Source organism: Aeromonas sp. S9(2024) (genome assembly GCF_041403185.1).
Taxonomy (GTDB): domain Bacteria; phylum Pseudomonadota; class Gammaproteobacteria; order Enterobacterales; family Aeromonadaceae; genus Aeromonas; species Aeromonas enteropelogenes.
On record NZ_JBGLRE010000006.1, the window covers coordinates 57,672 to 115,342 of the forward strand.

A 57,671-nucleotide genomic window follows, 5' to 3' on the forward strand; every position below is an offset into this window, starting at 1 on the left:
GCTCCTTCACGCACGGTCACCAGGCGCTCTTTCTGGGTCATGATCTGTTCGACGGTCAGGGAGAGGTCGGTGACAAAACGCACGTCACGACCGGTGATGATGCCCACCAGCTGGTTGCCGTCAGTCACCACGGGGTAACCGGCGAAACCATTCTTGTGGCTCAGCTCCTTGATCTGGGCGATGGTCATGTCGGGGCGCACGGTCACGGGGTCGGAGACCACACCGCTCTCGTACTTCTTGACCTTGCGCACTTCGGCAGCCTGCTGCTCGATGGACATGTTCTTGTGGATAAAGCCGATACCGCCTTCTTGGGCCAGTGCAATAGCCAGACGGGCTTCGGTCACTGTGTCCATGGCAGCGGAGATCATGGGAATGTTCAAGCTGATGGAAGAGGTCAGCTTGGTACGCAGATCGGCAGTATTGGGAAGAACTTCGGAGTGGGCGGGAACCAACAATACATCGTCGAAGGTTAACGCTTCTTTGGCAATCCTGAGCATGGCAATATCTCACCGTTAGGGAAGTGGGGGTGTAAAATATTGCCGACGAAGTTTACTCACGGATTGGTCACTGGTAAAGAAGTTTTTTGAATTTTTTATGGCGTAGCCCTCTTTTGGTACGCCAAGAGGCCAAAAAACCAAGATTATCACTCTGGAAATGACCATTCTGGGACAAAAGAGCGATCAGTTTGCTGTTTTATGCAAATTGCCATTGTTGCCCCTCCCCTCCTTCCCAACCTCAATGACACAACATCACTTCATTCAACGAGATGGCGCTCGTCAGGCAGTAAATAGGCGACGACGCTATATGATAATAAACATAATAATGATGGGTTTGATGGCCTTTAAGCCTCGTTGGACCAACATAAACATGCGGTAAAAAGTGTTACGTTACGGCGCTTCCACTCTCTCTTCGCCCGGCATCACATTCACAGGAAAAATTCGCTGCCGGGCGATGATCCAACGTGATACAACTAGGTCTGTGATGACAGCTGTGCCATCTCGTTTTGGCTCGATTACCAGGAAGGTTATGTATGTCGCGATTCACGTCTGTCTGGATATGCCTTGGACTCTTGCTCACCCCAGTCCTGCTCGTATTGCTGCTCAACCCCCTGTTGACCTCCTTCGTCTCCTATCATCTGCTGAAGACCAAGAGCCAGGAGCTATTGGAATACCAACTGGAGCGCAACAAGAATCTGGAGCAGAACATTCTGGCCCAGCTTTCCCACTTCAAGTTTGACTGCGGACCGGAAGATGTCGCCCTGCTGCGTAATCCCGATTATTACAGTCGCCATATCCGCCTCGCCGGCCTGCACCCGAGCCAGGGAGGTGGCTGTTCGACCCTGGGGTTTGATTTGCCCGTGCTGACCGACGTCCAGGAGAGTGATCAGGCTGCAACGCTTCATTTTGCAACGACCCAACATTCTGCCAACAGTGAACCCGAGGTGCTGATCTATTCCAGGCAGGCCGGCAATCTGGCTTATTGGGTTCTGAACAACAGCTGGGCCAATGAATTATTGGCAGTCCCCTGCGAGGATTGCTTCTATGTGGAATTTCGCCGCGATAATGACGCGATAATGGAGCAGCTGTTGTTGCCTCGTGGTAATAAAGCCATCACCCAGCAGCCCAATCCGCTCTCGCTGACCGATTACGACGAATACAACAAAGTCAAACAGACTATCTGGGGGGGCAACGAACTTCGTTATTATGCCAGCCAGCAGACTTACTATTATGGCCTGATATTTTCGTTGCTCTTTGGCCTTCTGTTGGTAGGTGGCTACTGGACCCTGAGAAATTATCGAAACTCTCTCGACGGGTTGCTGAAAATGGGGCTGACCAGAGGTGAGTTTATTCCTTTCTATCAACCCATCGTCGATAGCCGGAATAATGAAGTCGTGGGTTATGAGGCATTATTGCGCTGGCGCCGGGGCGATACCTTTATTTCCCCCGGGATGTTTATCGAATATTCGGAAAACCAGGGGCTGATCCTGCCGATGACGACCCAGATGGTGCGCCAGATTGTGGAGGATCTCAAAAAACTGCCCGACTCCCACTGGGTCAGCGTCAATCTGGTTGCCGCCCATGTCGAGCAGCAGACCCATCTGCAGGACATGCTCAAACAATTGCGCTGGCCCGATCCCGACCGCCTGACCTTTGAGCTCACCGAACGCCTGCCCATTTCGGACGTCAAGCATGCGGCTCGTGAAATGGCCAATCTGGGGCTGCGGGGGTATCACTTCAAGATCGATGATTTCGGCACCGGTTATGGCGGCTTTGCCTATTTGCAGCAACTGGGGATCCGCAGCATCAAGATAGACAAGATGTTTATCGATACCATCGGCACTTCGGATCTCAAGCGCAATGTGCTCGACGCCATCATCGCCTTTGGCCATCAATCCAAAATGGAGATGATCGCCGAGGGGGTCGAGAATCAGGCGCAACTGGACTATCTCACCGAGCATGGAGTCTATCTGATCCAGGGTTATGTGTTTGCCAAGCCCATGTCGCTGGACGAAGTACTGAAATGGCGCGTACCCGACCATCAGGGTGAAACAGTAGAGGCGATATAAGGGCCACCAGACCCGGCGGCGTGGACAGCCTCTGCTGACACGCCGCACCTGCTCTTTTGCACCCTCCCCCCACCGGGGTAAACCCTGTTCCCGCCTTCCGCAGCGCCGCGTTTACCAATATGGTTCATGATGCCCCTTGCTCAACAAGTGGCAAACAGGCGACCAATCCCCTTCGATTTGCACGGCACAAGGCCCCTCTTGCTCCTCCCGGCGGCCGTTTCAGGTTAAGATAGCCACCATTGTTTTCCCTCTGGCCCGGCCTGAGACAATCACAGGATCCCCCTTGAACCGATTTAGCCCATCCAGTGCGGCCAATGGCCGCGAGCAGCAGGTCTTTACCGTTACCCGCCTCAACAGCGCCGTGCGCATGATCCTGGAGCAGGATCTGGGACTGGTGTGGCTGACCGGGGAGCTCTCCAACCTGGCGATGCCAAGCTCGGGCCACTGGTATTTTTCGTTGAAGGATCTCAGCGCCCAGGTGCGCTGCGCCATGTTCAAGGGCAACAACCGTCGGGTGGCGTTTCGCCCGCAAGATGGCATGCAGGTGCTGGTGCAGGCGCGGGTCTCCCTCTATGAGCCGCGCGGCGACTACCAGCTTATCATCGAATCGATGCAACCCGCCGGAGATGGCGTGCTGGCTCTGCGCTTTGAAGAGCTCAAGCGCCGCCTTGGCGCCGAGGGGCTGTTTGACGAGGGCCGCAAACGGTCACTCCCCCGCGAGCCGCGCGCCGTGGGGCTGGTTACCTCTGCCACCGGCGCCGCCCTGCACGACATGCTGACGGTCTTGAAGCGCCGCGCGCCGGATCTGCCGGTCTTTATCTACCCGACCCAGGTTCAGGGGAGCGCCGCTACCAGCCAGATCGTCTCTGCGATTGCCCAGGCCAATCGCCGCGCCGAGGTGGATGTGCTGATCGTCGGTCGCGGCGGCGGCTCCCTTGAAGATCTCTGGTGTTTCAACGAAGAGGCCGTCGCCCGGGCGATCGCCCGCTCCGCCATTCCCGTGATCAGCGCGGTGGGTCACGAGGTGGATGTGACCATCAGCGACTTTGCCGCCGACCTGCGTGCCCCCACCCCGTCGGCCGCCGCCGAGCTGGTGGCACCGGATCAGAGCGCCCGCGCCCAGCGCCTCGTTCATCTCAGGCAGCGGCTGGTGCAGGCCATAAACCGCCATCAGACTGCGGCCCGCCACGGTTTTGTATTGCTGCAAAAGCGGCTCGACCATCAGGATCCCAAGCGGCGGCTGGAACAGCAATCCCAACGCCTCGACGAGCTCTCCGCCCGTTTGCAGCAACTGCTGCGCCAACGCCTGCATCAGGGGGAGCGGCGCCTCGCCAGTCTCGAGCTGCGCCTGCAGGGTAAGAGTCCGGAGCGGCTGCTGGCCACCGGCAAGCGCCGCCACCAGTTGGCCGAGGAACGCCTCCATGCGCTGATCGCCAAGCGCCGGGATCTGGCGAGCCATCGCCTCGCCATGCTCACTGCCCGTCTCGACGGGGTGAGCCCGCTCGCCACCCTGGGGCGCGGCTACTCCATCACCCGCACCCCACGCGGCGAGGTGATTAGCAACGCCGCCCAAGTGAGCGCAGGGGATAGCCTGGTCACCACCCTGGCACAAGGCAGCCTGCAGGTGCGGGTCGAGAAGATAGAGGGGTAATCCCCGCCACTGACGAGTTTTCGCGCGAAGCTTGCGCCGTCAGCTATCAGATAAAAAAATCCCCGCCGGTTGGCGGGGATGTTTGTTTCGATGAGCGTGACGTACGCCTTAACTGGCCTTGCGCAGGATCTGCTCAAGGTAGTGGGCAAAGTTGTGACCGTGATGCTCCAGCAGTTTCGGGAACATGGAGATGGAGGTCATGCCCGGGAAGGTGTTGATCTCGTTGAGCAGGATCTCCCCCTCTTCGGTCAGGAAGAAGTCGACGCGAGAGAGGTGAGTCAGGTTGAGCTGACGGAATGCCTTGAGGGCGTATTCGTGGATGGCGTCAGCCTGCGCCTGGGTCAACCCTTCGGCACGCAGGGCCGTCTCGGTGTGGCTCGCGTTGCTGTACTTCTCTTCATAGGTGTAGAACTTGTCCTGCGGCACGCAGATCTCGCCAGGATAGGTGGCCACCAGCTCGTCACCGTACTGGTACACCGCCACTTCCAACTCCCGCGGCTTGACCGCTTTTTCAATCAATACCTGCTCGGAGTAACCGAAGGCGTCCTTGATGCCCTGCACCAGGTCGGCTTCGTTGCTGGCGGAGTAGCACCCCACGGAAGAGCCTTGGGAAGCGGCCTTGATAAAGACCTTGCCCCACTTGGCCAGGGCTGCCTTGGCCTCGGCCAGGCTCGCCTCGTTCTGTTCGGTCAAAAACAGATAGGGGGTATTGGGGATACCGAGAGCGGAGAGCCACAGCTTGGTGCTGATCTTGTTGAAGCAGATCTTGCTCGCCTCGGCATCGCAACCCAGATAAGGGAGGCCGGCCAGCTCCAGGAAGGATTGCAGATCACCGGTCTCGCCCGGGTAGCCGTGAATGCAGGGCACCACGTAGTCCACCGGACGGGCCACGCTGTCAAACGAGAGCAGCTTGTCCAGCCCCAGCTTGCACTCGCGACCATCGGCGCTGAGCCAGCGGTCGGCAAACATCTCGACCCGGGTCACTTCGACACCGGGCAACAGGCCGAGTTGTTTTTCGAGGAAATTGGCGCTGCGCAGAGAGACTTCGTGCTCTGAGCCACCGCCGCCGCACAGCAGCAAGACATGCATGTTCTTCATTAGATGTGATCCCTTGGGAAAAGCGGCTTCGCCATCACCATTTAAAATCCAGTCGCATTAAAAAACGGACGAAGCCAGATACGAACATAAGTGCGCGCCAGTGTAGCAAGGGAGACAAAGCCTTGTCAGCTGATGGGGCCGCCACGCCCCCCTTTCTGGCCGCAAAAAAGCGGCCATGTGTCAAAAATGGGGAAAAAGAGCTCAGCGCGGCGGGTCGACCCGACCCACGCCGTTGCCATTGACCCGAAACCAGCCAGCGATGCTGAAGCGTTCGCGATTGGCGGGCAACACCTCATGGGGGAACTCTTCGGATAAAAACAGCACCAGCCGCCCCCCCTTGGGCGAGACATCCATCAGCCACTGCTCGTCGTTGTCATACATTCGCAGCATCCCGCCCGCCTCTGGCTGCCAGTCGTTGTTGAGATAGAAGACGGAGGTGAGCCGCCGGTTGGAGCGACCGGCGAAGGCGTCGCGATGGGTGGCATAAAAATCGCCGCTGCGATAGCGGGCAAAGTGGGCCTCGTAATCGAACAACCCCAGCATCAGCATGCGATTGGCAGCCAGACGCAAGGACTCCATCCGGGCGAGGTAATCGGCCACGGGCGCGCCGAGGGAAGGCTCCAGCCAGTGGATCTGATCCCGGCGAATGTCCCGGTTGCCCTGATGCTGCGCCTCGCGCCCTATACCCGCCGGTTGCCACTCGTCTGGCAGACAGGCCTTGAGGGCATCCACCTCGGCAGCGGTTAAAAAATCATCCACTATCACCCACCCCCGGGTGTAAATGGCATCCATGACGGCTTGATAGTCCAAGATTGACTCGCAACAAGTGGAAAAGAGAGCGCTTTTTAGCGACTTCCCGGCCGGCGCACAAACCGGTTTGCTTATCTTGAGAAGTCCCATCATCAATACGTGATCTGCCGGATTTCGCGCGCCTTTTTCGCGCCGGTTGTGATCCCGCCCCGCATCGACTCAAGGCCAGTGCCAAAAATGTGATAACGGCCGCATGCCTCGGCGCCGCCCGGTGCAGCCACTTGCCCCAGACAGAGTCGCCCGATACCGTAATCCCCATTCCGGTTTGCAATCCACACAAGGAAGATGCCATGCCCCTGCCCGACCTGACTCTGCAACGCCTCGACGGCAGCCCCTACCCGCTGGCACAGCTGGCGGGCAAGGTGATCCTGGTGGTCAATGTCGCCAGCCGCTGCGGCTTTACTCCCCAGTACACCGGGCTCGAGGCCCTCTATCTGGATCTGGGCCCGGCCGGGCTGGAGATCCTGGGCTTTCCCTGCAACCAGTTTGGCCAGCAGGAGCCAGGGGATGCCGAGGAGATCGCCCGCTTCTGTTCCCTCGACTATCCGGTCACCTTCCCCATCATGGCCAAGTGCGAGGTCAACGGCGAGCAGGCCCACCCCTTCTACCAGTGGTTAAAGAAAGAAAAGCCGGGCTTGCTCGGGCTGGAAAACATCAAGTGGAACTTCACCAAGTTTCTGATCGACCGGAATGGAAACGTGGTGGACCGATTCGCCCCCACCACCAAGCCGGAGAGCCTGACCGAGCAAATCCGCGCTCTGCTCTGACGCCTACCTGCCTGCTTGGCATGACGGCCGGTGCGACAGCTACTGCGCAGCGGCCGCACTTCTGCTATATTGCGCCCCCGTTATCGTTTCTATCTTGTGGCGGGTGCCAAGGCACCGGCCATCCGTTGAGCCAGGTGCTCACCAGAGGAGTTTCTCTCGAACATGTCATTCAATGAACTGGGTCTGTCTCCGCACATCCTGCGGGCCGTCAAGGAGCTGGGTTACGAACAGCCAACCCCCATCCAGCAGCAAGCCATTCCGGCCATTCTGGCCGGTCAGGATGTGCTCGGCGGCGCCCAGACAGGCACAGGCAAAACGGCCGGCTTCACCCTGCCCATGCTCCAGCGCCTGCTGGCCAATCATGGTCGTGGCCGCCGTCAGGTACGCGCCCTGGTGCTCACCCCGACTCGCGAGCTCGCCGCCCAGGTGGGCGAGAGCATCATCAAATATGCCCATCACCTGCCGTTTCGTACCCTGATCGCCTACGGCGGCGTCAGCATCAAGCCCAATCTGGACGCCATCAAGCTTGGCATCGATATCCTGGTAGCTACCCCGGGCCGTTTGCTGGATCTGCTGACCCAGGGCGCTCTGACTCTGAACGAGCTGGAAGTGCTGGTGCTGGATGAGGCGGACCGCATGCTCGACATGGGCTTTATCCACGACATCCGCCGCATCATGAAGGCGCTGCCCGCCGAGCGGCAGACTCTGCTCTTCTCCGCCACCTTCTCGGATGACATCAAGGCGCTGGCAGACGATCTGCTGAACGACCCCACCCTGATCGAGGTCGACCCCAGCAACACCGCCGCCGAGCAGGTGACCCAGCGCATTATCCAGGTCGACCGGGAACGGCGCCGCGAGCTGCTCTCCCACATGATCGGCCGCGGCAACTGGCAACGGGTATTGGTGTTCGTACGCACCAAGCAGATCGCCGATCGCCTGGCCCACCAGATGCAAAAAGATGGCCTGGATACCGTCGCCATCCACGGCGACAAGAGCCAGGGTGCCCGCAACCGGGCGCTGGCCGATTTTCGTGAAGGCAAGGTACGGGTGCTGGTCGCCACCGACATCGCCGCCCGTGGCCTCGACATCGATCAACTGCCCCATGTGATCAACTTTGAACTACCCCAGATGGCGGAGGACTACATCCACCGCATCGGTCGCACCGGCCGTGCCGGTCGCGGCGGCGAGGCCATCTCCCTGGTGAGCCAGGACGAGCTGGGTCAGCTCAAGGCCATCGAATCCCTGATCGGCCAGTCCCTGTCGGTGGAGATCCTCGACGGGTATGAGCCGAGCGGCAAACCGAGCCGCCAGACTCTGCCCGGCAGCAAGCCGGTACAAAACCCGCCGCGTGCCCGTGGCGGCGCCAATGCCAAGGGTGGCAAGGGCAAACCCGCCGCAGGCAAAGCCAAGGGCGATGGCGCCAAGAAGCCGGCTCAGTCTCCTCAAAACAAGTCTCGCAAGCGGGAAGTGGTGGGCGAGGACGTCGGGTTTGCCCCCATGCGCCGCCTGCCCAAAGCCCAGCGGGACAGCTATCAGGAGAGCGACGACGAGTAATTCGTCCCGCGTTGCCATGCTGCTGAGTCAAACAAAGGGAGCCAGTTCGGCTCCCTTTGTGCTTTTTGACGATCGGGCAAAAGCCCCTACACCAGGGAATGGCGCACGCTACCGGGATGCTTGCCAGGATGACGTGCAATCTGGCTACCATCGAGCGGGCGATGCTGCAAAAACTCGAACAGCCCCGCCTGCAAATTGACGTTCCAGAAGCGCCCGGCCAGGGTCAGCGCCAGCCGCTCGTCCGTCAAGCTGGCCAGCCCGTTTCGCTGCCACCCCTCAAACAACGGCTGCAGATGTGCACGCAGCGGCGCAGGCAGGCTCGCCAGGGCCAGCCAACCGCGATCGAGGGCGCCTCGCAACAGTCCGTCTATCCGGGCGTCGGGGTTGCGGCTCATCACCATGCCTGGGGCCCGCTCACCCTTGGCCAATGCGTTGTGCCAACCGTCAAGATCGCGGCCATTCATCACCCCGTGACCATGAATGCTGCCCCCCGCACCCGCGCCAAAGGGGAGGATTTCGGCCCCGCGCTTGGCCATCTGGTTGTAGCGGCTCTGCTCTGCGTTACTGCGTCGCCAGTGGCTGCAGGAGAGGCGCTCCCACCCCTGTTGCTCCAGCTGGCTGGCACCATAGGCGTACATGGCGGCTCGCTGCTGACCATCGGCCGACCAGCCCAGCTTGCCTTTCGCCTCGGCCCGCTCGAGATTGGTGCCTGTCATGGCGATGAGCTGGTAGAGATCCACCCCGTGCACCCCGCTTGCCATCACGTCGCTGATGTCCTGGCGCCATACCTCGTCATCCTGCCCGGGCAGACCGAAGATAAGGTCGGCCACGATCACGGCCGCATCGTCCCGGGTCAGCTCGCCGAGTCGGCGCAGCAGGGTCTCCCTGTCATCAAAACGGGCCGCCTGCTGGCGCACGCCGGTATCAAAACTCTGTACGCCAAACGAGAAACGGTTGAAGCCCCCTGCCAGGGCGGTCTGCCACTTGGCCTCGTCAAACCCGTTGAGACGCCCCTCCAAGGTCACCTCCACATCCGGGGTCAACGGAAAGTGCCCAATGGCATTGGCCAGCCGGGCCAGATCCTCTACCGCCATATCGGTGGGGGTGCCCCCGCCCACATAGACGGCAGAGAAAGGTTTGCTTTGGCCCAACGGGGTCTCGGCAGCCGCGTTCAGACTGGCACACAGGGCCGCCATATAACGGCTCATGCGCGCCGGATTGGCGCCATTTTCAAAAAAATTGCAAAAACTGCATCGCTTGCGACAAAAGGGGATGTGGATGTAAAGGGCCCGCTCGTCGGCTTCACTCTCTTGCTGCCACCAGGCTTGCCAGGCGGCTTCGTCGAGGGACAGGGGGCGCACACCGCCCCGGCTGGCATGGGCCGAGGTTTTGCCACTGAAGGCAAATTTAAGGGGATCGGGAGTCGCCATGCCGATCATGGTCGGCGTCAGATCTCTTGTCATCGTTGCAGGATTACCATCTGAAATAACGCAAATGATAACCACTATCAATTAACTTCAAGTTTGTGCTGGATCAACTCAGGGTCAGAGAGCCCTGATTTGCTACCTGTCATTAACTGCTAATGTCGATCTAATTAACAGATAAGTTACTCAAGATGAGGTAGGGTGTGCCGATAGAAAGTCATCTCCCCCTCTCGACCATGATTCATCGGGGAAAGATGCCAATCATTGACGATCGCTTACCTGTGCATGGACTCTGCCAACGATGCAAAACCTGTCTCTCAACTGGAAAATGTTCCTCCCCCTCACCCTGGTCATCGGCTGCACATTTGCCCTCAGTTTTGAACTCTCCGCCTGGTTGCAGCGGGATCTCGCCATCCGGCTGGCGGGCGAAAAGGTGGAGAGCGCCGCCAACACCTACATGGATCAGCTCAACGTCCTGATGATGACGGGAGGCATGGCCAATCGACAGATAGTGCAGACCAAGCTCAAGAGCGAACAGGGTATCGTTGAGGCCAGGGTCATTCGCGCCCCCGCCGTGAGCGATCTGTTCGGGGCGGGTCATCCGGATCAGAAAATCGCGGATGCGCTGGATGAGCGCGCCATCAAGCAGGGCGAGGTCGTCTTCGAGCAACAGGGCAACCAGCTCACCCTGATAAAACCCTTCAAGGCCTACAAGGAGTATCGCGGTACCCAGTGCACCACCTGCCACCAGGTGGCGGAGGGAACCGTCATGGGGGCGGTGCGGATCAGTTACGATCTCAGTCATACCTTCAGTGAAATCCATCGCAACAACCTGATCCTGAGCGGCAGTCTGGCCGCCGTGTTCAGCCTCGGCTTCGCCCTGCTCTGGTGGGTGCTGCAGCGCTACATCAAGCGTCCGGTTCGTCATCTGCAGCTCAATATGACCCGCATGGCCAAGGAGCGGGATCTCTCCCTCCCCCTCATCAATCGCAGCCAGGATGAGCTGGGCCAGATGACCCGTGCCGTCAGCGACATGGTGCAGGGGTTTCGCCACAGCCTGCAATCTGTCGAGAGTGCCACCCATCAGCTTTATCAGGAGTCAAACCAGATAAGCGAGGTCGCGACCCGTACCGAAGGAGCGGCCCGCCAGCAGGAGAGCATGACCGCCCAGGTGGCCGCCGCCGTGAGTGAGCTGGCCGCCAGCTCCCACGAGGTACGCGAACATGCCCGCAAGAGCGCCGAGCTCTCCGCCCTCACCAATCAGGATGCCGCCGAGACCAGCCGCCTCGCCCAGCGCTCCATCACCGATATGGACGAGATGTCGGAGGAGATAGAGCGGGTCGACAAAGTGATCCAGCAGCTCGACAACCGCTGCCTCGCCGTCGACGGCGTGCTGGAGGTGATCAAGGGGATCGCCGATCAGACCAATCTGCTGGCCCTCAACGCAGCCATCGAGGCGGCCCGTGCCGGCGAGCAGGGTCGCGGCTTTGCGGTGGTGGCGGACGAGGTGCGGGCCCTCTCCAACCGCAGCCGCGCCGCCAGCGAGGAGATCTCCCAGATGATCGCCGCCCTGCAAAAAGAGGCGCAGAGCGCCGTTGTGGTGATCGGGGATGCAAAAGCCAAGGCCGACGAGAGCATTCACAAGACCGAGGCCACCCTGGCGGCCATGCAGAACATCATTGGGCGCATCGCCAGCATCAATGATCTCAATGCCCAGATGGCGCAATCCGCCGAAGAGCAGGACAGGGTCTGCAGCGAGGTCGATCGCTCGGTGAGCGACATTCGCAACAGCGCCAACGACACCCTGGGCCAGGCCCATGCCGCCAACCTGGCCAGCCGCCAGCTGGTCGAGCAGTGCAAGACGCTGGAGCAGTTGCTCAAGACCTACCGCTGGTAGCCCGATGACAGACAGCAAAAAGCGCGACCCGGGTCGCGCTTTTTTATTGCCTTGGTGCTTGCCAAGAAAGAACCGGCAAGCGCCAGAGGTACAGATCAGCCTGCATTGCGGGTGGCTACCGCATCGGCCAGGTTGCGCAGCAGGCTCTCGGTGTCGGCCCAGCCGATACAGGCGTCCGTGATGCTCTGGCCGAAGGTGAGCTCACACCCGTCCACCAGATCCTGGCGCCCTTCCACCAGATGGCTCTCCACCATGACGCCGAACACCGCCTTGCTACCGGCACGCAGCTGACCTGCCACGTCCTCGGCTACCAGCATCTGGTTCTTGAACTGCTTGCTGCTGTTGGCGTGGCTGAAATCGATCATCACCTTCTGCGGCAGCCCCGCCTTCTCCAGCCCCTTCACCACCTCGCTGACATGGCCGGCGCTGTAGTTCGGCTCGCGGCCACCGCGCAGAATGATGTGGCAATCCGGGTTACCGGCGGTCGCCACGATGGCGGAGTGACCGTACTTGGTCACCGACAGGAAGTGGTGCGGCGCGCTGGCGGCGCCGATGGCGTCGATAGCCACCTTGATGGTGCCGTCGGTACCGTTCTTGAAGCCCACCGGGCAGGAGAGCCCGGAGGCCAGCTCGCGATGCACCTGGGATTCGGTGGTGCGCGCCCCGATGGCGCCCCAGCTCATCAGATCGGCCACGTATTGCGGAGTGATCATGTCGAGGAACTCGGAGGCGGTCGGCAGCCCCATGTCGTTGAGATCCAGCAGCAATTTGCGTCCCAGGCGCAGGCCGTCGTTGATCTGGCAGCTGTTGTCGAGGTAGGGGTCGTTGATGAGCCCCTTCCAGCCCACAGTGGTGCGCGGCTTCTCGAAATAGACCCGCATCACGATCTCGAGCTGATCTTTGAGCTCGTCGCGCAGCGCCTTGAGGCGCTTGCCGTATTCCAGCGCCGCGACCGGATCGTGGATGGAGCAAGGACCGATCACCACCAGCAGGCGATCATCGTCACCGGTCAGAATGCGGTGAATGGCCTGGCGAGATTCAAACACCGTATTTGATGCGGTCTCGGTGGCCGGAAACTTCTCAAGCACCGCAACCGGGGGCAATAACTCTTTGATTTCACTGATACGAACGTCGTCGGTTTGATGCTGCATGACAAGGCTTCCTGCTAGATGACTGCGATAATGAAACTTCAATCTAGCCCTCGACAGAGGCGGTGTAAATAGAAAATTACATCGATAGCAAAACTATTTCACCAAGCAATCTTGCAAGTTACTGAAATGGTGCTACCGCGAATACCAAAGACAACAAGGCCCGCACAATGGCGGGCCTCACGGGTACAAATCAATCAGTCATGCTGACTGATGCTGGCCAGCTTGTCGAAGTAATCCGGGAAGGTCTTCGAGGTGCACTTGGGATCATTGATGGTCACCGGCGTATCCGACAGTGCCACCAGGGAGAAGCACATGGCGATGCGGTGATCGTTGTAGGTATCGATCGCCGCATGGTTGAGTTGGGCCGCCGGGGTCACCGTGATAAAGTCGTGCCCTTCCTCCACATCAACACCCAGCTTGCGCAGCTCGGTGGCCATGGCGTGCAGACGGTCGGTCTCCTTCACCCGCCAGTTGTAGATGTTGCGAATGGAGGTGGGCCCCTCGGCAAACAGCGCCGCCACGGCGATGGTCATGGCCGCATCCGGGATATGGTTCATGTCCATGTCGACCCCGTGCAACGTCCCCTGCTCGGCCTCGATGAAGTCATCGCCCCAGGTGATGCAGGCTCCCATCTTCTCCAGCACGTCGGCAAAGTGAATGTCGCCCTGGATGCTGTGCTTGCCGATGCCGGTGACCCGTACCTTGCCTTTGATGGCGCCTGCCGCGAGGAAGTAGGAGGCGCTGGAGGCATCCCCTTCCACCAGGAAGTCACCCGGGCTGACATAGGTCTGGTTGCCCTTGATGTAGAACACCTTGTAGTTGTCGTGTTCGATGACCACCCCAAACTGCTTCATGATGTGCAGGGTGATGTCGATGTAGGGTTTGGAGACCAGCTCCCCCTTGATGTGGATGCGGGTGTCGCCAGCCGCCATGGGTGCCGCCATCAAAAAGGCGGTCAGGAACTGGCTGGAGACGGAGCCATCCACGTGCACGTCACCACCCCAGAGTCCCTTGGCATCCACCACCAAGGGCGGATAGCCATCTTTTTTCAGGTACTGGATATGGGCGCCCGCCTCGCGCAGGGCATCCACCAGATGGCCGATGGGACGCTCTTCCATTCGCGGCTCGCCCCCCAGGGTGTACTCACCGGAACCGAGGCACAAGGCCGCACACAAGGGACGCATGGCGGTGCCTGCATTGCCGAGGAACAGATTGACCGGCTCTTTCACCGCAAAGCTGCGACCCAAACCGTGCACGGTGCACTCGGTCTTGTCGGCAGAAAGCTTGTATTTGACGCCGAGCTGGGTCAGCGCCGCCAGCATGTGGCGGATATCATCGCTGTCGAGCAGATTGGTCAGACGGGTGGTGCCGCGAGCCAGGGCTGCCAGCAGCAGGGCCCGGTTGGAGACACTCTTGGAGCCGGGCAGATTAACCTCGCCAGCCACACGGGAAATGGGTTCCAGACGCAACGAATTCATAGACTTCCTGTACTATCTCAAAAAAACACCTGTCCGGACGTTAACAGCCCGCGCCCAGCTCGGCAAGGGTACTTTCGGGGTAAATATGGCGGCGGGCGCCGCATTCAGGACAAGCAGAAAAAGACGCCGGGCTCAGCCCGGCGTCTGACATCAGCAGGGAAAAACTCAGCCGTGGCGCTTGGCAAAGCCGTTCATGAAGCTGACCAGCGCCTTGACCCCTTCCAGCGGCATGGCGTTGTAGAGGCTGGCACGCATGCCACCGACAATGCGATGGCCCTTGAGCGCCAGCAGGCCAGCCGCTTCCGATTCGGCCAGGAACAACTTGTCCAGCTCGGCATTTTTCAGCTGGAACGGGATGTTCATGCGGGAGCGGCAGCTGGCATCCACCTGGTTGCCATAGAAGCTCGACTGATCAAGATAGTCGTAGAGGAAATCGGCCTTCTCCTTGTTGCGTGCTTCCATGGCCGCCAGACCGCCCTGCTCTTTCAGCCACTCGAACACCAGACCGGCCAGATACCAGGCATAGGTGGGCGGGGTGTTGAACATGGAGTCGTTCTTGGCGGTGAGCTGGTAGTCGAAAATCGAAGGCACATCGGCGCGCGCCTGGCTCAGCAGATCGTCGCGCACGATGGCAATCGCCAGGCCGGAGGGGCCAATGTTTTTCTGGGCGCCGGCATAGATGATGCCAAAACGGCTCACATCGAGAGGACGGGAGAGGATGGTGGAGGAGAGATCCGCTACCAGCGGCACATCGCCGGTGGCCGGGATGTCGAACATCTCGATGCCGTCGATGGTTTCGTTCGGGCAGTAGTGCACATAGGCCGCATCGGCGCGAAACGCCGGGGTCGGCAACAGGTGGGAGATGCCCTGCTCATTCTTGGCAACCCCTTGATAGGTCTTGATGTCGCCGTACTTTTTGGCCTCATCCACGGCGCTCTGGGACCAGACGCCGGTCAGCAGAAAGTCAGCCTTCTTGTTGGCATCACCCAAGAGGTTCATGGGCACGGCGGAAAACTGGCCGCGACCGCCGCCGTGCATGAACAGCACCTTGTAGTTGTCCGGCACCGCCAACAGCTCGCGCAAGTCTGCTTCGGCCTTCTCGGCAACCGCCATGTAGGGCTTGCCGCGGTGGGACAGCTCCATGACCGAGGCTCCCAGCCCCTGAAAATTACAAAATTCGCGCTGGGCGCGCTCCATGACTTCGACCGGCAACATGGCGGGGCCGGCGCAGAAGTTGTAAATCTGTTTGCTCATGACGCTTTCCGTGAATGGATGAGAGTGATCGATGACTTGTCAGGTTTTACACAAGAGAGGCTTGCTGATCAAAGGCTTTTTGGGATCTGGCGCACTCTTTTCGGTCATGATGAAACGTCAGACAGAAGAGAAAAAGCCCTGAACGGGTCAGGGCTTGCTGAGAACATGCGCAGAAATGGTCGCGAGTCCGCATAAAACGCGAGTCACCGCCTTTTCTGACAAATTTACACCTTGGCGGTAAGTTCCGGCAGCAGGGTGAAGAGATCCCCCACCAGACCATAGTCCGCCACCTGGAAGATGGGGGCCTCGCTATCCTTGTTGATGGCCACGATCACCTTCGACTCCTTCATCCCCGCCAGATGCTGGATGGCTCCCGAGATGCCGACCGCGATGTAGAGCTCGGGGGCGACCACCTTGCCGGTCTGCCCCACTTGCAGATCGTTGGCCACAAACCCCGCATCCACCGCGGCGCGCGATGCCCCCACGGCGCCACCCAGCTTGTCCGCCAGCGCCTCGATGAGGGCAAACTGCGCCTTGGAGCCCAGTGCCCGCCCGCCGGATACCACCACTCGCGCCGCCGCGAGATCGGGCCTGGCCGAACGGATCGCCTGGCGCTCGACCAGACGGGTACGGCACTTGAAATCGGGCACCGGCAAGGCTTCGACGGGCGCGGACGCCCCCTGTTGCCCCACCTTGGCAAAGGCGGTCGGACGGACCGTCATCACCTTGACGGGTGCCGAGCTTGCCACCCTGGCGATGGCATTGCCGGCATAGATGGGACGCAGGAAGGTATCGCCGCTCTCGATACCGATCACCTCGGCAATCATCTCCACCCCCAGCCGGGCCGCCACTTGGGGCAGCAGCGCCTTGCCCGTGCTGCTGGCCGCCATCAGGCAGTGTTCATACCCTCGGGCATGAGTGGCCAGCAGCTTGTCGACCCCATCCAGCAAGCCGTCTGCCAGCATGGGATGCTCGGCCAGCAATACCTTGTCGACCCCTTCCAGTTGCGCGGCCTGCGCCGCCGCCTCGCTCAGCCCCTGCCCGAAGAGCAGCAGATGGATATCGCCCCCCAGTTGCCCTGCGGCCGTGACCAGCTGTGCGGCGTTGTCGGCCAGCCGGCCCTGATGATGTTCGGCAATGATCAGCACGCTCATGGCAGCACCTTCGCTTCGTTCTTGAGTTTGTCCACCAGCTCGTCCACCGAGCCGACCCGGATCCCGGCGGTGCGCGCAGGGGGCGCCATCACCCCGAGCAGCCGGGTCTGACCGGCAGGCTCGACGGCAAGGGCGGCAAACGGTGCGCTCTCGAGCGGTTTGCGCTTGGCCTTCATGATGTTGGGGAGCGAAGCAAAGCGCGGTTCGTTGAGCCGCAGATCGACACTGACGACAGCGGGCAATGGCATACCGAGGGTCTCAAGGCCGCTGTCTATCTCGCGGGTCACCAGCAGCTCCCCCCCCTCAAGCTTGATCGCGCTGGCACAGGTAGCCAGCGGCCAGTCATTGAGGGCCGCCAGCATCTGGGCTACCTGATTGTTGTCTGAATCGATGGACTGCTTGCCAAGGAGCACCAGATCCGGCTGCTCCAGCTCGCATACCTGTTGCAGGGCGCGGGCCACGGTGAGCGGCGTGAGCGTCTCGTCCGTCACGTAGTGGCGGGCCCGATCCGCCCCCAGCGCCAAGGTATGGCGCAGCTGTTCGGCAGCGGCCTCTGGCCCGAACGTCACCACCACCAGCTCGCTTGCCACCCCGGCTTCCCGCAGTCTGACGCCCTCCTCCACCGCAATTTCACAAAACGGGTTGATACCCATCTTCACGTTGGCGAGCTCAACATCCGAGCCGTCTCCCTTGACCCGGATCTTGACGTTGTAATCTACTACCCGTTTGATCGCGACCAGCAGCTTCATGGGGTCATGCCTCATCTGTTTGGGTTGAATTCATTGACCAGTCCTTGCACTTTTTTGTTTGATTTTTTTACTTACAAGAGCTTTACGTTTACGTAAACTACCAGCACTACCCTAGGCCAACTAGAGCGCAGAGGCAAGATGGAACGGGAAGCAATGGAATTTGATGTCGTCATCGTGGGTGGCGGCCCGGCGGGGCTCAGCGCAGCCATCGCCCTGAAGCAGCACAACGCCGACCTGTCGGTCTGTTTGTTGGAGAAGGGAGCCGAAATTGGCGCCCACCTGCTCTCCGGCGCCCTGTTCGATCCCGTTGCCCTCAAGGAGTTGCTGCCGGATAGCTGGCAGGAGGCCCCCCTCGGCATACCGGTCAGCGACGATCAGGTGCACCTGCTGCAAAACGATAGCCGGGCACTGCAACTGCCCCACTGGGCGGTGCCACCACGGATGCACAACGCGGGTTGCCATATCCTGAGTCTTGGCAACCTCTGCCGCTGGCTCGCTCGGCAGGCGGAAGCACTGGGAGTCGAAATATACCCGGGCTTCACCGCCAGTGAACTTATCATGGAAAATGGCCGGGTCAAGGGCGTGCTCACCGGCGATCTCGGGCTGGATCGGGCCGGTAACCCCAAGGCGGATCACGTGCCCGGCATGGCACTGCTCGGCCGCTACACCCTGTTTGCCGAAGGGGCCCGCGGCCATCTTGGCAAGCAGCTCATCGCCCAGTTCGGGCTGGAAAACAGCGCCCAGCCGCAACACTACGCCATCGGCTTCAAGGAACTGTGGCAACTGCCGGCCGGCCAGAGCCATGCTGGCCGGGTGTTGCACGGCAGCGGCTGGCCCCTTGGCAAGGAAGGGAGCAATCACAGCCACGGTGGCTTCTACCTCTATCATATGGAAGGGGATCAGGTGGCAGTCGGCCTTATCGTCGATCTCAACTACCAGAACCCTTGGCTCAGCCCGTTTGACGAGTTCCAGCGTCTCAAGCACCACCCGCTGATCGCTGAAGTACTCAAGGGAGGCGAGCGCATCAGTTATGGCGCCCGTGCTATCACCAAGGGAGGCTGGCACTCCCTGCCCCACATGCATTTCCCCGGCGGCCTGCTGATTGGCTGCAATGCCGGCACTCTGGATTTCTCCCGCATCAAGGGCATCCACACCGCCATGAAGTCGGGGATGCTGGCGGCCAAGACCGTCGCCATGAGTCTCAAGGGCGGGGATGAAGGGGGACGGGATCTGGCCGAGTTTGGCGATGCGTTACAGCAAAGCTGGCTGGCCGGAGAGCTGAAAACGGCGCGCAATTTCGGCGCAGCCCTGCATCGCTATGGCCCCTGGTTTGGTGGCGCCTTCAATTGGCTGGAACAGCGCCTCTTTCACTCCCGCCTCTTCAGGGAAGGTTCGCCCTTTACCCTGCTGGACAGGGAGCCCGACTACCGTCAGCTGCGCATGGCCAGTCGTTGTGAGCCTATCGACTATCCCAAGCCGGATGGCAAGCTCAGCTTCGACAAGCTCTCGTCCGTCTATCTGGCCAACACCAGCCACGATGAGGATCAGCCCTGTCACCTCAAATTGCAGGATGAACAGATCCCGGTCGAGGTCAATCTGGCCACCTGGGCCGAACCCGCCCAGCGTTATTGTCCGGCCGGCGTCTTTGAGATCATTGAGGCCGAACGCGAGCCACGGCTGCAGATCAACGCCGCCAACTGCATTCACTGCAAGACCTGCGACATCAAGGATCCCAGCCAGAACATCACCTGGACACCGCCGCAGGGGGGCAGTGGACCCAACTACCCCAATATGTGACAGGGACTTATACGACGGAGCCTTATGTTGAGGAACATGATGTTCAGGAGCATTGCCATACAGACCCGAGATGGCATGGCTAACCAGCCCCTCAACATCTCCCCCGGCTGTTGCCCAAGGGGGAGATGGCCCCAACTGCCCATCAGGTGAAAGAGGCTTATCCCTCATCCCGGGAAGCGGCAAAGCAGATGCCTCCGGGCTGACCACTTTCCAGCCAGATCCGATGATCCGACCTCGCTGTTTTTTTGAGCGAACAGGCTGAACCCAGCATGAATAAGCCCTGACAAGCGCGGCCCGCCCCTGTATAGTTCGCCGCATTCAGGTTTTCCATCGGCCCGTTCAGCTTGTCCACGGGATCGCTTTCTACGCGCTCTAAGGCCGCATGACCTGTGCAACCATCCCTGATTACCCATGACTTTTTAAGGGGGGACAGATGATCACCGCCTACATTCTCAATAACAAGGTACTGGACATAGTCACGCTCGGGCCTGACGACATAGTGCCTGACAACACGGTCTGGCTGGATGCCTACAAACCGGACACGGCGGAGCGAGAATGGTTGACGGGCCTGTTCCTGGAAGAGGTGCCCGACAAGGAGGAGCTGGACGACATCGAGGCGTCGGCCCGTTTCTACTGGGACACCGACGGTCTGCACATTCACTCCCTGTTTCCCCAGCGGATCGGTCGTGACACCAAGGGTGTCCACGTCTCCTTTACCCTGCGCAACAACCTGCTGATCAGCATCCGCGAGGATGATATCGGCCTGGTGCGCCTGCTGCGCCACTATATGCGCCAGGACAGGCTGGAGGTGGAGGATGCCCTCGATATCCTGCTGGAGGTGCAGAACCTGAAAGTTGAGTACCTCTCCGACCTTATCGAGGATGGTTACAAAACCTTGGAAAACACCGCCGATCAGATCTTCGAGCCGGATCAGATCAACCCCATGCTTAAAGAGTTGATGGCGCAGGAAGAGGCCAACGGCCAGATCCGTCTCTCACTGCACGATACCCGGCGCGCCCTGCGTTTTTTGAAGCGCAGCCTGCGCCAGCGCATGAGCCTGGAGCAGAACAAGTGGATCGACGAGATGCTGCACGACGTGGAGTCCCTGCTGCCCCACACCCAGTTCCTGTTCGACAAGATCAACTTCCAGCTGGAGGCCTCCATGGGGGTGACCAATCTGGAGCAGAACAAGGTGATCAAAATCTTCTCGGTGGCCGCAGTGATCTTCCTGCCACCGACGCTTATCGCCAGCATCTACGGCATGAACTTCGGCCGCATGCCGGAGCTCGCCTGGGAGTACGGCTATCCCCTCTCCCTGGTGCTGATGGTGATGTCATCGCTCGGCACCGGCCTCTTCTTCAAACGCAAGGGCTGGCTGTAACGCCACCTTGAATGACACACGCGGATTGGGGGGCATGGCCCCCCGATTAATTCCTCTCTCCCCCTGCGCCTTGCAAAGGGCCCTGTCCCGCCCCATATCTGCCACATCCTTCATCCAAGCGGATCACGGGCCTTATGACCCTCTACCCCGAACACAGATATGACGATCACGGCCAGCTGCGCCCCCCACTCTGGTTTTGGCCCATTGCCCTGTTGCTGACCCGCTCGGTTTGGCTGTTTCTAATGGCGGGGGTCAGCCGGGAGAGCGGCAGCGACATTCTCGCCCTCTTCTATCCGGACAAAATCAGCCTCTATCTCAGTCTGCTGACCGATGTGCCCGCCATGCTGGCGCTGCTCGCCTGTGGCGGCACCTACCAACAGACCAAGAGTGCACGGGCATGGCTCAGGCGCCACAGCCGGGGCCTCTTGCTCTGCTCTGCCGCAAGCGGCCTGGTGATGCAGCTGCACAGCCTCAATCTGCAGAAGTGGAGCTTCAGCTGGCCCACCGCCCTGGTGCTGATCGCCAGCCTGTGGAGCCTCTGGTATCTGCTGCGCAGTCGCCAGCTGCGTGAATACGCCGCCGACCAGCCCCATTAAGGGAGTGCTCCTGGCTATTGGCGGGTGACCCTGATCTGCAGGGTCTGGCGCTCGCTCTGGTTGCCACCCCCGGCCTGCAGTTGGGTACCCAGGCTACTGCCTTGCCGGGCCGAGCTGGTCGAAAGCTCTCCCACCGTCAGCCATTGGCCCGGGGCACCGCTCACCTCGGTGGCGCTCTGCCCTCTGTTGATGGTGCCCTGCTCCAGCCTGGCCTGCTCGCTGCTGAGCGCTATCTGTACCCTGTCGCCAATCAGGGTAGCGGTGGCATAGAGGCCGTTGACCAGCGGCATCAGCCCCACCACCTGGCCGCCGCGCCACTGATAGAAGGTCACTGGTTGATAGGATCCCATCTGCAGCAATACGGGTCGCCCCGACAAGCCTCGCACCTGCCAGCTGTCGTTTTGGCTCTGCTGGTATTGTTGGGCGTTGCCATCCAGCAGCCATTGCCGTTTGGCCTCATCGCGGCCAACCCCGACACCCAGCTGCTGACCGCTGGACGCGCCATCGACCCGCCATTCGATGAGCAGGCTCTGGGGCGGCTTGTTGAGCTGGGCCAGGGTCGTCTCGGCCTCCTGCAACTGGGCCGGGGTACCACTCAGCACCAGCTGGTTGCCCATGGCGCTTACCCCGAGATCCGGGTAGATCTCCCTGAGAGTCTGCACCGCAGCGCCGGCATCAAAGACCGGGATCACCTTCACCTCGGCGCGAAGCAACCCACTCCAGAGCCAGACCAGAGCGCAGAGCACCATCCCCAGCCAGCGACCGCCTTTGTCCATCTTGTTCATCGCACTCTCCTCGCTCCCGCATCTATCGCTTTCACTATGGCAGCCTGCTCCTTGCTGATGATGGCCCCTCGCCCCACCCGAATACATGGGTAAGCAGGGCTCCCGCCCAGCACGGATTATCGCGTAAGATAGCGACATCTTTTTATCAAGCGGATCCCTTCATGTTGAAACAGTTGTTGTTACTCCCCCTCGTCCTGCTGCTGGGTGCCTGCTCGCTCACCCAGTACAACGTCAGCGAGGCCGAAATCAACCAATACCTCAAGGATCAGGTCTCCTTTGAAAAACAGCTGGGGATCCCCGGCATCATGTCGAGCAAGATCCGCCTCGATGAGATGCAAAGCCGCATCGGCCGCAGCCAGCCGGATCGCATCGAGCTGGATGCCGCCGGCGATCTGCAGGTACTGAGCCCCCTCGGCAACCAGCAGATGAAGGTCCGCTTTGCCCTGCGGGCCCGTCCGGAATACCTGGCGGATCAGGGTGCCATCTATCTGCGCGATCTGGAGCTGCTCTCGGTCAAGACCGAACCTGCCGACATAGGCGCGGCGCTCACGCCGCTGCTGCCCACCTTCAACCAGTCGCTCTCCCTGTTCCTGTCCCAGACCCCCGTCTACCGGCTCGATGCAAGCCGCCAGAATGAGGCGAGGATCAAGGAGAAAGTCGAAGCCCTCAAGGTGGAACCTGGCCGCTTGGTGATCCCCTTCAAGGTGTTCTAAGCCCGCTCCTTGCCATCGCCCTCTGCGCGATAACCGTGATCACCACCCCCACCGTCCCGCCTTGTGTCGTTTGCACTGGTCGGGGCGGTTTTCACTTCTCAACGCCGTCCAAATCACACATAATGCGCACCATTCTCATTTAGATTCGTCATGAGAAGCGTCACAATAAACCCGATAATAAAACCAATGGTGAGAAGGGACATGAGAAAAACCGTACTGGTACAGGCGATCGCCTGCGCACTGCTGGGTAGCGCCGCGCACGCTGCCGTCAAGGTGGAAGACAAGACATTCAACACCGCCGCCAACATGCTGGCCTACACCGAATTCGAGCTCTCCGGCGAGCCGCTGGCCGAGGCCCTGGGTCTGGATCTGGACGTGCTCGACGCCAACCGCGCCGACGAGCCAACTCCGTTCGACTTCGCCGCCGGCATCGAATCTTACGAATACTCCGAAGAGGCGATGTACGCCCTCAACTACCAGTCCGGCATGGGCCCGCACCTGGTGAACGGGCCGCAGAACCTGGCCCGCGGCGGCACCCTGGCAGATCTCGGCAAGCGAGTGCTGGCCATGGCCGACGCCGTCGGCTTCCCGGCCGATGAAGTGCCCCAGGGCATGTATCCCCTCTCCTTCCCCTATGCCTCTGCCAATCCGGAGTTTGCCCAGGCCGTCAACACGACCCCGGTCAACGGTGACCAGATCATCATCAAGACCGCCAAGGGCAACGAGAAAACCGTCAAGACCCAGGTGCCGGCCTACTTCCGCGACTACGCCACCCTGCGCTGGAGCGGCAGCGACAACCTGCTGGTACCGGCTGCCGTGGGTGGCATCCTGCTCAAAGAGGTGATGTGGTCCCAGGACTTCCTCGGCGGCATGCATGTAGCAGAGAGCGATGAAGAGGTGGAGGCCGCCTCCGCCACCATGGATCAGGACGGCAAGCACAAGCTGGGGGTTTCCGCCGCCGATGGCTTCAATGGCATGATGCTGACCGAACAGTCCATCGACAAGCTGGCCATTCTGCAAAGCCAGCTCGGCTTTGACGGCAAGGCCCTGGGCGCCAAGATCACCCCGCAATACGATCCGGCCAAGGGCGTGATTTACTTCCCCCATCAGGTGAAAGTGACCGAGACCAGCAAGAACGAAGTCGGTGCCATCGGCAAGCTGGAAGTGGTCGACGGTTCCGCCCAACTGCGCGATGCCTGGATGATGCTGTGGCCGCTCTCCGAGTTCTACGCCTTCAGCGATCAGCGCAGCGCCAACACCAACCAGAACCCGGCCTTCCACGCCGTGTTTGACGGAGCGCCGTTTGCCGCCGCGCCGGCTGCCAACAAGGCCAATGATCTGACCAAGGCAGTAGCAGGCAACGACGCCTTCTCCCTGGCCCTGAACCTCTCCAACCTGACCTTCAAGAACCTGGCCGCCCTGCACTTCGAGCCCAAGGCCGGCACCCTGGTCGACAGCTGGCAGGATGGCAAACAGGCCAAGCACGTCACTACCTTCGACGCCGCCTACACCCTGGTCGCCCTGCAGATCTTCCAGCGCGCCCAGGACGCCCTGCCGGTAGGCTACGCCGCCGGTGACAATGGCGAGCTGAACCTCAAGACCAAACAAGGGCAGGAGGCGCTCGCGCTTATCACCAAACAGGCCGACTTCATCCTCGCCCAACTCAAAGGCAGCAATGGGCTGGTGCACGACGGTCTGACCCTGGGTGGATCCGTTGACGCTGGCCAGTCTGTCGAGACCCAGTTTGCCGCCATCCGCGGCCTCACCGCCGCCTTCCTGGCGACTCAGGACGTGAAGTACCGCACCGCGGCGCGCGAGCTCTTCATCGCCACCGACAAGGCCTACTTCAACCAGAAGGCAGGTACCTGGCTTGCCGGCAAGCAGGGTGAATACACCCCTTGGACCCAGGCTGCCATCTCCGGCGCCCTGCGCTCTGCCATGCTGAACCTGCGCAACGAAGGGGCCGAGAAGGCGCCCGAGCTGGAGCTGGCCAAGCTGACCACCCAGTACGTCAGCTGGTTCCGTGGCACCGTCAACGGCGGCATGCAGATGGCCGAGTGGATCGGTGACTCCGGTGAGAACATCATCACCGGCGCCGGCAGCGATACCGATGAAGATGGCGTCCCGCAGGTCACCGCCGCCGGTGGCAAGCACGGCACCGCCATGGTGATGGCAGGCAAGGCCGCGATCAGCGAATAAGCCACAGGTCACATCATGCAAAAGGGAGCCTCAACGGCTCCCTTTTCATTATTACGTCAGGCAAGGTACGGGCTTACGCCAGCTTCTCCAGCATTCCCTTGGTGACCAGCACTATGCCTTGTTCTGAGCGGTAGAAGCGACGGCTATCCTCGTCGGCATTCTCTCCCACCACCAGCCCATCGGGCAGCACACACCCCTTGTCCACCACCACCCGGCGCAAACGGCAGCCCGCCCCCACTTCCACCCCGGGGAAGATCACCGCCTGATCCAGGGTGCAGAAGGAGTGAACCCGCACATTGGTAAACAGCACAGAGTTGAGCACAAACGACCCGCTGACGATGGTTCCGCCGGAAAACATGGAGTTGATGGTCATGCCATGCTGGCCGTTTCGGTCCTGCACGAACTTGGCGGGCGGTGTCAGGGTCTGGCTGGTCCAGATGGGCCAGTTTTCGTCATAGATGTCGAGCTCCGGTACCACGGAGGCGAGATCCATGTTGGCCTCCCAGAAGGAGTCCAGGGTCCCCACATCACGCCAGTAAGGTTTCTGCCCCTCCTTGGCCCCGACGCAGGACATGCTGAAGGGGTGGGCAAACGCCTTGCCCTCCCCCACGATGCGGGGAATGACGTCCATGCCGAAGTCATGTTTGGACTCCTGGTTGAGGATGTCCTCTTCCAGCAGCTGATAGAGATACTCCGCCTCGAAGATATAGATCCCCATGGATGCAAGGGACTTGTCTTCGCAGCCCGGCATGGCTGGCGGGTTGGCGGGTTTCTCCACGAAGGCGCGGATCTTGCGCTGCTCGTCGATGTCCATAACGCCGAAGGCGGAGGCCTCCGAGCGGGGCACCTCGATACAGGCTACCGTCACCTTGGCACCAAGGCGCACGTGATCGAGCAACATGGCGGCATAGTCCATCTTGTAGATGTGATCCCCCGCCAGCACCACTATGTACTTGGGACCATAGTCACGAATGATGTCGACGTTCTGATAGATGGCGTCGGCAGTACCGCGATACCAGTGCACCTCGTCCACCCGCTGCTGAGCTGGCAGCAAGTCGATGAACTCGTTCATCTGGTAGCGCAAAAAAGACCAACCCGATTGCAGATGTCGCAGCAGGCTGTGGGATTTGTATTGCGTCACCACCCCTACCCGACGGATCCCCGAATTGATGCAGTTGGAAAGCACAAAATCGATGATCCGAAACTTTCCTCCGAAATGCACCGCAGGCTTGGCCCGGTTGTCGGTCAGCTGCTTCAGGCGGCTGCCACGTCCTCCCGCCAGTACCAGCGCCATACTTTGATTCAACAACTGCCGTGCTTTGGCACTATTCCCTGGCTCTAACAACATGATTCACCTCTGCCTCGTTTGATCCATTTCGAATTCATCTTCGCCGGATTTCAAGCCCGTGAAAGTGGTTTCACTCACAATTTATTCAATCCCGAACGACACATTTGCACCAAGTTGCGAGGAACAGCATGGTTTGCCGAACGGGGTCGGTTAGAATCCCCAAGTGACCGCAGCCACCTCAAGGATGACAAGATGGTTCAAAAGCTTGGACGCTCCCTCTTTCTCATTGCCACCATAGTGAGCATACCCTTGCTGCTCCTGCAAGGGTTTTGGTTGGCACTTCAAAGCACACCGGTGACTCTGGTCATCATTTTGTCGACCACCCTGCTTGGCATGGGGCTGCTGTTGCTGCTGGCATTGCGCACCCTGACCGGCATGCAACAACACCAGGAGCTGGTCTGGGTCAAGGCGCTCACGGAGCGGGACCCCGAACGGCTGGACGATCCCGCCTCCCGGGAAGCCCTGCAACAGTTGCTGCTCCAGTTTGAGAGCGATTCGCAGCATGCCCATCGCCAGCTGACCGAGCTGAGCAATCTGGCCACCACGGATGAGCTGACCCAGTTGCTCAATCGCCACGCCTTTCGCCGTGACGTGACGGAGCTGCTGCAGCGGGATCAGGACACCCAGACCGCCACCCTGGTGCTGATCCGTGCCACCGAACTAGGCAAAATCAATACCCAGCGCGGCTTTCAGTCCGGTGATGCCTACATCAAGGACATGGCGAACCTCATCAAGCAGGTGGTGAGTCGCTTTCCGGGCAACCAGGTCTATCGCATCTCGGGAGCCGACTTTGCCGTGCTGGTGCAACCCGTAGTCAATATTCCGCCTCACTTGCTGGGGCAGGATTTGAAGGTGGCCTTCGACAATTACCAGGAGCAGCACGAGCTGGAGAGTGCCGCCTACTCGGGCCTTACCCGGCTTAGCAGCGGCCAGAAGATCGAAACCGTGCTTGCCAGAGCCGATCTGGCGCTGGCGCGGGCCCAGACCGAAACCATCAATGGCTGGGCCATCCAGCATGAGGACAACATCGCCGATCTGCAGGGCCAGCACCACTGGCGCGAGGTGCTGGGGGAAGTGCTGGCCCAGGAGCGCCTCACTTTTACCTATCAACCCATCCAGCCTCTGCATCGCAGCATGATGGCCTACAACGAGATCTACACCCGCTTTTGCGGCAGCGATGGTACGGCCCTGCCGACCGACACCCTGTTTGCCATGGCCCAGCGGCTCGATATGGTGATGCGGCTGGAGCAACTGGTGATCGTCCACGTAATGCGCCAGTACCGGGCATTTGGCTCCAACCAGAGTCGCTGGGGGATCAACCTCTCACCCAATCTGCTGCAAAACAGCGCCCTGCTGATCTGGCTGGACAGGCAGCTGCTCAAGGATCCCAACACCAGCGCCAACCTGGTGTTCGAGCTGGACGAGGAGCATCTGGAGCGCAATCCGACCGGTGCCAAGCGGGTGTTCGAGCTGCTGCGCCGCAATGGCAGCCGCTCTGCCATCGCCAACTTTGGCAAGGGCATCGGCTCCTTCAGCCTGTTTCGTGAGCTCAAACCCGATTACATCAAGCTCGATCCCGCCCTCATCACCGGGCTGGAGCAGGATCAGACCAACCAGCAGTTTGTGCGGATGATTGTCGACGTGTCACACCGGATGGGGTGCCAGGTGATCGCGGAAGGGGTGGAACAACTGGGCCAGAAGCAGCTGTTGCAAGGAATGTATGTAGATGGCCTGCAGGGTTATCTGATCGCCCGGCCGCAGCCTTTGCGACCGGATATCAGCCAGTTGGGCCTGTTCAGTGAGGATGCTTCAGCTTCAGAAGGGTCAGAATGATGTCGTTGAGCTGGCGGTAGCGCTCCAGCTCCTTCTGATCATAACGGGTCGCCAGACTGGAGGGGTTATGGCGGTGCTTGAGGTACCGGTTGATCTGCAGCCGATTGAAACCCGCCACATGATAGACCTGGCCCAGCAGGGCATTGAGCTCCTCGCTGGGTAGCCCGGCCCGGGCAAGATAGTCGTCATCGGCCGGGCTCTCAATCTGATGACTCCACTTGCCGATGCGGCCGCTCTCCTGCAAATAGCTGAGCCATTGTTCGAGATGGAGGGGCTTGCATCCGGAGAGCAGGGTAAAGAAGCCCACTGCATCACAGCGGCAATCACTCAACAGCACCAGTGCCAGCTGATCGTCATCGCACTGGAACGTCACCGGCCCGGTCTGTGTCCAGTCCAGCGCCTGTATCCGGATGCTGGCCCGCCCACCCTCTATGCCTGTGACGTCGAACAAAAACATGGCTATCCCCCCCTGGCAAAAGGTTGATGATGGACCATCGCCTGCGCGGGTGCAAAGGCAAATCCCCCTTTGACCCTCATTATGCCCACGGGATCATAAAAAAGACCGGCATCCTCGCGGATACCGGTCTCATCATTGCTTTGCTACGACACCGGATGTCGGCGTCGTCAATGGAGGCGCCTTCAGGCGTCCAGTTCGACCAGCGCCTTGGCCAGCTCGATGGGCTCCAGCTCCTGGCCTTCCAGATCGGCATTCCAGTTCGGGCCCACCAGCACATCGTCATCGTCCAGATCGTTGATCCAGATGTCGAGAAACTCTTCCAGGTCGATCACTTCCGGCTCATAGTCGGCCCACTCGTCCACACAGTGCAGACGGGCATCTTCCTCGGCGGACCAGAGCGGCATCACATCGGCATCTTCAAATTCGGCAGAGCGGCAGACCACCCAGTCTTCACCGTAGCGCAGACCCCAGACCTGACCCGACTCGCGGACTTGTTCAACAAACAGCTGGAAATTGGCGTCAAGATTGTCAGTTAATTTGCTCATGGGGCTCTCTCTTACAGGCGGCTGGCCAATACGGACCAAGAATGGGGCAGATGGTGTCGCAAAAGCCCCCCAGACTCAAGTCAAATCCCTAAAAAGACGGGGGATACCCCCATCAAGTACGATATCGCACCACCAGGGTACTCAACTCATCGCTGGTTTGCGACAAGGAGCCGGCCGCCTGACCGGTACGCCGGTTCTCCACCAGAGCCTCGCTGGCCAGTTGGGTAATGGCTGACAGGCGCAGGGTGATCTCCTCGGTCGAACTGCTCTGCTCACCGGCCGCCCCGGCAATTTCGCTGTTCATCGCCAATATGGTGCTCACCGCCTCGTCAATATTGCCGATGGCTCCTTCCGCATCACCGGCTTTCTGCGCCGTCGAGCGCGACAGTCGCTGCAACTGTTCGATGCCGGTCGCCACCTTGCCGGCGCCCTCCTGCAAGCGCTGGATCATCTGCCGGATCTCGTCGGTAGAGCTGTGAGTGCGAGTGGCCAGGGTACGCACCTCATCGGCCACCACCGCAAACCCCCTTCCCTGCTCACCGGCGCGGGCCGCCTCGATGGCCGCGTTGAGGGCCAGCAGATTGGTCTGCTCGGCCACCCCGCGGATCACGTCAAGCACGGAGCCAATCTGCTGCGAGTCCTGCTCAAGGCGGGCCACGGCCTGCACCGTCTCCTCCATCTCGTCCGCCAGCTGTCCTATGGTGGTGATGGTCTGGGCCACAATCTCGCGGCCATGCTGGGCCAACTGGCGTGCCGATTCTGCCGCCTGGGCTGCTTGCTCGGCATTGAGGCCGATGGCGCGGCTGCTGCCGGTGATCTGCACCATGGCCGCCGCCACCCGCTGGGTGTCCTGTTCCTGATCGGTCACGATGGCACTGGTGCGTGCCACTACTTGCTCGAGCTGCCGGGCTGCATCCTTGTTGTGGCTGGTGATCTGCTGGGCACGGCCGATCAGCTGGGCCATCTGGTTGGCAAACTGATTGAAATTGGCCGAAAGCAGGCTGAGTTCATCACGGCCGCTCTCGGGCAGGCGAAAACGCAGATCCCCCTCTCCCCTGGCCATGTCACCCAAGGCAGACACCGACTGGGACAGGGGCATCACTATGCTGCGCCGGATCAGGGTCGCAGCCGCGAGCAGCAGCACAGCCAGCAGGGCGCCTATGCCCATCAGGGTACGCAGTACCTGCTGGTATTGCGCCTCCACATCATCCACATAGATGCCGGTGCCGATGATCCAGTCCCAGGGGGCAAACTGTTTGACGTAGGAGATCTTGCGCACCGGCTCATCGACGCCGGGTTTGGGCCAGTAGTAGGCCACTTCGCCGCTCCCGTTTTGCTGCTTGACCCGCTCGACGAAGGCGACGAACAGCTTGAGCCCCTGCTTGTCCTCCACCCCCGAGAGATCCTGACCATCGAGCTCGGGCTTCATGGGATGCATCACCATGGTGGGATGGCTGTCATTGATCCAGAAATAGTCGTTCTGGCCATAACGCAGTTTTTGCACGGCGGTCAGCGCCAGTACCTTGGCGTTCTGTTCGTCCAGCCTGCCTTGGCGCACCTGTTCTTCATAGCTGGCGACCAGGCTATAGGCCGTCTCCACCTGTGAACGTGCCTGGTTGCTCTTCTCCGCCATCAGCCCCTGGTAATAGACGCGCAGGCAAGCGAACAACAACAAACCCAGCACGGCGACCACCATCAACACCATCAGCATCAAGCGATGGCCAATACTCCATTGCCTCAACATACCGTCATCCTGACAAAATACATTTTGTTAACAAGGTATGCTGGCGGCTTCATCCATGTCCATGGTCATCACCAATCGACATCTAAAAACTTGATCCATCTCGAAAAACAAAAGGCGCCTGACGGCGCCTTTGCATTCAATACGGTGGGAAAATCAACGCTCCCAGTACACCTCTTCCAGACTGTCCTCTTTCTCCGGCAGACCGCGGGAGAGACGGGGGCTGCTCTGGGCCAACACCTCGTAGCTGACCCGGTTGGCGTATTTGCACACCTGGGCCAGGGAGGAGTAGGTGAGGAACTCGGAGATGTGCTTGGCGGAGTTGGGCACGTTCATCCGGTGGTAGGAGTTGGCTACCATGTCGTGCAACACGGCGGAAAGGGCACCGTCGCCCGCACCGTTGGTGTTCTTGATCTTCTCCGGGCCACCCATGTAGGGGGAGATGTGGGAGTAGATCCGCATCGGCTTGCGGCATTTGCTGCGTGCCATCGGGCGGCTGAACTCATACATGTTGAACTCGGGGATCACCCCCGGCAGCAGGGTATGCGTGGTCTCGCGCTTGTAGTCCTCGTCGGTGTAGCTCGCCATGTAGAGGCCGATGGGGCCGGCGGTGCAGAGCACCATGTCAGCCCAGTCGAGGGCCTTGTCGGCGGCACCGAGGGGATCGGCGATGCCGGTCAGGGCCTCGCCCTCGTCCTCGTTCATCGCCAGCACGGTCACGTTCTCGGCGATGAATTCACGCCACCACTGGGGATTCTCGTCGATGACGAAGCGGGTACCCAGGGTCAGTACCACGGGGATGTCGGCCTCACGGGCATAACGCACCGCCGTCATGGCCGCTTCCTTCATGGGGTCACCGTCATCACCGCGCACCAGATAAGCGGTGATCACCAGGGCGGAGGCACCTTTGATCACCTCTTCGGGGATGTGACGCACGTCCAGCTGGTTCATCTTGCCGGCATTGATGCCGAAGCTGCGCTCGCCACACTCGGTGATGAAGGTGAAGCAACGACCGATGGGGCCGTCCACCGGCTGCAGATAGTCGAGGTTGACGCGAGAAGAGGTGTTGCACAGATAACGGTAGGCATAGCAACCGATCCGGATATCCTGGCTCATTACCCCCAGCAGGATGGAGTGGGAGTCGGCCAGTACCGAGTAGTTGTGGACCGTGTTGCCGATGGTACCGCCGGCAAATTCGCTCACCACCATGTTGTTGGCCTTGAGCTCGTCGTAGATGCGCTCGGCCACCTCGTCGGTGATCACCACAGAGTGGCCCTTGCTCAGACCATAGCGAGCCAGAAAGTCATCATCCACATGGGCTTCGATGTCAACCAGGGTCTGATCGATACCCACGACATAGGCTTTGCCCAGTTCGGTGAGTTGGGCGCTTTGCGAGATCAGGGGATCACGGCGATCGACAGGGAAGTAGTGTTTGGACTTGCGCTGACCGGGAAATTTCATGGCAATGTTCTGTGCTCTGGGGAAAAGAGGGGCGGGATTTTAACACAATCAGCCGTCCCGAAAAGTCGCCCTGATTAAATTATGGGGTCAGTATAGACAAGGGTTGCAGGGGAAAACGTTTATTCTTCGCCCAACAAAAAACCACCTCGTCGGGAGGTGGTTTTTGTGTACCCAAGGAGGCTCTTTTCAACTCGCCGACAGCAGCAGCGCCAGCACCGAAAAGAGTCCCAGGGACAGCCAGAACAGCAGGGTGCCAAACAACCGCGGCAGATTGGGGGCCTTGGGGATCTGCATGCCGATGGCATGGAGCACCCGACCCGCCAGCAGCATGCCGCCGCCAAGATGAAGCCACAAGGCCCCCGCCCCGGCCAGCTCGCAGAGGGCCATCAACAGCAGGGTCAAAGGAACATACTCGGCAAAATTGCCGTGGGTGCGGATCGCCGCCAGCAGCTCTGGTGCCTCCCCTTCCCCTATCATCACCTTGAACTGGGCCCGGCGTTTGACCACCCAGAAGGAGAGCAGCAGAAACAAGAGCCCCAGCAAGCCTGCATAGAACAGGGTGATATGGATCATGCGATCGCTCCTCGTTGATACATCATACTGCCTACTCTCCTCACGCCAGCTCGCGGCAGATGAGGGAGACCATCATGCGGATATGGGCCTGATCGCTGTTAAGGGCAGGGATATAAGCAAACTGTTCGCCACCGGCTTCCATGAAGGCCTCGTGGTTTTGTACCTGGATCTCCTCCAGGGTTTCGAGACAGTCGGCGGCAAAGGCCGGACAGATCACATCGAGCCGCTTGATGCCGCGACCCGGCAAGCCGGCGACGGTTTCGTCCGTGTAGGGCTTGAGCCACTCCTCCTTGCCAAAACGGGACTGGAAGCTGGCCGTCCACTGCCCCTGCTCCAACCCGAGCGCCTCCGCCAGCAGGGTGGCCGTGGTGCGGCACTGCTGACCGTAAGGGTCCCCTTCCTGCTCGTAGCGCTCGGGGATGCCGTGAAAGGACATCAGCAGATGTTCCCCCTGACCGTGCTGCTCCCAATGACGACGCACGCTCATGACCAGCGCCTGGATGTATTCCGGGTGAGCGTGGTAATCACGAATGAGCCGCACCACTGGCAGATTGCGCTCTTTTTTCATCGCCTTGGCCCAGGCATCGAACACGGAAGCCGTGGTGCTCACCGAATATTGCGGATAGAGCGGCAACAGGATCACCCGGTTGACCCCCTTGGCCTTGAGCGCCTGCCAGCCATCCGTCATGGAGGGCGAGCCATAGGTCATGGCCAGCTCCACCGGCACGTCCACCCCTTCCCGCTTGAGCTCCTGCTCCAGCGCGGTGCGCTGCTGCTGGCTGATGACCATCAGGGGTGAGCCCTGATCGGTCCACACCTGCTGGTACAACTTGGCCACCTTGGGTGAACGGGTCGGCAAGATGATGCAATGGAGCAGCGGGCACCAGAGGTAGCGAGGCAGATCGACAACCCTGGGGTCATGGAGAAACTGGCTCAGAAAGGCTTTGACGGCGGCGGTAGTGGGGGCGGCTGGGGTGCCCAGATTGACCAGCAAGATGCCTGTTTTCGTGGTCACATTGGCTTCCTGTCTATCTGTCGTGATGCAAAAAGGGCCCATCAGGGCCCTTCTCTTAAATTACCTGATGGTACAGGGTGTCATCGACCGGGCTCAGCCCAGGATGGCGGCGAGCTGCTGGCTCACCAGATCAACCGGCTGGGTGCCGTCGATCTTGACGTAACGGGTGTTGCCCGCTTCCGCTTCTTTGCCGTAGAAACCGATGAGCGGTGCAGTCTGCTGATGGTATACATCCAGACGCTTGCGTACTGTGGTCTCTTCATCGTCGGCACGGATCACCAGATCTTCGCCGGTCACGTCATCCTTGCCTTCCACTTTCGGCGGGTTGAACACCACGTGGTAGGTACGGCCGGAGCCGGAGTGAACGCGACGACCGCTCATGCGCTTGACGATCTCTTCGTCCGGCACGTCGAACTCCAGCACGAAATCAACTGACACACCGGCATCCTTCATGGCTTGCGCCTGGGGAATAGTGCGCGGGAAACCGTCCAACAGGAAGCCTTTGGCACAATCGGCCTGGGCGATACGCTCTTTGACCAGACCGATGATGATGTCGTCAGAGACCAGTTGACCTGCATCCATCACAGCCTTGGCTTTCAAGCCGAGCTCGGTGCCCGCCTTGATTGCGGCACGCAGCATGTCGCCAGTGGAGATCTGCGGAATACCGTGTTTTTCCATGATGAATTGAGCCTGGGTACCTTTGCCGGCGCCCGGAGCCCCCAACAGAACAATGCGCATACACGCTCCTATTGATTGGTTATTCAAATCTTGCGAAGGCAAAAAAGTACACGGTTTCGCCCGCTTCTACAAGGGTGCCCCGCCTGAATGAGTAATTAATCGCCTTAAAAATGCAGGGCATACGCCGCCAGGCTGAACCGTAGGCCGAAAGGTAAGTGATTAAACATTCACCATGGGTGCTGGATGGAGAGGAAAAAAACAGATAAAAAAATCCCGGCTAGGGGGCCGGGAATTGCGCTCAAAGAATACTACTTGTCGCTCGTAGTAGGAACGAGGCAATAGTAGTTGGCCCCCGTTGCGTCAACAACTGTCAGAAGTGACAGGAAGACCGCTATGAAACCGGAACTGGGGATCCGGCGAGCAGATAAGCTCGGCCTCCAGCCTGCCGAAAAAGGCCACCCGCTCGCTGATATCCTCCCCTGCATAGAGCTCGGCCAGCGCCAGATAATCCTGATAGTGGCGCGCCTCGGAGCGCAGCAAGGAGACATAGAAGCGACCCAGCTCCTCGTCCAGATGGGGGGCCAGCTTGGCGAAACGCTCGCAGGAGCGGGCCTCTATGTAGGCGCCGATGATCATCTTGTCGATTATGGTGGCAGGCTCATGGGTGCGCACGTGTTGCATCAGGCTGCGGGCATAGCGGGAGGCGGTCACGGGGCCGTAGGGGATGTCGCGGGCCGCCATGATCTCCAGCACCTGCTCGAAGTGGTGCAGCTCCTCCTGAATGAGGCGCACCATGGGAAACAGCAGCGGATTGCGCGCCAGCTCCTCAAACACGGTGCGATCGGACTCCCCCATAGTACGCTTGCCAAGGATCTCCGCCTTCTCGGGGATGGCGTCCAGCTCGCGGTAGAATTCCAGCTTGGGCAGCAGGTGGCGCTTGCCCTTGGGCAGGCAGTAGCGGCGCACCAGGCTGTGAGCGGTGAGCGCAGCCTTGTTCTCGCAGTTGGCGTGATCGATGAGCAGGGTCGGCAGGTGGGCGGGATCCCGCGCCATCTCCACCCACTCATCCGGGGTCTCACAGTGCAAAAACTGGCGCACGGGGGCTAGCAGATCATCCATCTGAACTCTCATCTGATCGGAAAACATGGCAGGCGCCTATGCTAGCGGATCCCGCCGTCACCGCCCACCCCTGCACGCATAAGCGCCGCTTTTTCAAACAGATATCCCCTGCCCTCCCAAGTTGCAGAAACAACAATGGGGGCCAGGGCCCCCATATCATCATCTTTAGCAACGGAGAAAACGTTTAACTGCCTTCGTTAAAAATTTCCAGGTTGCTGGTGCCTTCGTGCCACTCGCGTACCGCCTTGCTGTCATCGTTGCGCAGGGCGTTGAGGTGGTCCAGATAGGATTGATCCACGTCGGCGGTGACATAGTGGCCATTGAACACCGAGGTCTCGAAGTGGCGCAGCTCCGGGTTGATCTCCCGTACCGCGGCTTCCAGGTCTTCCAGATCCTGGAAAATCAGACCGTCAGCGCCGATCAGGGCACACACCTCTTCCACTTCCCGACCGTGGGCGATCAGTTCGTTGGCGGTGGGCATGTCGATGCCATAGACGTTGGGGAAGCGGATCTCGGGGGCGGCGGAGGCGAAGTAGACCTTGGCGGCACCGGCTTCTCGCGCCATCTGGATGATCTGCTCGGAGGTGGTGCCCCGCACGATGGAATCATCCACCAGCAGCACCTTCTTGCCCTTAAACTCGGAGCTGATGGCGTTGAGCTTGCGACGCACCGACTTCTTGCGCTGAGTCTGACCCGGCATGATGAAGGTTCGGCCAATATAGCGGTTCTTCACGAAGCCCTGACGGTACGGCAGATCCAAGGTGTGGGCTATCTCCAGCGCCACGTCGCAGGAGGTCTCGGGGATGGGGATGACCACATCGATGTCGAGATCTTCCCACTCGCGGGCGATCTTCTGGCCCAGCTTGCGACCCATGTTGAGGCGGGCGGCGTAGACCGAGACCTTGTCGATGAAGGAGTCGGGACGGGCGAAGTAGACATATTCGAAGATGCAGGAGCTCATCTGCGGGTTGTCGGCGCATTGCTCGGAGAAGAGCTGACCCTGTTCGGTGATGTAGATGGCTTCGCCCGGAGCGACGTCACGCACGGTTTCAAAACCGATGGCGTCGAGCGCCACACTCTCGGAGGCGAGCATGTACTCCACCTGACCCTGTTCGTCCTGACGACGACCGAGGATCAGCGGGCGGATACCGTTCGGGTCACGAAAACCGATGAGACCGTGGCCGATCACCAGGGAGACCACCGCATAGGCACCGCGGATCTGCTGATGGGTCTTGCGCACCGCGGCGAAGATGTCCGCCGGAGCCAGCGCCATCTTGTCACACAGATCCAGCTCGTGGGCCAGCACGTTCAGCAGCACTTCGGAATCCGAGGTGGTGTTGATGTGGCGACGGGCCACCTTGAACTGCTGCTCCTTGAGCTCCTTGGCATTGGTAAGGTTGCCGTTATGGGCCAGCACCATGCCGTAGGGGGAGTTCACATAGAAAGGTTGGGCTTCTGCCGCACTGGAGCTGCCTGCGGTGGGATATCTGACATGACCGATGCCGATGTTCCCTTGCAGACGCTGCATGTGGCGCACTTCAAACACGTCCTTCACCAAGCCATTGGCCTTGCGTTGCCGGAAGTTTCCACTGTCAATGGTTACGATCCCGGCGGCATCCTGTCCCCTGTGCTGCAACACCGTCAAGGCGTCGTAGAGGGCCTGATTGACCGGAGTGGTGCCTACTATACCGACAATACCACACATGTCTTTGCTACCTCGAAGTCACTATACCTGTTTAAGAAAACTCGATGAGTTCAGCATGAACCCGAAAAACCACTGGATGACCGGCTTGAACTCGGGCACCAGTTTGGAGGCCTGCCACCAGTCGCTCTGGGAGAGGCTGGTGAAGGTATCCATGAAAAAAAGCAGGGCACTGACGATCAGTACCCCGCGAATTGCACCGAAGCAGACCCCCAGCACCCGGTCGGTACCCGAGAGTCCGGTCTTGTCCACCAGCAGGCCCACCACATAGTTCACCACGCTGCCGAGGATCAGGGTCGCCACGAACAGGGCGGCGATGGCCAGGCCGTTGCGCACCAGGGCATCGGAAAAGGAGGTGAAGTAAACGGCGAGATCAGGATAGAAATGGCTGGCAATGAAGAAGGCGACAAACCAGGTGACGAGTGACATGGCTTCCTTGACGAAGCCGCGCACCAAGCTGATGAGGGCAGAGAAACCGACGATACCGACGATGGCGTAATCAATCCAGACCATAGAAAAAGATGTCCTGCGAAATTGCGGCGCAGTCTAACAAAAACGATTGCGCAATGCTTGATAAAATTGTGTTACATGTTCAAAGAAGCGCCGGTTGCACAGATTTATTCACGATAAAAACGGTTGACCGGCGCCAAAATGCACAACGCCATGGCATGGCCATGGCGTTGTCGTTACCAGCGCGAACTTAACCTATGTGGGTCAGACCGCCCATGTAGGATTGCAGCGCAGCCGGGATGGTGATGCGACCATCTTCCTGCTGATAGTTCTCGAGCACGGCTACCAGGGTGCGGCCCACCGCGAGGCCGGAGCCGTTCAGGGTGTGGATCAGCTGCGGCTTGCCGTCGATGCGCACGCGGGCCTGCATACGGCGCGCCTGGAAGTCGGTGCAGTTGGAGACGGAGGAGATCTCGCGGTAGGTATTCTGGGCCGGCAGCCACACTTCCAGATCGTAAGTCTTGGCGGCGCAGAAACCCATGTCACCAGTGGAAAGAGCCATCACGCGATACGGCAGCTCCAGCAGCTGCAACACCTTCTCGGCGTGGCCGACCATCTCTTCCAGTGCATCCCAGGATTTTTCCGGGTGAACCAGCTGGACCATCTCGACCTTGTCGAACTGGTGCATGCGGATGAGACCGCGGGTGTCACGGCCGTAGGAGCCCGCTTCGGAGCGGAAGCAGGGGCTGTGGGCGGTCATCTTGATGGGCAGTTCCTGCTCGTCGAAGATCTCGTCGCGGGCCATGTTGGTGAGCGGCACTTCGGAGGTCGGGATCAGGGAGAACTTGCGCACCTTGCCCTCGTCTTCCCCTTCCCCACCGATGCCGGTGTTGAACAGATCTTCGGAGAACTTGGGCAGCTGGCCGGTGCCATACAGGCTGTCCGGGTTGACCAGATAAGGCACGTAGCACTCGGTGTAACCGTGCTGCAGGGTGTGCAAGTCCAGCATGAACTGGGCCAGGGCGCGGTGCAGACGGGCAATCTGACCCTTCATCACCACGAAACGGGCACCGGAGAGCTTGACGCCATTCTTGAAGTCAACGCCCTTGGCCGCTTCACCCAGATCCACGTGATCGCGCACCGGGAAATCAAACTCGCGCGGGGTGCCCCAACGGCGCACTTCCACGTTGTCATTCTCGTCGCGACCGACCGGGGTGGTCTCGCTCGGCAGGTTGGGGATCATGTCGGCGATGGTCTTGAGCTCAGCCAGCAGGGCCTCCAGCTCGACCTTGCGGGTCTCGAGCTCTTCGTTGATCTTGGTCACTTCGGCCTTGAGGGGGGCAACATCTTCACCACGACGGGCAGCTTCACCGATGGATTTGGAGCGGGCATTGCGCTCGGCCTGCAGCTCCTGGGTACGGGACTGCAGATCCTTGCGTTTCTCTTCCAGAGCATTGACAGCCGCTACGTCCAGAACGTAGCCACGTGTCGCCAGACGAGCGGCAGCTTCTTCAATGTCGCTGCGCAGATATTTGGGATCCAGCATGGTTTACCTACTTTTTTAAAATGGGATCTGAGCCTGGGTCATCATGACGGGCTTGGAAACAGATCCGGAAGTTAACATCGGTTGGCATACCCCAATCGTCTTCAGAATCGGACCCGGAGGATCGGGTCGTCGAAATCAGGAAGATGGCACCAGGCCAAGACAAACGGGGTCAGAGGGGCAGTGTAGCAGACCGCCCCCCTGCCCGAACAGGGACTATTTGCCTCGTTTTCGCGACGGATCACGCCAATGGACCCAGATTATTCAAGGGGTTGGCCAATTTTCAGACAATATGCTCCCGCAGGGGTCAGGGGCGCCGTTTATTGGGACTCTGTCGGTCCAGATCATGGAGATAATCGAGCTTCTGGGCGATCTGCTTCTCAAGGCCGCGATCGGTGGGCTGATAGTACCGTTTGCCGGCAAGCTCGGGCGGGAAATACTCCTCGCCGGCGGCATAGGCACCGGGCTCGTCGTGGGCATAACGGTACTCGGCGCCATAGCCAAGCTCGCTCATCAGCCTGGTCGGGGCGTTGCGAAGGTGCACCGGCACCTCGAAATCGGGCAGATTCCTGGCATCCACCAGCGCCGCCTTCCAGGCGGTGTAGACCGCATTGCTCTTGGGCGCGCAGGCGAGGTAGACGATCGCCTGGGCGATGGCCCGCTCCCCTTCCGCCGGTCCCACGCGATGAAAACAATCCCAGGCGGACAGGGCCACCTGCATGGCGCGCGGATCGGCATTGCCCACGTCTTCCGAGGCAATCGCCAGCAGGCGACGGGCGATGTAGAGGGGATCGCAACCAGCGCTCACCATGCGGGCATACCAGTAAAGCGCTGCATCGGGGGCCGAACCGCGAATCGATTTGTGCACCGCCGAGATGAGGTCATAGAAGTGGTCGCCCTTGTTGTCAAAGCGCGCTACGTGCTCCCCCACCACGGCGGCGAGCAGAGCGCTGTCGATCTGCTTGTGGCCGCCAGCGTCCTGTTCGGCCATGTCGGCCAACAGCTCCAGATAGTTGAGGGACTTGCGCCCGTCCCCATCCACCGCCTTGGCCAGCGCCTCCTTCACCCCGGGGGCGAAGGTGAGCGCCGGATCATTGAGACCTCGGGGATCCGTTATCGCCTGATCGATCATGGCGAGGATGTCATCCTCTTCCAGCCTTTTGAGCAGATAGACCCGGGCCCGGGAGAGCAGCGCGTTGTTGAGCTCGAACGAGGGGTTTTCGGTGGTGGCACCGATGAAGGTGATGGTGCCATCTTCGATATGGGGCAGGAACACATCCTGCTGGCTCTTGTTGAAGCGATGCACCTCATCCACAAACAGGATGGTACGCACCCCACGCCAGCTGTTTTCTTTGGCCTTGTCGATGGCAGCGCGGATCTCCTTGATACCGGAGGTGACGGCCGAAACCCGCTCCACCTCGGCCTGGCAGTAGTGGGCCACCAGTTCGGCCAGGGTAGTCTTGCCGGTCCCGGGCGGCCCCCACAGGATCATTGAGTGGCAGTGGCCCGCCAGGATCGCCTTGCGCAGAGGCTTGTCGGGCCCGAGGATATGCTGCTGGCCGATATACTGGTCGAGGTTTTGCGGCCGCATCCGAGCTGCCAGCGGACGAAAATCCGACGAGAAATCCAGCGACAGATTGCTCATCAGCGTTGATCGTCCAGCTCGACCCCCTTCGGGATCTTGAACACGAACTCGTTGCCCTTGAGCACCGGCTTGCGGTTGAACTGGCTCAAAGTGAACTCGCTCCACTGCCCCTGGGCCTCTTTCACGTCGAAGCGGCTGATGTTGTCCTGGCGATCGAAAGTGACGCGGAAGGAGGTGATCAGCTCATCCTGGTTGCGGCTGGTGACGGTATAGACATCCCCCTGCCGGGTCACGTCATAGTTCTTCCAGAATTTGTCGTCATTGCCCGCGATCAGGATGAAGGGGGTATTGAGCACCGCATCTTGCAATTTGAGGGCGGTGACCTGTTCGACGAAGGGGTCATAGACCCACACATCCTTGCCATCAGCCACGATCAGGCTCTCGTCCGGTGAGGTGGTGTGCCAGTTAAAGCGATTGGGGCGCTGCACCAGCAGGGTGCCGCTGGCCTTTTGCAGCTCCTTGCCCTTGCTGTCGTAGACGGTCTGGGCAAACTTGGCGGAGAAGAGACTCACCCCCGCCAGTTTCTGCTTGAGATCGCTGGCCGCATCGGCCCACACCTGGCTGCTGGCCACCAGCAGCACGGTTCCCATCAACAGTTGTTTTTTCATCAGGCTTTTCATAAGACGCTCTCGATAAAAGGCCACGCCCGGTGAGGGCATGGCCAGGATAGTAGGATGAGACTCAGTCACGCACCGGCGGTGGCGCCAACACGTCGCGCTGGCCATTGCCACCCGGCGAGCTGACGATACCTTGGTTTTCCATCTGCTCAATGAGACGGGCCGCCCGGTTGTAACCGATCTTGAACTTGCGCTGCACGCTGGAGGTGGAACCACGGCGCGACTCCACCACGAAGGCCACCGCCTCGTCGAACAGGGGATCGAGCTCTTCGTCGCCACCACCGCCATATTCGCTGCTACCACCCTCGCCGCCCGACTCTCCGGAGAGGATCTCGTCGATATAATCCGGCTCGCCGCGCAGTTTCCAGTCCGCCACCACCTTATGCACCTCGTGGTCATCGACGAAAGCGCCGTGAACCCGGGTCGGATTGGAGGTACCTGCCGGCATGTAGAGCATGTCGCCCATGCCCAGCAGGGATTCGGCGCCGCCCTGATCCAGGATGGTGCGCGAGTCAATTTTGCTCGATACCTGGAACGAGATGCGGGTCGGAATGTTGGCCTTGATAAGACCGGTGATCACATCCACCGATGGACGCTGGGTCGCGAGGATGAGGTGAATACCGGCCGCCCGCGCCTTCTGGGCGATACGGGCAATGAGCTCTTCCACCTTCTTGCCGACGATCATCATCATGTCGGCAAACTCGTCCACCACCACCACGATATGGGGCAGTTTTTCAAGCTCGGGCGGGGTTTCGTCCATGGAGTCACCCGGGCGCCACAGCGGATCCAGCAGGGGATCGCCCGCCTCGATGGCCGCCAGTACCTTGTCGTTGTAGCCCTTGAGGTTGCGCACCCCGACCGCCGACATCAGCTTGTAACGACGCTCCATCTCGCCCACACACCAGCGCAGGGCATTGGCGGCGTCCTTCATGTCGGTGACCACTTCGGTCAACAGATGGGGAATGCCTTCGTAGACCGACAGCTCCAGCATCTTGGGGTCGATCATGATGAAACGCAGATCTTCAGGCGATGACTTGTAGAGCATGGAGATGATCATGGTGTTCACCCCCACCGATTTACCCGAGCCCGTGGTACCGGCCACCAGCAGGTGCGGCATCTTGGCGAGGTTCACCACCACGGGGGAGCCGGCAATGTCCTGGCCAAGGCCCATGGTCAACGGATTGTGGCTGTCGCGGAAGGCTTCGCAATCGAGGGTCTCGCGCAGGTAGACGGTCTGGCGTACCCGGTTGGGCAGCTCGATCCCTACATAGGTCTTGCCCGGGATCACCTCCACCACCCGCACGCTGCTGGCCGACAGAGAGCGGGCCAGATCGCGGGACAGGTTGGTGATCTTGCTCGCCTTCATGCCAGGGGCCAGATCCAGCTCGAAGCGGGTAATGACGGGGCCCGGATAGACGCCGACCACCTTGGCCTGCACGTTGTAGTCGGCGAGTTTCGCCTCCACCAGACGCCCCATGCGCTCCAGCTCGTCCTTGCTCATCATCTGGGTTCTGGCAGGGGGACGGTCCAGCAGCTCGAGACTTGGCAGCGGCGGCAGGTTGACCTGCACGCGGCGCTTGGGTTTGCCGGGCGTGGCGGCAACCGGCACGGCCGGCTCCTCGTCATCCCCTTCCGCCCAGGGCAGGTCGAGATCATCATCGCCATCGGCCATTGCCAGCGCGGGCTGACGACGGGCATTGGCGGCGACGCTGCGCTTGGGCTTGGGTGCAGGTTCATCTTCATCATCAAACCGGGGTTCGAACTCGAAGGTGTCGTCATCGAGCTCCGGCAGCCACTCTTCCTGTGACGCCTTCTGGTTTTTCCCCTTGGGACGGCGACCCCAGTTGCTGTGCGGCTCGGCGTCGTCCTCCTCATCAAAGGCGATGTTGCCAACATTCCCTTCCAGCAGGGGATCCGGCCCCTCGTTGCGAGGCTGGCGCCAGCCGCCGGTCAACCAGCGACCCAGGGTCGTCGGGAAGTGATAGATGGCGCCGACCGACCCGGTGCAGGCGGCACCGATCCGCTCCACGATGGTGAGCCAGGACCAGCCGGTAAACAGGGTGATGCCGGTCGCCACGAAACAGAGCAACAGCAGGTTGGCCCCGACGCCGCCAAACAGCGGCACCACGGCGGTAGCGATCACATCCCCCACCAGACCACCGGCGGAGAAATTCTGCATGTCATTGAAATTCATGCTGGCAATGGCCGACATGCCGAGCACGGTGAGGATGAAACCTATGACTCGCACCCCCAGGGTGAGGTAATCCACATCGAGCAGACGACTCGGGCGCCACAACAGGCTCCAGCCCAGCAGCACAACCAGAGGAGGAACCAGGTAGGAAAAGGCCCCGAAGGTGAACATGGTGATATCGGCCAGCCAGGCCCCGGCGCTACCGGCGAGGTTTTTAACCTCCCCTTGCCAGGAGGTTTGGGACCAGCCGGGATCGGCGGGGTGGTAGGACAACAGGGCAAGCAGAAGATAGGCAGCCATCAGGGTGATGGCGATCAAGACGGCTTCGAAGATCCGTTGTGTACCTGATAAAGGAGTAAACAGCTTTTTATCGGCCAAACTCCGGCTCCTTTCTGAAAACATGTAATGCAGGAAATAAGGGGGGCTAGTATCCCCGAAAAGCCCACCGATTGTCAGCCCGTGTCTGCTATGGGCACGCCATCTTTGCACGCCGCGCAACAAGAAGAAACGAGCGGACCGGCCGCTCGTTTCTGACTGTTATGGTGTCTCATATGGATAAGACACCATAGCATAACCTGCTTTATCGGGTGCTGATCACCAGACGACTGCTCTGTTTGACCTCTTCCATCACCACGTAGGTGCGGGTGTCGTTGACACCGGGCAAGCGCAGCAGGGTCTCCCCCAGCAGCCGGCGGTAGGCCGACATGTCGCTCACCCGGGTCTTGAGCAGATAATCGAAATCACCGGATACCAAGTGACACTCCTGGATCTCTTCGAGCACCTGAACGGCCTTGTTGAACTGTTCGAATACATCGGGGGCCCCGCGGTTAAGGGTGATCTCGACGAAGACCAGCAAAGAGGCATCCAGGTAGTGAGGGTTCAGAATGGCGGCATATCCTTCGATATAACCCTGTCGCTCGAGGCGACGAACCCGTTCCAGACACGGTGTGGGACTCAGGCCAACTCGTTTGGACAACTCAACGTTCGAAATCCTGCCATCCTTTTGCAGTTCATTCAGAATGTTGCGGTCAATCCTGTCCAAATCCTTTAGCCGACTCTTAGCTTCCATCATTTTATTCCATCCTTTGGCTATTTTTTGGTAAGAATCACCAGTCATTTTATAATTATGGTCACAAATCCTGTCAATACCTGAATATACTAGGCGCAAATGTTATTAACATTTAAGCAACATAAAACACCAATCGATAGACGAGGGATAGCATGATTATCGGTGTACCGAAAGAGATAAAAAACCATGAATATCGCGTAGGCATGGTTCCGGCCAGTGTACGTGAACTGACAGCACGAAACCACACTGTTTTCGTCCAAAGCGGTGCCGGAAACGGCATTGGCTTCAGCGATGCAGATTATATGGCTGCCGGCGCCGATATTTTGGCCACCGCCGCCGAAGTTTTCGCCAAGGCCGAGATGATCGTCAAGGTCAAGGAGCCCCAGCCAATCGAGTGCGCCATGTTGCGCCCGGGTCAGACCCTCTTTACCTACCTGCATCTGGCGCCGGATCTGCCACAGACCGAAGCCTTGCTGAAAAGTGGTGCCATCTGCATCGCTTACGAGACGGTCACCGATGGTCGTGGTGGCTTGCCCCTGCTGGCTCCCATGTCGGAAGTCGCGGGTCGCATGTCCATTCAGGCGGGCGCCCAGGCACTGGAGAAATCCCGCGGTGGTAGCGGCGTGCTGCTCGGTGGCGTGCCCGGCGTAGAACCGGCCAAGGTGGTGATCATCGGGGGTGGTGTAGTGGGTTCCAACGCGGCCCGCATGGCCATCGGCCTGCGCGCGGATGTCACCATTCTTGACAACAACATTGATGCCCTGCGCCGACTCGACAACGAGTTCCAGGGATCAGCCAAGGTGGTCTACTCCAACAGCGAAACCCTGGAACGTCATCTGCTGGCCGCCGATCTGGTCATTGGCGGCGTGCTGGTGCCGGGTGCTACTGCGCCAAAACTTGTCAACCGTGACCACATTGCGCGCATGAAGCCTGGCTCGGCCATCGTCGACGTGGCCATCGATCAGGGCGGCTGCGTGGAGACCTCCCACCCCACCACTCACGAAGATCCCACCTTTATCGTCGATGACGTGGTGCACTACTGCGTGGCCAACATGCCGGGCGCCGTGGCGCGAACCTCGACCGTGGCCCTCAACAATGCCACCCTGCCCTTCATCATCAAGCTGGCGCAACAAGGGTATCGTCAGGCGCTGCTGGCAGACTCCAATCTGCTGCATGGTCTCAACGTGATGGAAGGCAAGCTGACTTGCAAGGAGGTCGCCGTGGCCCATGGCCTTGTCTACACGGATCCCCTGACCCTGCTGAACTGATCTGCTCGATGTTCCCAAGAGACGATGAGTGAGAATCCGCCCGCGATGGGCGGTTTTTTTTATTTCCCAAACCCGCCCCGCCGCTCATACGTACACGATTAAAACAATCGACTCACTGGCCTTTGACCCCTTATCACGAATTACCTACAATCGCGCAAACTCATTACGTCTCGGAAATTACATCATGAGCCAAGTCACTCACAGCAAACTGCTGATCCTGGGCTCCGGCCCGGCCGGTTACACCGCTGCCGTCTATGCCGCCCGCGCCAATCTCAATCCCCTGCTCATCACCGGCATGCAGCAAGGCGGTCAGCTGACCACCACCACAGAAGTGGAGAACTGGCCTGGCGATCCCGAAGGCCTCACAGGCCCGGCCCTGATGGAGCGCATGAAAGAGCATGCGGAGAAGTTTGATACCCGCATCCTGTTCGATCACATCAACGAGGTGGAGCTGACCCAGCGCCCGTTCCGTCTCAAGGGTGACAACGGCGAGTACACCTGCGATGCCCTGATCATCGCCACCGGTGCCTCTGCCAAGTATCTGGGCCTGCCCTCCGAAGAGGCGTTCAAGGGGCGCGGCGTCTCTGCCTGCGCCACCTGTGACGGTTTCTTCTATCGCAATCAGGAAGTGGCGGTGATCGGGGGTGGCAACACTGCCGTGGAAGAGGCGCTCTATCTGGCCAACATCGCCAAGAAGGTGCACCTCATTCACCGCCGCGACGAGTTCCGTGCCGAGAAAATCCTGATCAAGCGCCTGCATGACAAGGTAGCCAGCGGTAATATCGTACTGCACACCCACCAGACCCTGGACGAAGTGCTGGGCGATCAGATGGGAGTCACCGGCGTGCGCCTGCGCAACACCCAGGACGACACCACCTCCGAACTGGCACTGATGGGCGTCTTCATCGCCATCGGTCACCAGCCCAACACCCAGATCTTCGACGGCCAGCTGGAGATGCAAAACGGCTATCTGAAAGTTCGTGGTGGCCTTGACGGCTTTGCCACCCAGACCAGCATCGAAGGGGTCTTTGCCGCCGGTGACGTGGCCGACCACACCTACCGTCAGGCCATCACCTCCGCCGGTACCGGCTGTATGGCGGCCCTCGATGCAGAACGCTATCTCGACGCACAATAAACGCGCTCCAGATGTGATATAAGGCATACCCTCGGGTATGCCTTTTTCATATGTAGGAGTCTAATGAAGCAGAAGATATTGATAGTCGAAGACAGCCTGACCATACGTCGCATGCTGACTCAAGCCATTGCCCAGCAAACCGGTCTTGAGATTGATGCCTTCGACACCCTGGAAGGCGCCCGTCATTGCCGGGGAGAAGAGTATGTGGTGGCGTTGGTGGACTTGACGCTGCCGGATGCCCCAAGCGGTGAAGCCGTCAGCGCACTGCTGGCCCGTGGCCTGCCGGTGGTGATCCTTACCGCCGACATCAGCGAGGACAAACGCAGCGCCTGGCTGGAAACCGGGGTGCTGGATTATGTGATGAAGGATTCGCGCCACTCGCTGCAATATGCGGTCAGCCTGGTGCATCGCCTCTATCTCAACCAGGCCATCGAAGTGCTGGTCGTCGATGATTCGCGCACCTCCCGCCACCGCACCATGACCCAGCTGCGCAAACAGTTGCTGCAGGTTCATGAGGCGAGCCACGCCCGTGAAGCGCTGGCCATGCTGGAGCAACACCCGGGCATTCGCCTGGCGCTGGTTGACTACTACATGCCGGATATCGACGGGATCAGCCTGGTACGTATGCTGCGCGAGCGCTACAGCAAACAGCAACTGGCCATCATAGGGATCTCGGTCTCCGACAAGCGGGGGCTGTCGGCTCGCTACCTCAAGCAGGGGGCCAACGACTTCCTCAACCAGCCGTTCGAGCCGGAAGAGTTGCAGTGCCGGGTCAGCCACAATCTGGAGGCGCTTGAGCAGTTCAACAGCATTCAGGAGTCAGCCAATCGCGACTACCTGACCGGCCTGTACAACCGGCGTTACTGGTTCAATGAAGGGCAGAAATGGTTCGAAGAGCATCAGCGCCAACAAACCCAGCTCGCGCTCTGTGTACTCGATGTGGATCACTTCAAACAGGTCAATGATCACTGGGGCCATGCCATCGGCGATCAGCTGCTCTGCCACCTCACCCGCCTGATGACCCAGTTCTTCCCCGATGCCATGATTGCCCGTTTTGGGGGGGAAGAGTTTGCACTCATGGTCCCGCACTGCACCGTGAGCGTCCTTAACAAACGGCTGGAAGGGCTGCGTCAGCAGTTGCGCCAGCAACCTCTTTCCAAGGAGCATCCCCTGTTCGTGCGCGCCAGTTACGGCGTGATCAATGTCGGGCGGGGATCCATGGACGAGGCACTGAGCGAAGCGGATCGCCTGCTGTACCAGGCGAAAAATACCGGTCGCGACAAAATCGTGTCTCAGGACCCAGCCGCCTGACCGGCAAGCAGTGAGTCCCGTGTGTTACCGCCCGACAGATTTTCTCTCCGAAAATCTGTCGGTTGTTTTTCAGCCCCTTTCTCAAAACGTCTTGTCGACCCGCACACCGTCATCGAAATAGAGAATGCGGACCTTGTCCCCCTTCATGAACACCATGGCGGGATCATAATCCTGGATCACGTTGACCAGCCCATTCTGTTCGTTGCGGATGAGCAGTTCCACCAGCTTGTTTTCCACCACGCTGCCACCGGACGACTGATACTGCTGCGCCATGGCTGCCCCCGCCAGCGCCCCCACTGCGGTCGCAATTTCCCGGCCATGACCACCGCCAAACTGGTTGCCAAGCAGCCCTCCCAGCACGGCGCCACCCAGGGTTTTCCAGCCTGAGTGCTCGGATTCCAGGATCTGGCGCTGAGTAATGTTACGCACCGTATCCACTTCGCCAAATACCACCTGATTCACGGGCCTGGCGGTATTGCGCTCATACACAGCAGCCCAAGCTGGCGCAGTGACAAACCAGATCAAGCTGGATACTATCAGGATAATGCCCTTCATCTGTGAACCTCGTTGCCTAATGTCTCGCTATCTTACCCAACTGGATGATGAGCTCTGCTGGTTTCCCGACCCAAAGCATGCCCTGGAAGAGCCCAACGGCCTGCTGGCGATTGGGGGCGATATCTCCCCGACACGTTTGCTGGCAGCTTACCACAAGGGGATCTTCCCCTGGAATGAGCCCCACCAGCCGACGCTCTGGTGGTCACCGGATCCCCGGGGGGTGATCCGGCCAGAGCAACTGCACATAGGACGCACCTTGCAAAAAGTGCTGCGCCGCACGTCATTCGATATTTCCGTCAATCGCGCCTTTAATGAGGTAATCACCGCCTGCGCCGCACCGCGGCGCACTGCCGATGAGACCTGGATCAGCAGGCCCATGATCGAGGCTTATCAGCAACTTCATCGCCTGGGTCATGCCCACTCCATCGAGATCTGGCAAGAAGGACGGTTGCAGGCGGGATTGTACGGACTCTCGATTGGCCGACTGTTCTGTGGCGAGTCCATGTTCAGCCACATCGACAATGGCGCCAAACTGGCCATGGTGGCCCTCTGTCGTCACTTTGCTCGTCATGGGGGTGAACTTGTCGATTGCCAGATGCAGAACCCGTTTCTCGCCACCCTAGGTATTGAAGAGTGGCCAAGAGCCCGCTTTCTGAAAGCACTGACAGTACTGGGGCAACAAACATTGGCGGCGACATGCTGGCACAAGGGGGAGATCAGCCTATGACGGAAGAAGTGATCCTCAAAGTAGGGCTCACCCCGAAACACCCTTGCAGTTATCTGGACAAGGAACAGGAACAGTTGCTGGTGCTGATGGACCACTCCCTGCTCAATGCCAGCGGTTATGAGCGCCTGCTGACCGCAGGATTTCGCCGCAGTGGCAACGACATCTATCGCCCCCACTGCCCCGCTTGCCATGCCTGCCAATCTCTTCGTATTCACAGTGAACTGTTTCGCCCCAGCCGCGGGCAAAAGCGGATCCGCCAGCTCAACAGGGATATCGACATCGTGCTGAGCTACGATGACAAACCCGAATATTACCTGCTCTACGAGCGCTACATCCGGGAGCGCCACCGCGATGGCAGCATGTATCCCCCCAATCGCAACCAGTATCGCGGCTTTCTCCATTGCGACTGGATGCCCCCTCTTTTTCTGGAAATGCGCAAGGAAGGGCGGCTCATCGGAGTAGCCACTACGGACCTGCTGCCTCACTCCCTGAGCGCCATGTATACCTTTTTCGACCCTGATTACGCCGACCGCTCTCTGGGCACCTTTGCCATCCTGAGCCAGCTCGATCTCGCCAGACGCACGGGGCGTAACTGGCTCTATCTCGGCTATCTGGTAGAAGAGTGTCGCAAGATGAATTACAAGCGCAATTATCTGCCCCATGAGGTGCTAATCCAGGGAGAATGGAAAAATATCGACAGCAAGCCCGAGTAAACTTTACACATAGCCTTAAATCCGGCATGATCCAGCGGTTTTTTGTTGTGGCTTATCAAGAGGATTCAATGGCTAAAGAAGACAGTATTGAGATGCAGGGCACTATTCTCGAAACCCTGCCCAATACCATGTTCCGTGTGGAACTGGAGAATGGTCACGTGGTTATCGCTCATATTTCCGGCAAGATGCGCAAAAACTACATTCGTATCCTGACTGGAGACAAAGTAACGGTAGCACTGACTCCCTACGATCTCTCCAAGGGACGTATTGTTTTCCGCTCTCGCTAAGCCAGGAATTCAGCAAAAAACCCCAACCTTTCGGTTGGGGTTTTTTGTCGTTCTCTAATCACAGATGCTTAGTGGGAAACAGCTTCAACATCGACCTGAAAGTCAAAGCTGAGGCTGTCATCAACCAGCTCAACCTTCACGACCCCACCATCGACCAATGAGCCAAACAGGATCTCGTTGGCCAGGGGTTTCTTGAGGTGCTCCTGGATCACCCTCCCCATCGGTCTGGCCCCCATGGCTCTGTCATATCCCTTCTCGGCCAACCAGTGACGAGCACGTTCTGACACCTCGAGAGAGACACCTTTCGCATCCAGCTGAACCTGCAACTCGACAATAAACTTGTCGACGACCTGGTGGATCACCGTCATATCCAGATGGTTGAACCAAATGATGTGGTCGAGACGGTTGCGAAACTCCGGGCTGAATGTCTTGTTGATCACCGCCATGGCATCGTGGCTCAGATCCTGCTGCTGGAAACCGATGGACTTGCGTTGGGTTTCCTGCACCCCGGCATTGGTGGTCATCACTAGGATCACATTGCGAAAATCAGCCTTGCGCCCGTTGTTATCGGTCAAGGTCCCGTTGTCCATCACCTGCAGCAACAGGTTGAAGACATCCGGGTGCGCCTTCTCAATCTCGTCGAGCAACACCACTGAGTGAGGGTGCTTGATCACCGCATCGGTCAACAGGCCACCCTGTTCAAACCCGACATAGCCGGGAGGCGCACCGATCAGGCGGGAGACTGTGTGGCGCTCCATGTACTCGGACATGTCAAAGCGCAGCATCTCCACCCCGAGGGCCTTGCCCAGTTGTTGGGTCACCTCTGTCTTACCCACCCCGGTCGGACCGGCAAAGAGGAAACAACCGACAGGGCGACGCTCGTTACCCAATCCCGAACGGGACAAACGGATCGCATCGGTCAGCACTTCGATGGCTTTGTCCTGGCCGAAGACCACCATCTTGAGATTACGCTCCAGATTTTTCAGCACTTCCTTGTCGGAGGAGGAGACTGATTTTTCCGGGATACGGGCAATCTTGGCCACGATGGCTTCTATTTCCTGCACATTGATCACTTTCTTGCGCTTACTCGCCGGCAACAACCGTTGTCCGGCACCCGCCTCATCGATCACGTCGATGGCTTTATCCGGCAAATGACGATCGTTGATGTATTTGGCCGACAGTTCCACCGCGGCACGGATCGCTTTGACGGTATAACGTACCCCGTGGTGTGCCTCGTAGCGGCTCTTGAGCCCCATCAGGATACGTGTGGTATCGTCAACGCTCGGTTCGACGATATCGATCTTCTGGAAGCGACGGGCCAGTGCACGGTCTTTCTCGAAGATCTGGGCATATTCCTGATAGGTGGTTGAACCAACACAGCGCAGCAAACCGTTAGAGAGCAGCGGTTTGATGAGGTTGGCCGCATCCAGTTGGCCACCGGAGGCTGCACCGGCACCGATGATGGTGTGGATCTCGTCGATGAACAGGATGGCCCCTTCCTGGCGTTCAATCTGCTTGAGCAGCACCTTGAGGCGTTTCTCGAAATCGCCGCGGTATTTGGTTCCCGCCAGCAAAGAGCCCATATCGAGTGAGTAAATGGTGCTGCCGGCAATTACCTCGGGTACATCGCCCTTGACGATCCGGTAGGCCAGCCCCTCGGCGATGGCGGTCTTGCCGACACCGGCCTCACCGACCAGCAGGGGATTGTTTTTGCGACGACGACACAACACCTGGATGGTGCGATTCAACTCCTGATCACGACCGATCAGGGGGTCAATGCGCCCCTCCAGCACCAGCTGATTCAGATTGGTCGCAAAACTCTCGATCTGGGCGGCAGAGACGTCGTCATCAGACTCAGGATTGCTATTGCTGCCAAGGTCCGGCTTGCTCTCCTTGCGAACACCATGGGAGAGGAAGTTGACCACGTCGAGGCGACTGATCTCGGCTTTTTTCAGGAAGTAAGCCGCTTGCGACTCCTGCTCGCTGAAAATGGCGACCAGGACATTGGCACCACTGACTTCGGTGTTGCCCGATGATTGCACATGGAACACCGCACGCTGAAGCACTCGCTGGAATCCCAGCGTCGGCTGGGTTTCACGATCTTCATCGTCACGGGGAATAAGAGGGGTTGTTTGATTGATGAATGCGCGGATCTCTTTGCGCATCTGCTCGACATCGGCACCACAAGAACTCAGCGCCTCATGGGCTGAGCTGTTATCCAGCAGGGCTAACAACAGGTGCTCGACGGTCATGAATTCGTGGCGCTCGTCACGGGCCAGTTTAAACGCCTCGTTCAGCGTCTTTTCCAGATCTTTATTCAACATAGGCACCTCCCCTAGTACAGCTACAATGTGGTGTCACACTCGCCATCAAGTCATCAGATTCAAGCCTTTTCCATAGTACATAGCAGTGGATGTTCGTGGTTACGTGAATAGGTGTTGACCTGGACTACTTTGGTTTCGGCGATCTCTGCGGTAAACGTGCCACAGATCCCCTTACCACTATAATGCACGCTCAGCATGACCTGAGTTGCCTTGTCCAAATCCATACCAAAGAACTTTTGCAGCACCTCCACCACGAACTCCATCGGTGTGTAGTCATCATTGTTCAACACGACCTTGTACATGGGGGGCGGCTGCAGCTTTGTCTTCTCTGCTTCTGCAATCTCTTCATTAGCAAAGAGTTCTTTCTGCTTGCTCATAATCGCGCTTTGGTACCTCTAGATTACTACCGCCTAACACAAGCTTGTCAATAGACTTGTTAACCAGATCACATCAACTGTTAACAACTTCTTGACTCGCTCAAAAGTTGGACTAGATTGGTTACTTGCTAATCTGTGCCCGTCTGCTACGGGCTCATGTCCTAGTTATAATGGGCTGGCGCAGGTTACTCAACGACTTCTGGGTAATCAATAAAAGGATGTAGAAGTATGGCAACCGGCACAGTTAAGTGGTTCAACAACGCAAAAGGATTTGGGTTTATCTGTCCGGAAGGAGGTGGTGAAGATATCTTCGCGCACTACTCCACGATTCAAATGGAGGGCTACAAGACCCTGAAAGCAGGTCAGGCCGTCAATTTTGAACTACAACAGGGGCCGAAAGGAAATCACGCCTCCGTTATTGTGCCAAACGAAGCACAAAATATTTAAAACCATGCGTTGGATAAATAAAAAACCGGTTTCTCCCAGAGAAACCGGTTTTTTATTATCTATACCTGTGACTTCTGTGCTCCACGACTGTCTCGTGCCCTAATCACGGACACCTCATCGGCTATCTTCAGTCGTGATAGTCGTTACAGGCGATCAGGGTGTTTTCCATCAGGCTGGCGACTGTCATCGGTCCGACACCACCTGGCACAGGCGTGATAAAAGAGGCATGACTGCGTGCCGTTTCAAACTCAACGTCCCCTACCAGAGAGCCATCCGCCAGACGATTGATACCCACATCGATCACCAGCGCTCCCGGCTTGACCCACTCCCCCGGAATGAAATTGGGCTTGCCGACCGCTACCACCAGCAAATCAGCGCGGCGCACCTGCTCTTCCAGATCGCGGGTAAAACGGTGACAAGTGGTGGTCGTGCACCCCGCCAGCAGCAGCTCCAGAGTCATGGGGCGTCCCACTATGTTGGATGCTCCGACCACCACCGCATGCAAACCATGGGTCTTGACTCCTGTGGTTTCAATCAGCGTCATGATCCCTTTCGGGGTGCAGGGGCGCAGTGCCGGAATACGCTGTGCCAGACGCCCGACATTATAAGGGTGAAAACCATCGACATCCTTGTCGGGGCGGATCCGCTCCAGTACCAGGGTCGTATCGAAGTGAGCCGGCAGCGGCAATTGAACCAGAATGCCATCGACATGGCTGTCGTCATTCAATTCATCGATCAAGGCCAGCAACTCTTCCTGAGTGGCCGTCGCACTCAAGTCATAGGAGCGGGAGAGAAACCCGACTTCTTCACATGCCCGGCGCTTGCTGCCGACATAGACCTGAGAGGCAGGATCCGCCCCCACCAGAATGACGGCCAGCCCCGGTGCCCGTTTCCCTGCCGCCAACCGCTGTTGGACCTGCGCCGCGACCTGGCTGCGAATCGTTTGCGCAACCTGTTTTCCATCTATGATTTTGGCAGACATCGTACTCCACTCACCATGTGTTCAACTGCCGCGCATTGTCGCATTTTTTTAGCCGGGATGTTAGCGGCACAGATAGGTCGCATGACCAGAGGGCAATAAGTAGGCACTTGAATTTACTGGGGGAAAAAGTCGTTGACGCTGGCTCCAACGCTTGGGTATGATGCCCGCCCGTTGCCCAGTACGACTCTTGTCGAGTATGCTGGACGCGGTATTTCGGTGATTAGCGCAGCCCGGTAGCGCATCTGGTTTGGGACCAGAGGGTCAAAGGTTCGAATCCTTTATCACCGACCAAGTTTGTCAACTTGCCTGCATGGCGGGTTGAGATACGCGCCCTTAGCTCAGTCGGATAGAGCAACGGCCTTCTAAGCCGTGGGTCGCAGGTTCGAATCCTGCAGGGCGCGCCATTGATTCCCTCTATTATCAGATAAATGGAAATCAATGACGGTTTTAGTGGTGGCTGTAGCTCAGTTGGTAGAGTCCCGGATTGTGATTCCGGTTGTCGTGGGTTCGAGCCCCATCAGCCACCCCATTATCTCTCTGCTCTCGCAATTCATAGCGAGCAGAACACTCTCCAGAGTGAAACAAAAAAACCGGCCTATGCCGGTTTTTTTGTTTTTGCCCTTCTGTAAAATCAAAGGACTAAGCCCGTTCTTTGCTCTATGTATTCCACTTCATAAAGACACAAAATCATCAATACTCTGAATCTTGTTTCGTTTTTGCTTATAACTCAGAATAATTTGTTGTTTATGTTTTATTACGCAAAACGGTAACCTCTCCCATTCTCACCCACTTCCTATTACCGGACTCGCTATCCCGTCGCTAACTGCACTGCTGCAGCCCATGAACCTGCACTGATGTTCTTGCAGTTCGCAACATCACGCAATCAAGGCCAGGCATTCAAGCCCCATGACTATGCCCAACCGCACTGGTTGTCCTTGACCTTGCCAATCAGGATAGAGCGAGGAGCAAACAAACCATAGACGGACTTCGAGCAACTTGGCTTGCCAACCATAATCACACCTGAATATCTGTGCCAGTTTCTGGCGACCACGGAGTAACACAATGAAATTCAAGACCATGAGCGTGCACAGCGGCCAGCGGATCGATCCCCAGACCGGGGCACTGACCACTCCGCTCTACCAGAGCAGTACCTTCAGCTACTTCAACGCCCAGGCGGGCAAGGAGCGCTTTGCCGGCCAGGCTCCCGGGTTCATTTACAGCCGCTTTGGCAACCCCACCACCGCCGAGCTGGAGCAGAAGCTGGCAGCGCTGGAAGGAGCCGATGAGGCACTGGTGGTGGCCAGTGGCATGGCGGCGGTGAGCGCCATCATGTATGCCCTGGCCGATTGCGGCGATGAAGTGGCCTATATTGGTCCTCTCTACGGTGGCACAGATGCGTTCCTCAAACAGACCTTCAGCCGCGCTGGCATCAAGGTCACCGCCTACGAGAGCGATCAGGATCTGCTGGCCAACATCCGCCCCGCCACCAAGGTCGTGTTGTTCGAAACCCTGACCAACCCCACCCTCAAGGTGGTGGACCCGCGAGTGGTGGTCAAGGCGGCCCGCAAGGTGGGCGCCATCAGTGTGTGTGACAACACCTTCCTCACCCCCTATCTACTGCGCCCACTGGAGCTCGGTGTCGATCTGGTGATGCACAGCGGTACCAAGTACCTGGGCGGCCACGGCGACATCATCGCCGGTGTGGTGGCCGGATCCCACGCGCTGATGAAATCCATCCGCACTGTGGCACTCAAACATATCGGCTCCCCCATCGGCCCACAGGAGGCCTACCTGCTGCAACGGGGAGTCAAGACCTTGCCGCTGCGCATGGATGCCCACCTGCACAATGCGCAAAGAGTCGCCGAATTTCTGGCCGCTCACCCGGCAGTGAAGAAGGTGATCTACCCGGGGCTGGCCAGCCATCCGGGCCACCCTGCCCTTAGCACCTTCGCCAGCGGCTTTGGTGGCATGGTGAGCATAGAGCTGGAAGGAGGGTTTGAGCGCTGCGCCGCCCTGCTCGACAACTTGCAACTATTCGTGCAGGCGGTGAGCCTCGGCGATCTCGAGAGCCTGGCCTGCCATCCGGCCAGCACTACCCATGCCGCCATGGACGAGGCGAGCCGCCTCGCCGCCGGGGTGAATGACGATCTCATTCGTTTCAGCATAGGGGTGGAGGATGCGGACGATCTCATCGCCGATCTGGCGGCGGCGCTCGCCCTCCTTTAACTCTTTTACCTAACACAAAAACGGCGGCCATCATGGCCGCCGTTTTCACAACGCGATCAGGCGATGTCTGACATTACTCTTCCCACACGATGGGGCGTGAAGGCCACTGCTCGCCGATATCGGCATATTTTTGCTCCAGCAGGTGGCGGCGGATCTTCATGGTGGGAGTGAGCACGCCGTTCTCGATATTCCAGGGTGTCTTCACCACCAGGATGCCACGCAACTTGGCATGAGCCTCCAGCTGATCGTTGACCCGGTTGCGGGCCGCCTCCAGCTGGGCCTCGACCGCTCCCCTGTCTCCCTTCATG

The 57,671-nt window shown here is 59.3% G+C and carries 50 protein-coding genes and 3 tRNA genes (2 of these 53 cut by a window edge); 22 read left to right on the forward strand and 31 right to left on the reverse strand.

Going from position 1 to position 57,671, the window contains the following annotated elements; genetic code table 11:
• Positions 1-497, reverse strand: the start of a protein-coding gene (gene guaB, locus ACB028_RS11495) for an IMP dehydrogenase (RefSeq protein ID WP_371144333.1). 967 nt of this gene lie to the left of the window's left edge; 497 of the gene's 1,464 nt are visible here — the first part of the coding sequence; the start codon lies at positions 495-497; its stop codon lies off the left edge, out of view.
• Between the two features lie 533 nt (positions 498-1,030).
• Between guaB and ACB028_RS11500 the strand changes: the two genes are divergently transcribed.
• Both ACB028_RS11500 and xseA read left to right on the forward strand, forming a co-directional pair.
• Positions 1,031-2,566, forward strand: coding sequence for an EAL domain-containing protein (locus tag ACB028_RS11500; RefSeq protein ID WP_371144334.1), 1,536 nt, complete (start codon positions 1,031-1,033; stop codon positions 2,564-2,566).
• Positions 2,567-2,849: 283 nt separating this feature from the next.
• Positions 2,850-4,217, forward strand: coding sequence for an exodeoxyribonuclease VII large subunit (xseA, locus tag ACB028_RS11505; protein WP_371144335.1), 1,368 nt, complete (start codon positions 2,850-2,852; stop codon positions 4,215-4,217).
• Between the two features lie 108 nt (positions 4,218-4,325).
• Here xseA and ACB028_RS11510 read toward each other — a convergent pair whose 3' ends face one another.
• Together ACB028_RS11510 and ACB028_RS11515 are read right to left on the reverse strand one after the other, a co-directional pair.
• Positions 4,326-5,315 carry a D-alanine--D-alanine ligase gene (locus ACB028_RS11510; protein ID WP_042029184.1) on the reverse strand — a complete coding sequence of 330 codons (990 nt, stop codon included), beginning with the start codon at positions 5,313-5,315 and terminating at the stop codon, positions 4,326-4,328.
• Positions 5,316-5,516: 201 nt separating this feature from the next.
• Complete coding sequence (locus tag ACB028_RS11515; protein WP_342016663.1) at positions 5,517-6,125, reverse strand: 2OG-Fe(II) oxygenase; 609 nt, start codon at positions 6,123-6,125, stop codon at positions 5,517-5,519.
• A gap of 290 nt (positions 6,126-6,415) precedes the next feature.
• Between ACB028_RS11515 and ACB028_RS11520 the strand changes: the two genes are divergently transcribed.
• Complete coding sequence (locus ACB028_RS11520; RefSeq protein WP_061475318.1) at positions 6,416-6,892, forward strand: glutathione peroxidase; 477 nt, start codon at positions 6,416-6,418, stop codon at positions 6,890-6,892.
• Between the two features lie 162 nt (positions 6,893-7,054).
• Positions 7,055-8,446, forward strand: a complete 1,392-nt coding sequence (locus ACB028_RS11525) for a DEAD/DEAH box helicase (RefSeq protein WP_371144336.1) — start codon at positions 7,055-7,057, stop codon at positions 8,444-8,446.
• An 86-nt stretch (positions 8,447-8,532) separates the two neighbouring features.
• Here the strand turns inward: ACB028_RS11525 and hutW are convergent, their stop codons facing one another.
• Positions 8,533-9,909, reverse strand: a complete 1,377-nt coding sequence (gene hutW / locus ACB028_RS11530; RefSeq protein WP_371144337.1) for a heme anaerobic degradation radical SAM methyltransferase ChuW/HutW — start codon at positions 9,907-9,909, stop codon at positions 8,533-8,535.
• A 262-nt stretch (positions 9,910-10,171) separates the two neighbouring features.
• Here hutW and ACB028_RS11535 point away from each other — a divergent pair, with 262 nt between their 5' ends.
• Positions 10,172-11,767, forward strand: coding sequence for a methyl-accepting chemotaxis protein (locus ACB028_RS11535; RefSeq protein WP_371144338.1), 1,596 nt, complete (start codon positions 10,172-10,174; stop codon positions 11,765-11,767).
• A gap of 95 nt (positions 11,768-11,862) precedes the next feature.
• Here the strand turns inward: ACB028_RS11535 and aroG are convergent, their stop codons facing one another.
• The 5 genes from aroG to ACB028_RS11560 all read right to left on the reverse strand — a co-directional run bounded on the left by aroG (position 11,863) and on the right by ACB028_RS11560 (position 17,553).
• Positions 11,863-12,918 carry a 3-deoxy-7-phosphoheptulonate synthase AroG gene (gene aroG, locus ACB028_RS11540; RefSeq protein ID WP_216992185.1) on the reverse strand — a complete coding sequence of 352 codons (1,056 nt, stop codon included), beginning with the start codon at positions 12,916-12,918 and terminating at the stop codon, positions 11,863-11,865.
• A gap of 194 nt (positions 12,919-13,112) precedes the next feature.
• Entirely contained in the window at positions 13,113-14,396 is a 1,284-nt protein-coding gene (gene aroA, locus ACB028_RS11545; RefSeq protein WP_342016668.1) for a 3-phosphoshikimate 1-carboxyvinyltransferase, read from the reverse strand.
• Positions 14,397-14,561: 165 nt separating this feature from the next.
• A complete protein-coding gene (gene serC / locus ACB028_RS11550) occupies positions 14,562-15,650 on the reverse strand; it encodes a 3-phosphoserine/phosphohydroxythreonine transaminase (RefSeq protein ID WP_371144339.1) in 1,089 nt (362 codons plus the stop codon).
• A 224-nt stretch (positions 15,651-15,874) separates the two neighbouring features.
• Entirely contained in the window at positions 15,875-16,804 is a 930-nt protein-coding gene (locus ACB028_RS11555) for an electron transfer flavoprotein subunit alpha/FixB family protein (protein ID WP_371144340.1), read from the reverse strand.
• Positions 16,801-17,553 (reverse strand): electron transfer flavoprotein subunit beta/FixA family protein, encoded by a 753-nt coding sequence (locus ACB028_RS11560; protein WP_371144341.1) that lies wholly within the window; start codon positions 17,551-17,553, stop codon positions 16,801-16,803. The genes ACB028_RS11555 and ACB028_RS11560 overlap by 4 nt, the downstream gene beginning before the upstream one ends.
• A gap of 138 nt (positions 17,554-17,691) precedes the next feature.
• Here ACB028_RS11560 and ACB028_RS11565 point away from each other — a divergent pair, with 138 nt between their 5' ends.
• The 3 genes from ACB028_RS11565 (at position 17,692) to ACB028_RS11575 (ending at position 21,327) form a co-directional block, all read left to right on the forward strand.
• On the forward strand, positions 17,692-19,350 hold the full coding sequence (locus ACB028_RS11565) for an electron transfer flavoprotein-ubiquinone oxidoreductase (RefSeq protein ID WP_371144342.1): 1,659 nt from the start codon (positions 17,692-17,694) through the stop codon (positions 19,348-19,350).
• 433 nt (positions 19,351-19,783) lie between these two features.
• Positions 19,784-20,731, forward strand: a complete 948-nt coding sequence (gene corA / locus ACB028_RS11570) for a magnesium/cobalt transporter CorA (protein ID WP_026456618.1) — start codon at positions 19,784-19,786, stop codon at positions 20,729-20,731.
• 134 nt (positions 20,732-20,865) lie between these two features.
• Positions 20,866-21,327, forward strand: coding sequence for a DUF2919 domain-containing protein (locus tag ACB028_RS11575; protein ID WP_026456619.1), 462 nt, complete (start codon positions 20,866-20,868; stop codon positions 21,325-21,327).
• Positions 21,328-21,341: 14 nt separating this feature from the next.
• Here the strand turns inward: ACB028_RS11575 and ACB028_RS11580 are convergent, their stop codons facing one another.
• The gene (locus ACB028_RS11580) at positions 21,342-22,103 is read right to left on the reverse strand and encodes a hypothetical protein (protein WP_371144418.1); all 762 of its coding nucleotides are present in this window, start codon (positions 22,101-22,103) and stop codon (positions 21,342-21,344) included.
• A gap of 170 nt (positions 22,104-22,273) precedes the next feature.
• Here ACB028_RS11580 and ACB028_RS11585 point away from each other — a divergent pair, with 170 nt between their 5' ends.
• Together ACB028_RS11585 and ACB028_RS11590 are read left to right on the forward strand one after the other, a co-directional pair.
• Positions 22,274-22,825: a lipoprotein gene (locus ACB028_RS11585; RefSeq protein ID WP_124240555.1), complete on the forward strand. Its 552-nt coding sequence runs from the start codon at positions 22,274-22,276 to the stop codon at positions 22,823-22,825.
• Positions 22,826-23,026: 201 nt separating this feature from the next.
• Positions 23,027-25,024: a hypothetical protein gene (locus ACB028_RS11590; RefSeq protein ID WP_371144343.1), complete on the forward strand. Its 1,998-nt coding sequence runs from the start codon at positions 23,027-23,029 to the stop codon at positions 25,022-25,024.
• Positions 25,025-25,097: 73 nt separating this feature from the next.
• Here ACB028_RS11590 and glgC read toward each other — a convergent pair whose 3' ends face one another.
• Positions 25,098-26,372 carry a glucose-1-phosphate adenylyltransferase gene (gene glgC / locus ACB028_RS11595; RefSeq protein WP_061475333.1) on the reverse strand — a complete coding sequence of 425 codons (1,275 nt, stop codon included), beginning with the start codon at positions 26,370-26,372 and terminating at the stop codon, positions 25,098-25,100.
• Positions 26,373-26,564: 192 nt separating this feature from the next.
• Here glgC and ACB028_RS11600 point away from each other — a divergent pair, with 192 nt between their 5' ends.
• Positions 26,565-28,205 (forward strand): EAL domain-containing protein, encoded by a 1,641-nt coding sequence (locus ACB028_RS11600; protein WP_371144344.1) that lies wholly within the window; start codon positions 26,565-26,567, stop codon positions 28,203-28,205.
• Here ACB028_RS11600 and ACB028_RS11605 read toward each other — a convergent pair.
• The 15 genes from ACB028_RS11605 to lrp form a co-directional block, all read right to left on the reverse strand.
• A complete protein-coding gene (locus ACB028_RS11605) occupies positions 28,168-28,662 on the reverse strand; it encodes a hypothetical protein (protein WP_042029204.1) in 495 nt (164 codons plus the stop codon). The genes ACB028_RS11600 and ACB028_RS11605 overlap by 38 nt on opposite strands.
• 182 nt (positions 28,663-28,844) lie before the next feature.
• Positions 28,845-29,207: a DUF2750 domain-containing protein gene (locus ACB028_RS11610; protein WP_026456412.1), complete on the reverse strand. Its 363-nt coding sequence runs from the start codon at positions 29,205-29,207 to the stop codon at positions 28,845-28,847.
• Positions 29,208-29,319: 112 nt separating this feature from the next.
• A complete protein-coding gene (locus ACB028_RS11615; protein ID WP_371144345.1) occupies positions 29,320-30,951 on the reverse strand; it encodes a methyl-accepting chemotaxis protein in 1,632 nt (543 codons plus the stop codon).
• Between the two features lie 153 nt (positions 30,952-31,104).
• A complete protein-coding gene (locus ACB028_RS11620) occupies positions 31,105-32,409 on the reverse strand; it encodes an inosine/guanosine kinase (RefSeq protein WP_026456414.1) in 1,305 nt (434 codons plus the stop codon).
• 186 nt (positions 32,410-32,595) lie between these two features.
• Positions 32,596-32,982, reverse strand: a complete 387-nt coding sequence (locus ACB028_RS11625) for an MAPEG family protein (RefSeq protein ID WP_026456415.1) — start codon at positions 32,980-32,982, stop codon at positions 32,596-32,598.
• 40 nt (positions 32,983-33,022) lie between these two features.
• Positions 33,023-33,997 (reverse strand): ferrochelatase, encoded by a 975-nt coding sequence (gene hemH / locus ACB028_RS11630; RefSeq protein WP_371144346.1) that lies wholly within the window; start codon positions 33,995-33,997, stop codon positions 33,023-33,025.
• 93 nt (positions 33,998-34,090) lie between these two features.
• Positions 34,091-34,735, reverse strand: coding sequence for an adenylate kinase (adk, locus tag ACB028_RS11635; RefSeq protein ID WP_042029209.1), 645 nt, complete (start codon positions 34,733-34,735; stop codon positions 34,091-34,093).
• 300 nt (positions 34,736-35,035) lie between these two features.
• Positions 35,036-35,794 (reverse strand): tRNA-(ms[2]io[6]A)-hydroxylase, encoded by a 759-nt coding sequence (locus tag ACB028_RS11640; RefSeq protein ID WP_371144347.1) that lies wholly within the window; start codon positions 35,792-35,794, stop codon positions 35,036-35,038.
• 184 nt (positions 35,795-35,978) lie between these two features.
• Entirely contained in the window at positions 35,979-37,499 is a 1,521-nt protein-coding gene (gene purF, locus ACB028_RS11645; protein WP_042029210.1) for an amidophosphoribosyltransferase, read from the reverse strand.
• Between the two features lie 21 nt (positions 37,500-37,520).
• The gene (locus tag ACB028_RS11650; RefSeq protein WP_042069609.1) at positions 37,521-38,009 is read right to left on the reverse strand and encodes a CvpA family protein; all 489 of its coding nucleotides are present in this window, start codon (positions 38,007-38,009) and stop codon (positions 37,521-37,523) included.
• 187 nt (positions 38,010-38,196) lie between these two features.
• Positions 38,197-39,492 carry a serine--tRNA ligase gene (gene serS, locus ACB028_RS11655; protein WP_371144348.1) on the reverse strand — a complete coding sequence of 432 codons (1,296 nt, stop codon included), beginning with the start codon at positions 39,490-39,492 and terminating at the stop codon, positions 38,197-38,199.
• A 304-nt stretch (positions 39,493-39,796) separates the two neighbouring features.
• Positions 39,797-41,134 carry a replication-associated recombination protein A gene (locus tag ACB028_RS11660; RefSeq protein WP_371144349.1) on the reverse strand — a complete coding sequence of 446 codons (1,338 nt, stop codon included), beginning with the start codon at positions 41,132-41,134 and terminating at the stop codon, positions 39,797-39,799.
• Entirely contained in the window at positions 41,134-41,742 is a 609-nt protein-coding gene (lolA, locus tag ACB028_RS11665) for an outer membrane lipoprotein chaperone LolA (RefSeq protein ID WP_371144350.1), read from the reverse strand. The genes ACB028_RS11660 and lolA overlap by 1 nt, the downstream gene beginning before the upstream one ends.
• 73 nt (positions 41,743-41,815) lie before the next feature.
• Entirely contained in the window at positions 41,816-44,320 is a 2,505-nt protein-coding gene (locus ACB028_RS11670) for a DNA translocase FtsK 4TM domain-containing protein (RefSeq protein ID WP_371144351.1), read from the reverse strand.
• A 202-nt stretch (positions 44,321-44,522) separates the two neighbouring features.
• Positions 44,523-45,014, reverse strand: coding sequence for a leucine-responsive transcriptional regulator Lrp (lrp, locus tag ACB028_RS11675; RefSeq protein WP_005300047.1), 492 nt, complete (start codon positions 45,012-45,014; stop codon positions 44,523-44,525).
• Positions 45,015-45,163: 149 nt separating this feature from the next.
• Between lrp and ald the strand changes: the two genes are divergently transcribed.
• The 3 genes from ald (at position 45,164) to ACB028_RS11690 (ending at position 48,725) form a co-directional block, all read left to right on the forward strand.
• Positions 45,164-46,279, forward strand: coding sequence for an alanine dehydrogenase (gene ald, locus ACB028_RS11680; RefSeq protein WP_042069613.1), 1,116 nt, complete (start codon positions 45,164-45,166; stop codon positions 46,277-46,279).
• Positions 46,280-46,463: 184 nt separating this feature from the next.
• Positions 46,464-47,414, forward strand: a complete 951-nt coding sequence (gene trxB / locus ACB028_RS11685) for a thioredoxin-disulfide reductase (RefSeq protein ID WP_026456807.1) — start codon at positions 46,464-46,466, stop codon at positions 47,412-47,414.
• Between the two features lie 63 nt (positions 47,415-47,477).
• Positions 47,478-48,725: a diguanylate cyclase domain-containing protein gene (locus ACB028_RS11690; protein ID WP_026456806.1), complete on the forward strand. Its 1,248-nt coding sequence runs from the start codon at positions 47,478-47,480 to the stop codon at positions 48,723-48,725.
• An 81-nt stretch (positions 48,726-48,806) separates the two neighbouring features.
• On the opposite strand, the gene ACB028_RS11695 is transcribed toward ACB028_RS11690, so the two are convergent.
• Positions 48,807-49,280, reverse strand: a complete 474-nt coding sequence (locus ACB028_RS11695) for a glycine zipper 2TM domain-containing protein (protein ID WP_042029219.1) — start codon at positions 49,278-49,280, stop codon at positions 48,807-48,809.
• A 19-nt stretch (positions 49,281-49,299) separates the two neighbouring features.
• Here ACB028_RS11695 and aat point away from each other — a divergent pair, with 19 nt between their 5' ends.
• The 3 genes from aat (at position 49,300) to infA (ending at position 51,007) form a co-directional block, all read left to right on the forward strand.
• The gene (gene aat, locus ACB028_RS11700) at positions 49,300-50,007 is read left to right on the forward strand and encodes a leucyl/phenylalanyl-tRNA--protein transferase (protein WP_371144352.1); all 708 of its coding nucleotides are present in this window, start codon (positions 49,300-49,302) and stop codon (positions 50,005-50,007) included.
• The gene (locus ACB028_RS11705) at positions 50,004-50,720 is read left to right on the forward strand and encodes an arginyltransferase (protein WP_201978775.1); all 717 of its coding nucleotides are present in this window, start codon (positions 50,004-50,006) and stop codon (positions 50,718-50,720) included. Before aat ends, ACB028_RS11705 begins: the two co-directional genes overlap by 4 nt.
• Positions 50,721-50,788: 68 nt before the next feature.
• Positions 50,789-51,007 carry a translation initiation factor IF-1 gene (gene infA, locus ACB028_RS11710; protein WP_005300033.1) on the forward strand — a complete coding sequence of 73 codons (219 nt, stop codon included), beginning with the start codon at positions 50,789-50,791 and terminating at the stop codon, positions 51,005-51,007.
• A 68-nt stretch (positions 51,008-51,075) separates the two neighbouring features.
• Here infA and clpA read toward each other — a convergent pair whose 3' ends face one another.
• Entirely contained in the window at positions 51,076-53,331 is a 2,256-nt protein-coding gene (gene clpA, locus ACB028_RS11715; protein WP_042029222.1) for an ATP-dependent Clp protease ATP-binding subunit ClpA, read from the reverse strand.
• A gap of 59 nt (positions 53,332-53,390) precedes the next feature.
• A complete protein-coding gene (clpS, locus tag ACB028_RS11720) occupies positions 53,391-53,708 on the reverse strand; it encodes an ATP-dependent Clp protease adapter ClpS (RefSeq protein ID WP_026457984.1) in 318 nt (105 codons plus the stop codon).
• 228 nt (positions 53,709-53,936) lie between these two features.
• On the opposite strand from clpS, the gene cspD reads away from it, so the two are divergent.
• A complete protein-coding gene (gene cspD, locus ACB028_RS11725; protein ID WP_010674510.1) occupies positions 53,937-54,155 on the forward strand; it encodes a cold shock-like protein CspD in 219 nt (72 codons plus the stop codon).
• 127 nt (positions 54,156-54,282) lie between these two features.
• Here cspD and folD read toward each other — a convergent pair whose 3' ends face one another.
• Positions 54,283-55,137, reverse strand: coding sequence for a bifunctional methylenetetrahydrofolate dehydrogenase/methenyltetrahydrofolate cyclohydrolase FolD (folD, locus tag ACB028_RS11730; RefSeq protein WP_201941198.1), 855 nt, complete (start codon positions 55,135-55,137; stop codon positions 54,283-54,285).
• A gap of 214 nt (positions 55,138-55,351) precedes the next feature.
• Here folD and ACB028_RS11735 point away from each other — a divergent pair.
• From ACB028_RS11735 to ACB028_RS11750, 4 genes are all read left to right on the forward strand, one after another.
• A tRNA-Pro gene (locus ACB028_RS11735) sits at positions 55,352-55,428 on the forward strand.
• A 36-nt stretch (positions 55,429-55,464) separates the two neighbouring features.
• Positions 55,465-55,541, forward strand: a tRNA-Arg gene (locus tag ACB028_RS11740).
• 49 nt (positions 55,542-55,590) lie between these two features.
• Positions 55,591-55,666 (forward strand) — tRNA-His (locus ACB028_RS11745).
• A 533-nt stretch (positions 55,667-56,199) separates the two neighbouring features.
• Positions 56,200-57,363, forward strand: coding sequence for a PLP-dependent aspartate aminotransferase family protein (locus tag ACB028_RS11750; protein WP_371144353.1), 1,164 nt, complete (start codon positions 56,200-56,202; stop codon positions 57,361-57,363).
• A gap of 73 nt (positions 57,364-57,436) precedes the next feature.
• Here ACB028_RS11750 and ACB028_RS11755 read toward each other — a convergent pair whose 3' ends face one another.
• Positions 57,437-57,671 carry the 3' portion of an AMP-binding protein gene (locus ACB028_RS11755; RefSeq protein ID WP_371144354.1) on the reverse strand. It continues 1,427 nt past the right edge of the window, so the window shows 235 of its 1,662 coding nt (coding positions 1,428-1,662); its start codon lies beyond the right edge, outside the window — the gene reads right to left on this strand; the stop codon is at positions 57,437-57,439.

Bases quoted from the DNA above. Each gene is read 5' to 3' on its own strand.
- ACB028_RS11555 (WP_371144340.1), bottom strand. From the start codon at position 16,804: ATGAGCGTGCTGATCATTGCCGAACATCATCAGGGCCGGCTGGCCGAC.
- ACB028_RS11620 (WP_026456414.1), bottom strand. From the start codon at position 32,409: ATGAAATTTCCCGGTCAGCGCAAGTCCAAACACTACTTCCCTGTCGAT.
- ACB028_RS11500 (WP_371144334.1), top strand. From the start codon at position 1,031: ATGTCGCGATTCACGTCTGTCTGGATATGCCTTGGACTCTTGCTCACC.
- ACB028_RS11525 (WP_371144336.1), top strand. From the start codon at position 7,055: ATGTCATTCAATGAACTGGGTCTGTCTCCGCACATCCTGCGGGCCGTC.
- ACB028_RS11690 (WP_026456806.1), top strand. From the start codon at position 47,478: ATGAAGCAGAAGATATTGATAGTCGAAGACAGCCTGACCATACGTCGC.
- adk (WP_042029209.1), bottom strand. From the start codon at position 34,735: ATGCGCATTGTTCTGTTGGGGGCTCCGGGCGCCGGCAAAGGTACCCAG.
- cspD (WP_010674510.1), top strand. From the start codon at position 53,937: ATGGCAACCGGCACAGTTAAGTGGTTCAACAACGCAAAAGGATTTGGG.
- lrp (WP_005300047.1), bottom strand. From the start codon at position 45,014: ATGATGGAAGCTAAGAGTCGGCTAAAGGATTTGGACAGGATTGACCGC.
- ACB028_RS11535 (WP_371144338.1), top strand. From the start codon at position 10,172: ATGCAAAACCTGTCTCTCAACTGGAAAATGTTCCTCCCCCTCACCCTG.
- folD (WP_201941198.1), bottom strand. From the start codon at position 55,137: ATGTCTGCCAAAATCATAGATGGAAAACAGGTTGCGCAAACGATTCGC.
- clpA (WP_042029222.1), bottom strand. From the start codon at position 53,331: ATGTTGAATAAAGATCTGGAAAAGACGCTGAACGAGGCGTTTAAACTG.
- trxB (WP_026456807.1), top strand. From the start codon at position 46,464: ATGAGCCAAGTCACTCACAGCAAACTGCTGATCCTGGGCTCCGGCCCG.
- purF (WP_042029210.1), bottom strand. From the start codon at position 37,499: ATGTGTGGTATTGTCGGTATAGTAGGCACCACTCCGGTCAATCAGGCC.
- ACB028_RS11625 (WP_026456415.1), bottom strand. From the start codon at position 32,982: ATGATCCATATCACCCTGTTCTATGCAGGCTTGCTGGGGCTCTTGTTT.
- ACB028_RS11565 (WP_371144342.1), top strand. From the start codon at position 17,692: ATGGAACGGGAAGCAATGGAATTTGATGTCGTCATCGTGGGTGGCGGC.
- ACB028_RS11695 (WP_042029219.1), bottom strand. From the start codon at position 49,280: ATGAAGGGCATTATCCTGATAGTATCCAGCTTGATCTGGTTTGTCACT.
- clpS (WP_026457984.1), bottom strand. From the start codon at position 53,708: ATGAGCAAGCAGAAAGAACTCTTTGCTAATGAAGAGATTGCAGAAGCA.
- ACB028_RS11600 (WP_371144344.1), top strand. From the start codon at position 26,565: ATGGTTCAAAAGCTTGGACGCTCCCTCTTTCTCATTGCCACCATAGTG.
- ACB028_RS11580 (WP_371144418.1), bottom strand. From the start codon at position 22,103: ATGGACAAAGGCGGTCGCTGGCTGGGGATGGTGCTCTGCGCTCTGGTC.
- ACB028_RS11660 (WP_371144349.1), bottom strand. From the start codon at position 41,134: ATGAGCAATCTGTCGCTGGATTTCTCGTCGGATTTTCGTCCGCTGGCA.
- ACB028_RS11560 (WP_371144341.1), bottom strand. From the start codon at position 17,553: ATGAAGCTGCTGGTCGCGATCAAACGGGTAGTAGATTACAACGTCAAG.
- glgC (WP_061475333.1), bottom strand. From the start codon at position 26,372: ATGTTGTTAGAGCCAGGGAATAGTGCCAAAGCACGGCAGTTGTTGAAT.
- ald (WP_042069613.1), top strand. From the start codon at position 45,164: ATGATTATCGGTGTACCGAAAGAGATAAAAAACCATGAATATCGCGTA.
- ACB028_RS11650 (WP_042069609.1), bottom strand. From the start codon at position 38,009: ATGGTCTGGATTGATTACGCCATCGTCGGTATCGTCGGTTTCTCTGCC.
- ACB028_RS11750 (WP_371144353.1), top strand. From the start codon at position 56,200: ATGAAATTCAAGACCATGAGCGTGCACAGCGGCCAGCGGATCGATCCC.
- ACB028_RS11640 (WP_371144347.1), bottom strand. From the start codon at position 35,794: ATGGATGATCTGCTAGCCCCCGTGCGCCAGTTTTTGCACTGTGAGACC.
- ACB028_RS11605 (WP_042029204.1), bottom strand. From the start codon at position 28,662: ATGTTTTTGTTCGACGTCACAGGCATAGAGGGTGGGCGGGCCAGCATC.
- serS (WP_371144348.1), bottom strand. From the start codon at position 39,492: ATGCTGGATCCCAAATATCTGCGCAGCGACATTGAAGAAGCTGCCGCT.
- ACB028_RS11590 (WP_371144343.1), top strand. From the start codon at position 23,027: ATGAGAAAAACCGTACTGGTACAGGCGATCGCCTGCGCACTGCTGGGT.
- serC (WP_371144339.1), bottom strand. From the start codon at position 15,650: ATGAGCAAACAGATTTACAACTTCTGCGCCGGCCCCGCCATGTTGCCG.
- ACB028_RS11520 (WP_061475318.1), top strand. From the start codon at position 6,416: ATGCCCCTGCCCGACCTGACTCTGCAACGCCTCGACGGCAGCCCCTAC.
- ACB028_RS11610 (WP_026456412.1), bottom strand. From the start codon at position 29,207: ATGAGCAAATTAACTGACAATCTTGACGCCAATTTCCAGCTGTTTGTT.
- ACB028_RS11585 (WP_124240555.1), top strand. From the start codon at position 22,274: ATGTTGAAACAGTTGTTGTTACTCCCCCTCGTCCTGCTGCTGGGTGCC.
- infA (WP_005300033.1), top strand. From the start codon at position 50,789: ATGGCTAAAGAAGACAGTATTGAGATGCAGGGCACTATTCTCGAAACC.
- corA (WP_026456618.1), top strand. From the start codon at position 19,784: ATGATCACCGCCTACATTCTCAATAACAAGGTACTGGACATAGTCACG.
- ACB028_RS11575 (WP_026456619.1), top strand. From the start codon at position 20,866: ATGACCCTCTACCCCGAACACAGATATGACGATCACGGCCAGCTGCGC.
- aat (WP_371144352.1), top strand. From the start codon at position 49,300: ATGTCTCGCTATCTTACCCAACTGGATGATGAGCTCTGCTGGTTTCCC.
- ACB028_RS11615 (WP_371144345.1), bottom strand. From the start codon at position 30,951: ATGTTGAGGCAATGGAGTATTGGCCATCGCTTGATGCTGATGGTGTTG.
- ACB028_RS11510 (WP_042029184.1), bottom strand. From the start codon at position 5,315: ATGAAGAACATGCATGTCTTGCTGCTGTGCGGCGGCGGTGGCTCAGAG.
- ACB028_RS11705 (WP_201978775.1), top strand. From the start codon at position 50,004: ATGACGGAAGAAGTGATCCTCAAAGTAGGGCTCACCCCGAAACACCCT.
- hutW (WP_371144337.1), bottom strand. From the start codon at position 9,909: ATGACAAGAGATCTGACGCCGACCATGATCGGCATGGCGACTCCCGAT.
- aroA (WP_342016668.1), bottom strand. From the start codon at position 14,396: ATGAATTCGTTGCGTCTGGAACCCATTTCCCGTGTGGCTGGCGAGGTT.
- aroG (WP_216992185.1), bottom strand. From the start codon at position 12,918: ATGCAGCATCAAACCGACGACGTTCGTATCAGTGAAATCAAAGAGTTA.
- lolA (WP_371144350.1), bottom strand. From the start codon at position 41,742: ATGAAAAAACAACTGTTGATGGGAACCGTGCTGCTGGTGGCCAGCAGC.